Origin of the sequence: Embleya australiensis, assembly GCF_051903075.1 — a bacterium.
Classification (GTDB): Bacteria; Actinomycetota; Actinomycetes; order Streptomycetales; family Streptomycetaceae; genus Embleya.
This window is the reverse complement of record NZ_CP182423.1, coordinates 2,924,943-2,982,613: the sequence shown is the minus strand read 5'-3', so window position 1 is coordinate 2,982,613 and position 57,671 is coordinate 2,924,943. Positions and strand designations below refer to the sequence as shown.

At 73.4% G+C, this 57,671-nt stretch carries 49 protein-coding genes (1 of these 49 only partly in view); 8 read left to right on the top strand and 41 right to left on the bottom strand.

Annotation, left to right across the window (positions count from 1 at the left end; all coding sequences use genetic code 11):
* Nucleotides 1–320 precede the first annotated feature (320 nt).
* From ACMXN5_RS43190 to dnaK, 25 genes are all read right to left on the bottom strand, one after another.
* The gene (locus tag ACMXN5_RS43190; protein WP_439680332.1) at nt 321–1,505 is read right to left on the bottom strand and encodes a hypothetical protein; all 1,185 of its coding nucleotides are present in this window, start codon (nt 1,503–1,505) and stop codon (nt 321–323) included.
* 166 nt (nt 1,506–1,671) lie between these two features.
* A complete protein-coding gene (locus ACMXN5_RS43185; protein WP_439680331.1) occupies nt 1,672–3,609 on the bottom strand; it encodes a hypothetical protein in 1,938 nt (645 codons plus the stop codon).
* The gene (locus ACMXN5_RS43180) at nt 3,606–5,561 is read right to left on the bottom strand and encodes a phage tail protein (protein WP_439680330.1); all 1,956 of its coding nucleotides are present in this window, start codon (nt 5,559–5,561) and stop codon (nt 3,606–3,608) included. Before ACMXN5_RS43180 ends, ACMXN5_RS43185 begins: the two co-directional genes overlap by 4 nt.
* Entirely contained in the window at nt 5,558–6,526 is a 969-nt protein-coding gene (locus tag ACMXN5_RS43175; RefSeq protein ID WP_439680329.1) for a hypothetical protein, read from the bottom strand. Before ACMXN5_RS43175 ends, ACMXN5_RS43180 begins: the two co-directional genes overlap by 4 nt.
* Before the next feature lie 226 nt (nt 6,527–6,752).
* The gene (locus ACMXN5_RS43170) at nt 6,753–7,682 is read right to left on the bottom strand and encodes a hypothetical protein (RefSeq protein WP_439680328.1); all 930 of its coding nucleotides are present in this window, start codon (nt 7,680–7,682) and stop codon (nt 6,753–6,755) included.
* Nucleotides 7,679–9,883, bottom strand: a complete 2,205-nt coding sequence (locus ACMXN5_RS43165) for a baseplate J/gp47 family protein (protein WP_439680327.1) — start codon at nt 9,881–9,883, stop codon at nt 7,679–7,681. The genes ACMXN5_RS43170 and ACMXN5_RS43165 overlap by 4 nt, the downstream gene beginning before the upstream one ends.
* A gap of 3 nt (nt 9,884–9,886) precedes the next feature.
* Nucleotides 9,887–14,026: a hypothetical protein gene (locus ACMXN5_RS43160; RefSeq protein ID WP_439680326.1), complete on the bottom strand. Its 4,140-nt coding sequence runs from the start codon at nt 14,024–14,026 to the stop codon at nt 9,887–9,889.
* Between the two features lie 427 nt (nt 14,027–14,453).
* On the bottom strand, nt 14,454–14,906 hold the full coding sequence (locus tag ACMXN5_RS43155) for a GPW/gp25 family protein (protein WP_439680325.1): 453 nt from the start codon (nt 14,904–14,906) through the stop codon (nt 14,454–14,456).
* A gap of 2 nt (nt 14,907–14,908) precedes the next feature.
* Nucleotides 14,909–15,187 carry a PAAR domain-containing protein gene (locus ACMXN5_RS43150; protein WP_126638728.1) on the bottom strand — a complete coding sequence of 93 codons (279 nt, stop codon included), beginning with the start codon at nt 15,185–15,187 and terminating at the stop codon, nt 14,909–14,911.
* 90 nt (nt 15,188–15,277) lie between these two features.
* Nucleotides 15,278–15,931, bottom strand: coding sequence for a phage baseplate assembly protein V (locus ACMXN5_RS43145; RefSeq protein WP_439680324.1), 654 nt, complete (start codon nt 15,929–15,931; stop codon nt 15,278–15,280).
* A 166-nt stretch (nt 15,932–16,097) separates the two neighbouring features.
* Nucleotides 16,098–17,333 carry a phage late control D family protein gene (locus ACMXN5_RS43140; protein ID WP_395792622.1) on the bottom strand — a complete coding sequence of 412 codons (1,236 nt, stop codon included), beginning with the start codon at nt 17,331–17,333 and terminating at the stop codon, nt 16,098–16,100.
* Complete coding sequence (locus ACMXN5_RS43135; RefSeq protein ID WP_395792624.1) at nt 17,330–18,028, bottom strand: CIS tube protein; 699 nt, start codon at nt 18,026–18,028, stop codon at nt 17,330–17,332. The genes ACMXN5_RS43140 and ACMXN5_RS43135 overlap by 4 nt, the downstream gene beginning before the upstream one ends.
* Nucleotides 18,025–18,795, bottom strand: a complete 771-nt coding sequence (locus ACMXN5_RS43130) for a hypothetical protein (RefSeq protein ID WP_439680323.1) — start codon at nt 18,793–18,795, stop codon at nt 18,025–18,027. The genes ACMXN5_RS43135 and ACMXN5_RS43130 overlap by 4 nt, the downstream gene beginning before the upstream one ends.
* A 110-nt stretch (nt 18,796–18,905) precedes the next feature.
* The gene (locus ACMXN5_RS43125) at nt 18,906–18,998 is read right to left on the bottom strand and encodes a hypothetical protein (protein ID WP_371863030.1); all 93 of its coding nucleotides are present in this window, start codon (nt 18,996–18,998) and stop codon (nt 18,906–18,908) included.
* Nucleotides 18,999–19,048: 50 nt separating this feature from the next.
* Nucleotides 19,049–19,441: a hypothetical protein gene (locus ACMXN5_RS43120; protein WP_439681407.1), complete on the bottom strand. Its 393-nt coding sequence runs from the start codon at nt 19,439–19,441 to the stop codon at nt 19,049–19,051.
* A gap of 2 nt (nt 19,442–19,443) precedes the next feature.
* Nucleotides 19,444–19,881: a phage tail protein gene (locus ACMXN5_RS43115; RefSeq protein ID WP_078981626.1), complete on the bottom strand. Its 438-nt coding sequence runs from the start codon at nt 19,879–19,881 to the stop codon at nt 19,444–19,446.
* Nucleotides 19,882–19,952: 71 nt separating this feature from the next.
* Entirely contained in the window at nt 19,953–21,920 is a 1,968-nt protein-coding gene (locus ACMXN5_RS43110; protein WP_439680322.1) for a phage tail sheath family protein, read from the bottom strand.
* A 29-nt stretch (nt 21,921–21,949) separates the two neighbouring features.
* On the bottom strand, nt 21,950–22,861 hold the full coding sequence (locus ACMXN5_RS43105; protein WP_439680321.1) for a Pvc16 family protein: 912 nt from the start codon (nt 22,859–22,861) through the stop codon (nt 21,950–21,952).
* Nucleotides 22,858–25,398, bottom strand: coding sequence for an eCIS core domain-containing protein (locus ACMXN5_RS43100; RefSeq protein ID WP_439680320.1), 2,541 nt, complete (start codon nt 25,396–25,398; stop codon nt 22,858–22,860). Before ACMXN5_RS43100 ends, ACMXN5_RS43105 begins: the two co-directional genes overlap by 4 nt.
* On the bottom strand, nt 25,398–27,452 hold the full coding sequence (locus ACMXN5_RS43095) for an AAA family ATPase (RefSeq protein ID WP_439680319.1): 2,055 nt from the start codon (nt 27,450–27,452) through the stop codon (nt 25,398–25,400). The genes ACMXN5_RS43100 and ACMXN5_RS43095 overlap by 1 nt, the downstream gene beginning before the upstream one ends.
* 151 nt (nt 27,453–27,603) lie before the next feature.
* Nucleotides 27,604–28,413 (bottom strand): LuxR C-terminal-related transcriptional regulator, encoded by an 810-nt coding sequence (locus ACMXN5_RS43090; RefSeq protein WP_439680318.1) that lies wholly within the window; start codon nt 28,411–28,413, stop codon nt 27,604–27,606.
* 432 nt (nt 28,414–28,845) lie between these two features.
* Nucleotides 28,846–29,112, bottom strand: coding sequence for a DUF1876 domain-containing protein (locus ACMXN5_RS43085; protein WP_380002618.1), 267 nt, complete (start codon nt 29,110–29,112; stop codon nt 28,846–28,848).
* A gap of 154 nt (nt 29,113–29,266) precedes the next feature.
* A complete protein-coding gene (locus tag ACMXN5_RS43080; protein WP_439680317.1) occupies nt 29,267–29,563 on the bottom strand; it encodes an acylphosphatase in 297 nt (98 codons plus the stop codon).
* The gene (gene grpE / locus ACMXN5_RS43075; RefSeq protein ID WP_439680316.1) at nt 29,560–30,087 is read right to left on the bottom strand and encodes a nucleotide exchange factor GrpE; all 528 of its coding nucleotides are present in this window, start codon (nt 30,085–30,087) and stop codon (nt 29,560–29,562) included. Before grpE ends, ACMXN5_RS43080 begins: the two co-directional genes overlap by 4 nt.
* A complete protein-coding gene (gene dnaK / locus ACMXN5_RS43070) occupies nt 30,084–31,958 on the bottom strand; it encodes a molecular chaperone DnaK (protein ID WP_395792643.1) in 1,875 nt (624 codons plus the stop codon). Before dnaK ends, grpE begins: the two co-directional genes overlap by 4 nt.
* A 170-nt stretch (nt 31,959–32,128) precedes the next feature.
* On the opposite strand from dnaK, the gene ACMXN5_RS43065 reads away from it, so the two are divergent.
* Both ACMXN5_RS43065 and ACMXN5_RS43060 read left to right on the top strand, forming a co-directional pair.
* Nucleotides 32,129–33,061 carry an HNH endonuclease gene (locus ACMXN5_RS43065; protein WP_439680315.1) on the top strand — a complete coding sequence of 311 codons (933 nt, stop codon included), beginning with the start codon at nt 32,129–32,131 and terminating at the stop codon, nt 33,059–33,061.
* A 219-nt stretch (nt 33,062–33,280) separates the two neighbouring features.
* Entirely contained in the window at nt 33,281–34,108 is an 828-nt protein-coding gene (locus tag ACMXN5_RS43060; protein WP_439680314.1) for an inositol monophosphatase family protein, read from the top strand.
* A gap of 69 nt (nt 34,109–34,177) precedes the next feature.
* On the opposite strand, the gene iolD is transcribed toward ACMXN5_RS43060, so the two are convergent.
* The 9 genes from iolD to ACMXN5_RS43015 all read right to left on the bottom strand — a co-directional run bounded on the left by iolD (nt 34,178) and on the right by ACMXN5_RS43015 (nt 44,266).
* Nucleotides 34,178–36,055, bottom strand: coding sequence for a 3D-(3,5/4)-trihydroxycyclohexane-1,2-dione acylhydrolase (decyclizing) (gene iolD, locus ACMXN5_RS43055; RefSeq protein ID WP_439680313.1), 1,878 nt, complete (start codon nt 36,053–36,055; stop codon nt 34,178–34,180).
* Between the two features lie 41 nt (nt 36,056–36,096).
* Nucleotides 36,097–36,999: a 5-deoxy-glucuronate isomerase gene (gene iolB, locus ACMXN5_RS43050; RefSeq protein ID WP_439680312.1), complete on the bottom strand. Its 903-nt coding sequence runs from the start codon at nt 36,997–36,999 to the stop codon at nt 36,097–36,099.
* Nucleotides 36,996–37,913, bottom strand: a complete 918-nt coding sequence (locus ACMXN5_RS43045; RefSeq protein ID WP_439680311.1) for a Cgl0159 family (beta/alpha)8-fold protein — start codon at nt 37,911–37,913, stop codon at nt 36,996–36,998. Before ACMXN5_RS43045 ends, iolB begins: the two co-directional genes overlap by 4 nt.
* Nucleotides 37,910–38,947, bottom strand: coding sequence for a 5-dehydro-2-deoxygluconokinase (gene iolC, locus ACMXN5_RS43040; RefSeq protein ID WP_439680310.1), 1,038 nt, complete (start codon nt 38,945–38,947; stop codon nt 37,910–37,912). Before iolC ends, ACMXN5_RS43045 begins: the two co-directional genes overlap by 4 nt.
* Nucleotides 38,948–39,023: 76 nt before the next feature.
* Nucleotides 39,024–39,899 (bottom strand): ATP-binding cassette domain-containing protein, encoded by an 876-nt coding sequence (locus tag ACMXN5_RS43035; RefSeq protein WP_439680309.1) that lies wholly within the window; start codon nt 39,897–39,899, stop codon nt 39,024–39,026.
* Nucleotides 39,896–41,014, bottom strand: a complete 1,119-nt coding sequence (locus ACMXN5_RS43030; RefSeq protein WP_439680308.1) for an ABC transporter permease — start codon at nt 41,012–41,014, stop codon at nt 39,896–39,898. The genes ACMXN5_RS43035 and ACMXN5_RS43030 overlap by 4 nt, the downstream gene beginning before the upstream one ends.
* Nucleotides 41,011–42,006 carry a sugar ABC transporter substrate-binding protein gene (locus ACMXN5_RS43025; RefSeq protein ID WP_439680307.1) on the bottom strand — a complete coding sequence of 332 codons (996 nt, stop codon included), beginning with the start codon at nt 42,004–42,006 and terminating at the stop codon, nt 41,011–41,013. Before ACMXN5_RS43025 ends, ACMXN5_RS43030 begins: the two co-directional genes overlap by 4 nt.
* Before the next feature lie 200 nt (nt 42,007–42,206).
* Nucleotides 42,207–43,100: a TIM barrel protein gene (locus ACMXN5_RS43020; protein ID WP_439680306.1), complete on the bottom strand. Its 894-nt coding sequence runs from the start codon at nt 43,098–43,100 to the stop codon at nt 42,207–42,209.
* Nucleotides 43,097–44,266 (bottom strand): Gfo/Idh/MocA family protein, encoded by a 1,170-nt coding sequence (locus ACMXN5_RS43015; RefSeq protein WP_439680305.1) that lies wholly within the window; start codon nt 44,264–44,266, stop codon nt 43,097–43,099. Before ACMXN5_RS43015 ends, ACMXN5_RS43020 begins: the two co-directional genes overlap by 4 nt.
* A 406-nt stretch (nt 44,267–44,672) precedes the next feature.
* Here ACMXN5_RS43015 and ACMXN5_RS43010 point away from each other — a divergent pair, with 406 nt between their 5' ends.
* The 3 genes from ACMXN5_RS43010 (at nt 44,673) to ACMXN5_RS43000 (ending at nt 47,443) form a co-directional block, all read left to right on the top strand.
* Nucleotides 44,673–45,674: a LacI family DNA-binding transcriptional regulator gene (locus tag ACMXN5_RS43010; RefSeq protein WP_439680304.1), complete on the top strand. Its 1,002-nt coding sequence runs from the start codon at nt 44,673–44,675 to the stop codon at nt 45,672–45,674.
* Nucleotides 45,675–45,791: 117 nt separating this feature from the next.
* Nucleotides 45,792–46,706 carry a TolB family protein gene (locus ACMXN5_RS43005; protein WP_439680303.1) on the top strand — a complete coding sequence of 305 codons (915 nt, stop codon included), beginning with the start codon at nt 45,792–45,794 and terminating at the stop codon, nt 46,704–46,706.
* A gap of 197 nt (nt 46,707–46,903) precedes the next feature.
* Nucleotides 46,904–47,443: an anthrone oxygenase family protein gene (locus ACMXN5_RS43000; protein WP_439680302.1), complete on the top strand. Its 540-nt coding sequence runs from the start codon at nt 46,904–46,906 to the stop codon at nt 47,441–47,443.
* 379 nt (nt 47,444–47,822) lie between these two features.
* Here ACMXN5_RS43000 and ACMXN5_RS42995 read toward each other — a convergent pair whose 3' ends face one another.
* From ACMXN5_RS42995 to ACMXN5_RS42985, 3 genes are all read right to left on the bottom strand, one after another.
* Nucleotides 47,823–48,608: a 3-oxoacyl-ACP reductase gene (locus ACMXN5_RS42995; RefSeq protein ID WP_078981401.1), complete on the bottom strand. Its 786-nt coding sequence runs from the start codon at nt 48,606–48,608 to the stop codon at nt 47,823–47,825.
* Nucleotides 48,609–49,961 (bottom strand): aldehyde dehydrogenase family protein, encoded by a 1,353-nt coding sequence (locus ACMXN5_RS42990; RefSeq protein ID WP_439681406.1) that lies wholly within the window; start codon nt 49,959–49,961, stop codon nt 48,609–48,611.
* Between the two features lie 71 nt (nt 49,962–50,032).
* Entirely contained in the window at nt 50,033–51,400 is a 1,368-nt protein-coding gene (locus tag ACMXN5_RS42985; protein WP_439680301.1) for a glutamine synthetase family protein, read from the bottom strand.
* Between the two features lie 83 nt (nt 51,401–51,483).
* On the opposite strand from ACMXN5_RS42985, the gene ACMXN5_RS42980 reads away from it, so the two are divergent.
* From ACMXN5_RS42980 to ACMXN5_RS42970, 3 genes are all read left to right on the top strand, one after another.
* Complete coding sequence (locus tag ACMXN5_RS42980; protein ID WP_439680300.1) at nt 51,484–52,227, top strand: FadR/GntR family transcriptional regulator; 744 nt, start codon at nt 51,484–51,486, stop codon at nt 52,225–52,227.
* Between the two features lie 364 nt (nt 52,228–52,591).
* Nucleotides 52,592–54,091 carry an ethanolamine permease gene (gene eat, locus ACMXN5_RS42975; RefSeq protein ID WP_439680299.1) on the top strand — a complete coding sequence of 500 codons (1,500 nt, stop codon included), beginning with the start codon at nt 52,592–52,594 and terminating at the stop codon, nt 54,089–54,091.
* A 119-nt stretch (nt 54,092–54,210) separates the two neighbouring features.
* Nucleotides 54,211–54,990, top strand: coding sequence for a gamma-glutamyl-gamma-aminobutyrate hydrolase family protein (locus tag ACMXN5_RS42970; protein ID WP_439680298.1), 780 nt, complete (start codon nt 54,211–54,213; stop codon nt 54,988–54,990).
* Nucleotides 54,991–54,998: 8 nt separating this feature from the next.
* Here ACMXN5_RS42970 and ACMXN5_RS42965 read toward each other — a convergent pair whose 3' ends face one another.
* From ACMXN5_RS42965 to ACMXN5_RS42950, 4 genes are all read right to left on the bottom strand, one after another.
* Entirely contained in the window at nt 54,999–55,814 is an 816-nt protein-coding gene (locus ACMXN5_RS42965) for a hypothetical protein (protein ID WP_439680297.1), read from the bottom strand.
* Between the two features lie 85 nt (nt 55,815–55,899).
* The gene (locus ACMXN5_RS42960) at nt 55,900–56,871 is read right to left on the bottom strand and encodes a hypothetical protein (RefSeq protein ID WP_439680296.1); all 972 of its coding nucleotides are present in this window, start codon (nt 56,869–56,871) and stop codon (nt 55,900–55,902) included.
* Entirely contained in the window at nt 56,864–57,055 is a 192-nt protein-coding gene (locus tag ACMXN5_RS42955; RefSeq protein WP_439680295.1) for a hypothetical protein, read from the bottom strand. The genes ACMXN5_RS42960 and ACMXN5_RS42955 overlap by 8 nt, the downstream gene beginning before the upstream one ends.
* A gap of 198 nt (nt 57,056–57,253) precedes the next feature.
* On the bottom strand, nt 57,254–57,671 hold the 3' portion of the coding sequence (locus ACMXN5_RS42950; protein ID WP_439680294.1) for an SDR family oxidoreductase. The gene runs 221 nt beyond the window's last position; 418 of the gene's 639 nt are visible here — the last part of the coding sequence; the start codon falls outside the window, past its right edge; the stop codon is at nt 57,254–57,256.

Here is a 57,671-nt window from a genome sequence, read left to right as displayed (position 1 = left end):
CGGGACTCGAATCGGCGCGGCTCCACGCGCGCTCCGCCGCGAAGGGCCCGATCCGCCACGCCCGATCGGCGGCGCCGCCCGGGTCCGGGGGCTGCCCCGGACGCCGTCGTGGCGTCGACACCGGCCGTCTTTCACGATAGCGCCGAGTGGGCCCGATGACCGGGTGCGCGATCAGGTGCCGGCGGCTTCCGGGAGGGCTGGGCGGGGTTCGGAGGACACACCTCGATCTCCAGTCGAGGTTCAGGGTCGGCTTCCTTCGGCTCGCTCTTGCTCTCTCGGCTGCCTCGACTCCGGCTTCAGGGTTCGGCGGCCGTCCGAGATCAGTCCTCGGTCAGTCGCAGCACCAGGTGGGCGCGATCGATCGCGGTCAGCACCGGGCCGGGCGGGACGGCCGCCGCCTGGGCCCGCTCGATCAGCGTCGCGGCGTCGGTCCGGGCCAATTCGGCCACCGTGCGCTCGCCCAGTACGTCGGCCAGGTGCGGGGTGTCCGCGACCGCGAGCAGGGCGCGGGCCGGCAACGCCCGTACCGCCGCCGGGTCGTCGGCGGTGAGCACATCCTCGGCGCGGCTCTCGTCGAAGGCCTGCGCCGCGGCCTGCCGGGTGACCTCGCCCCACCGCGATCCCGCCAGGCTCTGGCCGGGTTGGCCGCAGTAGAAGCCGAAGCCGCCGAACGAGGCGGCGAAGCGGCGGTTGTACAGCGGGTCGACGGTGAGCCGACCGTCCGCCGCCGCGGTGAAGTCGGCCAGCACCACCCACGGGTCGGTGGGGCACGACGGGCACGGCCGGGTGCCGTTGCCGGTGATCCGGGACGAACAGCCGGTCGTCTCCTGGCGGGTGTCGTCGATGTCCGCGAGGTACGCCGGGGGCAGCGTGTCCAGCACACCGAGCACGAAGCCCTCCCGCACCCGGCTGTACTCGCAGGCCGTGTCCTCGCACCCGCACCCCGCCGCCGCCACGGGCGCGGTGAGGCATTCGTCGTACCGCACCGCCAGGTAGTACGTGCGCCCCGGTTCGCGGCGCCGGCGCACCGGCGCGCACCACGGGTCGGTCGGCGGCGGGCAGCCCTCGGTGCCGCCCGGCAGCGCGTCGCGGACGTCCACCCGCACCGGATGCTCGATCACGATCTCGTCGCCGTACGGGCCCAGCACGTAGCCGGCCGACACGTCGAGCAGCCACGGCAGCCGGCCGCCGTCGCCGAACGGCACCGTGCGTACGGTCGCCCCGCACACCACGCCCCATCCGTGCAGCAGCCGGTTGTGCCGGCGCATGCGCTCCAGCAGCCAGACCCCGGTCTGCGTCAGATCCTCCGGGCCGACGAGTTGTCCGCCGAACCAGCGGGGGCGCAGCCGCCCGGTCGCGTGCCCCGACAGGCAGTCGCCGCATCCGCAACCACCGGAACCGGAACCGGAACCGCCGGTCCCGGCACCGCCCCCGCCACACCCACAACCGCACCCGCCCGGCCCGCCCGGCGCCACGGGCCGGATCGTTTGTTCGTACCCGGTCAACGTCCCTCAGCTCCTCGGTATGCGTATCGGTATGCGTGTCGGTGCGCGAGTCGGTGCGCGTATGGATGTGCGCATGGATGTGCGGATCGGTGCGCGTGCAGATGTGCGTCACGGCATACGCCTCGGTAGGCGTCTCGGCATACGTCTCGGTCCATCGCCGCCGCGCTCATCCCCGCGCCACCGTGAACGCGATGTGCAGGAACCCGCCGGGGCTCCCGTCGAACAACCGCTCGCCGACCGTCGACCGCGTGCCGAGTGCGCCGGCCGGCAGCGGCGGGAGCGGGTGCCGGTCGCCGGACCAGATCGAGAAGAGCGTGTGGTTGTCCAGCGCGGTGCCGAGGAAGTCCGCGTCCAGTGCCAGGGTCGGCGCGTCCGCGCCCACCGGCGGCGCCGGAACGGTGTCCGAGGAGCGCACCTGGAGCAGGAACTCCCCGTCCGGCTCCGCCCCGGTCACCTCGAACGTGTAGGTGATCGCCTCGGCCGGTGCCGGCGACTCGCCCTCGGGCTGCCCGGCGACGCCACCGCCCAGTTCGAGCCGCCGGAAGCCGGCGATCCGGTCACCCTCGCGCACCGCCTGGAACAGCCGCACCCAGCCGCCGGGGTCGGCCAACGCGGCATCGGCGAGCGCCCGATCCACGGTGAGCCGGATCCGCGGCCTCCGCGTGAAGCGCGACGCTCCGGCCCGGTCGGGGCGTACGCCGCCCTCGGGCCAGACCCGCAGCAGCCGGGGCGCGTGCTCCTCGTCCTGCAGGGTCGGCGGCGGGAACGGGGTGAACACGTGCATCTCGCCGCCCTGGGTGCCGTTGCCGGACGGGAACGGCGGGACCGCGGTGAGCGGCGCCCGGTCGATCAGCGTGTTCAGGGTGGTGTCCCGGGGCGCGCCCGGGGTCACCGCCCACAGCGTATTGCGATCGGCCGTGGTCAGTGCCGTGCCGACCAGGTCCGGATCCAGGGCGAGTCCGTCCGGGCCCTGTGCGCGCGGCGGCCCGCCGAGCGCCACCCGGCTGCCGACCACGAACACCGTCGAGGTGACCAGCCCTTCGCTCTGCAGGCCGACGGTGTACGCCACACCCTCGCCGCCGGCGGGCACCGTGACGTGGGTGAACGCGCCGCCGGCCCGGGTCAGGGTCAGCCGCCGGGCGCCCAGGTGGTCCAGTTGCCACACGCCCAGCCAGGTGTCGGGGGCGTCGAACGCGGCGTCCACGAGCGGCCGGTCGAAGGCGATCTCCAGGCGCTTGTCGGCGACGAACGCCCGCCAGGTGTCCGGGTTCGCCCCGGTGCCGACCTTGGGCCACAGCCCGGTGATCCGGGGCGGGGCGGTGGTGTCGGCGCAACACCTGTCCACTCGCGCGGCCAGGCACATCAGCAGGTCGAACAGCACCCGGTTGGAGTACACGACCGGCCGCGCGGTGACCGCGTCCAGGTCCGGCGCGTGGGGCGGGTCGTAGGTCACCGTCGCCAGCGCCAGGCACTCCTCGACGCACCCGCAGTCGTGCTCGACGGTGTCGGCGATCTTCTCCCGGCGGTCGAAGTGCTCGCCGGGCCGGGTCGGGAAGATCGCGGCGCACTGCGCGGCGGTCAGCCCGACCGGATCGGGTTCGCCGGCGGTGATCCGCAGGGAGAACCGTTCCAGGGTCAGCGAGGGCACACACTCCTCGCGCACCTCGCAGTCCACGACGGGCATGCGCGCGTACTCGGCCCCGCACTCGTGCCGGCACAACCGCAGTACCACCGTGCCGGTCTCGATCGGGTCGCCCTTCGGGTCTCCCGCGCAGTCCGTGGGCTGGTTCGGGTGCTCGATCCGTACCTGCTCGTCGACCACGATCAGCCGGCCGTGGCCGTCCACCGCGACGCCGGGGAAGACGGTCAGGGCGCCGTCGGTGCCCAGTTCGACGTCGAGCCCGCACAACACGCCCGGGCCGAGGCCGAGTCGGGCCAGGGTGGCCGCCGTCCGCCGGTGGTAGGACTGTTCGATGTACCAGTGGCGGACGTCCATCGACTTGCCGGGATAGAACCGGTTGCGCACCGGCGGCGCCGGGGCCGCGTCCTCGCCGCCGCAGCCGCATCCCGTGTCCGACGTGTGGTTTTGCCGGTCCTGGCTCACGTGTGCTCAACCCCTTGCAGACGGACGGGGGTCGCACCGCGACCGCCCGGTGTGGGAAGCGTTGTGTCGAGGCGGGTCTCGACCGGGCCGCCGACGTGCGCGGCGGGCGAGCCGGGCAGGCGTACGTCGGCACCCAGCTCGGGACCGGCGCCGGCGGTCCACGCGGGCGGCGGGCCCGCCACGACGGTGTCGATGCCGACCTGTCCCGGGATCACGCCCTGGCGGGCGAGCCGGACCTGTGCGAACACGTGTGCCGGTCGCTCGCGCTCGACCACGCGGGCGATCTCGGGCAGTGCGTCGGCCCGCTCCGGCGGGACGTGCACGCACATCCGGTGTGCGTAGGCCGCGTACAGCGGCAGGCCACGATCGTGTGCCGGGACGAGGTCGGCGCCGTCGAGGACGGCGGTGGTGTCCAGGGCGGGCGGGCCGGGATCGGCGACGCGGGTGCTCGTGTCCCGGCCGAGGCCGCCGGTGCCCAGGCGCCAGACCTGTGCGCGCAACAGCGGTTCGACGACCCGGACGGCGACCCCGGTCTCGCGTGCGACCGCCTCGATCAGGCCGGCGGGGGTGCCGCGCCGGCCGTGCGCGGCGTACGCTCCGGCGACGTTCGCGCGGCGGGCCGCGTCGTCGGCGGCGGTGAGCGGTACGGCGTCGACCCAGCCGGCGAGCCGATCCAGCCACGGGTCGTCGGGGCGGTCGGGGGCCGAGCCGGGGTCGAGCGAGGCGGGCAGGTCGTCGAGGCCGCGCACCGACGCCGCGTGCGCGGACCCGAACAGGCCGAGCAGTCGGCCGAGCGTGCCGGAGCCGTCGTCGTCGCCCGTGTACGCGGCGGGCAGCGCGTCGAGGAGGCCGCGCCCGAGGCGTTCCACCCGGATGTCGTCCACGCGCGGGGTGCCGCGGCCGTGGCCGTCGCCGAGCAGTTCGATCGTGATCCAGAGCCGGTCGCCGGGGTGGGCCGGGCCGGCGAGGACCCGTACATCCACCCCGTCCAGCGGGCCGGCCCGCCAGCGCCCCCGGGCGGTCGGCACGGGCGCGTCGTCCGCGTCGGCGTGCGTCGGGTCGGGCGGATCGGGGGTGCCGGTGGCGTCGGTGGCGAGCATCGTCCAGACCCGAACGTGGGTGCCCGCCGGCGCGGGTTCGGCGAGCACGACCCGCACCCGATCCCAGTGCTCGACCCGGACCGGCTCCCTCGGCGCGGGCACCACGGCGACGCCGCGCGCGCCGATCAGCCGGGGGCCGAGGCGGGCGATCCCACCGGGGCCGGCGACGAACACCCGCCCGCAACGATCCACCGCGATGCCGGCCAGGTCCCCGGCGGCCAACAGCACGACGTCGCCGCCGTCGTCCGCAACGAACACCACCCCGGCGCCCGGCACCTGCCGCGCCCCACCCGCCACCAGCACCCCGTCGGCCACCCGCACCGCCGCGAGACCGCCGATCCGCTCGCGGGCGGCCCGCAGCGCGGGGTCCTCGGCCGGCGGCGGATCGGTCCACGGCGCGAGGTATTCACCGGTGTCGGCCCGGACGACCATGCCGACGGGACGGCATTCCGCTCGGCGCGAACCGTCGGGGGCGCGAAGGCCCTGCGGCGCGTCGTCCACCACCAGCAGCCGTCCGCCGTCGAGCAGCCACAGGCCGCGCGGTTCGCGGAGCGCGGCCGGGTCGCCCGTCGCGACGTCGAGGCAGCCGAGGACGCATACCGTGTGGTCGCAGCCGTCCACCCGCAGGACGCGGCCGTGGCCCGGGTCGGTGACCAGGACCGTGCCGTCGGCGAGCACGACCATGCCCAGCGGGCCTCCCGCCGGGTCCGGGTCGGCGACGGCCACCGGTTCGAGCGAGGCGGTGCCCGGGGCCAGCACCAACCGCTCGCCGTCGGTGCGCACGCCGGCGAACCGCGCGCCGGGCCAGCGGCCGAGGGCATTGACCCAGCGGTAGTCGCTCGCGCCGCTCACGCCCCCTCCACCCCCATCCACGAGATGTGCCAGCCGAGTGCGCTTCGCACCAGGTCGGGCAGGGTGACATCGGCCAGCACCTGCGCCGGGTTCAGCGGCAGCGTCGTGGCGCCACCGACAACCCCGCCGATCCGGCCGGCGGGCATCGGCACCACCACGGTCATCCGTCCCGGCTCGGGGGCGTCGACGTAGGGCGTACCGTCCAGGACGCACGCCTGGCCGCCCGGCGCGCCGGCGGCGGTCAACTCCCGGTCGCCGTCGAGGCGGACCAGATACGCGGGAGTGTCGCCGAAGCCGGCCGCGCTCGTGTCCACCAGCGTGCGCAGCCCCATCACCACACCGCCGGCCGGATCCACAACCGGCGACCACACCGTGCCGAAGGCACCCGTGGAGCCGGTGGCCACATACGGCGTCGGCAACACCGGCAGCACCCGCCGTCCGGCCGGATCGGGCGGCGCGGTCAGCGCGCAACCCCGCACCGACACGGTCGCGAGCAACACGTCCAGCCCGTCGCGCAGTTCGGCCGGCGTACACCAGGCCGCGGTCGGCCCGTCCGCCAACCGCACCGCGCCGACCGCCCCGCACTCGCCCGACCGGGTCCGTACCGTCGCCTCGTCGTCCTCGGTCCAGCGCAGCGTCAGGCAGAACACCACGGCACCGCCGTCCGGCCCGGCGGCGACCGCCGGTACGTCGACCTCCACCCCCTCGGCCAGGATCAGGTCCCGCCCGAGCGCATCGAGCGCATACCCGGCACCGACCGCCACCCGCTTGCCGCCCCGAGCGCCGGTGACCTCGAGCCCGAGCGCCACCCCCCACCCGTGCAACACCCGGTTGTGCAACCACCGCCGCGAACGCTCCACCGCGACCACGTCGTTCAACTCCGCCGCGGCCAGCACTTGCCGGGCGAAAAAGCTCGGCCGATGCGTAGGCGGCAACCCCGCCCCACTCGTCGTCGGGCCCGTCATACGAACTTCCCCCTCGGTCCAAGACCCGGGCGCGCACCCAGGCACACACCCGGACGAACACCCAGACGAACACCCGCCGATGCAGCCACCCGCACACGGCACGGCAACCGGCACGGCGGCGTGCAACCCGCCCCACCCCGCGCGGCCGAGCGCACCCGCACTTGCCGGGCGAAAAAGCTCGGCCGATGCGTAGGCGGCAACCCCGCCCCACTCGTCGTCGGGCCCGTCATACGAACTTCCCCCTCGATCGAGGATCCGGGCGCGTGCCCGGTCGGACGTCGGCCGGTGTGTCGGCTCGGCCGCGGAGGCCGGGCAGGTTCAGGGGTGGGCCGGTGCACGGTGGTGGGCACGGGTCGGTGCGGGGCTCGGGGCGCGCCGGGACCGGCTCGGCGGCCAGTACCGCCGTCCAGCCGAACGCCATCGGCACCGCGGACACCTTCGGCTGCTCGGTCGGCGCGCCGTCGTCCGGAAGCACGTGCCGCACGGTGATCCGGAAGCCCGCCGCGTCGACCGCCGAGACCTGCACGGTGGTGGCGCCCGCGGGGGCCGGCGGCGGCCCCTCGACGGTGACGAACACCTCCGGTACACCCGCGAACGGGCGGGCGAAGTCGATCCGGGCCGACCACTGCATTCGCGACCCCTCGGCGGCCGTCCCGCCCCGCGCCATCCGGCCCGCGACCACCACCGCCGGACCGGGCCCGTGCGCGTTGCGCCGCGCGCCGTCGCCGACGTCCAGCGTCCCCGTGTCGGGGTGGTAGACCGCGAGCGGTACGTCCTCGGCGCCCGCCGGCACCCCGCTCGTCACCCAGCGCGTCCGGGCCCTCGGGCCGCCGCATTCGGCCCGCAGCACCAGCGTCAGCGGCTCGGTCGCCTGCGCCGGCACGAACGGCACCTCGTCGGCCCCGAGCACCAGCAACTCGCCGCAGCGGGTGTGCGCCACGCCCGGCTCCACGAGCACCCGCCCGTCGCCGAGGTTCCACACCTCCAGGCCCACACCGACCCCCCACGTGCGATGCGCGGCCCGGGTGTGCCGGGCCAGGCTCGACACCTCGTTGCCCGTGAGGTCGCGCAGATCGGCGGCGGCCAGTCGCACGCCGGCCTCCCCGACCACCCGATCTGCGGAACCCGTCGCCGCCGCGCCGCCGCCGACCCTCATCGACCCGCCTCCGCCCGTGCCGCGTTCACCGTGTGCGCCCCCGGCACGACCAGCGCGGTCGGCGGTACGCACAACCCGCCGCAACCGGGCGGCCCGCCGTCGGCGCGCAGCGCGAGCGCGCTCACGTGGTCCACTCCGGGGGCCTCGTCGATCACCCGCATCACCTCGCTGCGATACACGTCCCGCCCGAACGGCCAGCCCGTACCGCGCGGTCCGCCGGTGACCGGGTGCAGGAAGGTGTCCAGCGCCGTTCGCACCGCCGCCGCGACCACCGCCGGATCGGCGCCCGGGAGCAGGACGACCGTCGTCTCGGCACGCACCTCGACATAGCGCGGCCCGGTGACGAAGAACCGGGTGCCGGCCGTTCGCCGCCCGGCCAGGTGCCGGCGGACCGCGCGTAGCAGGCCCGTGGTGGGTTCGGGGCGCTCGCGCGGCAGCGCCGGCACCACCACGACGGTCACGCAGCCCGCCGCGACCAGGCCCGGCAGGCGCGGGTCGGTCTCGGCGAAGGCGCGGGCCCGGGCGATCCGGGTGCCGGGGGTGGCCAGGGCGCACCGCTCCACGCCCGGCAGGGTGACCGCGCGTTCCGGCACCGCCAGGCGCGGCACGGTCGCGCGGGGCAGGTCGTCGAGGGACTGGACGTCGGCCGCGGTGAGCGCGTCGAGCAGGCGTTCGTGGGCCCACAGCGCCCGCTCCGCGCGGGCCGCGGCGGCGGCCGTGTCCTCGGCGTCGGTGCCGCCCTGCGCAGGGCCGACGAGGGTGGCGGTCAGCGCGGGTGGTCCGCCGAGCAGGACCCGGGTGCGGGCGTCGTCGGCGACGGCCACGGGTGCGGGCGGGGCGAGTACGCCGCCTCGGGCCCCGGCGGTGCTCCGGTAGCAGGCGAGCACCGTACGGCCCGGTTCGGGCACCCGTCCCGCGCGGCCGTCGCCGAAGGTCAGCGTGCCGGTGCGGGCGTCGAACACGGCGGACAGGTCGGTCCGACGGGCCGCGTCCAGATCCGGAACCAACCGCACCGCCTCCACACCGCCCGCCGGGTCGGCCAACCACACCCGGGGCGCCTCGGCCGTCGCACCGCCGGGCAGCGCGAAGACCTGCTCCGGCGCGCCGTCCCCGACGCCCACCGCGACGAGTTCGACCACGAGCCGCCCGGGCGCCGTCGCGGTCGGCGTGATCCAGCGCAGCACCCGCACGGTCGGCGCGGCCGGGTCGCCGGTATGCACCGTGCGAACGGTCCGCGCGTTGTCCACGGTGATCGTCAGCGCGATGCGGGCCCCCTCCACCGGAGCGCCCGCCCCGCCGACCACCACCCCCGGCGCGACGTCGTAGGTACCGACCGCCGTACTCGCCTGCGTCGCCTCGACCGCGTCCGCGACCACCCGGCGCAGCCGCGGCGGCGCATCGTGCCGGCCGCGCGCAAGGCGGCAGCGCAGCCAGGCCCGGGCACCGGCCGAGCCCAGCGGCTCGACGGGCAACCCGCCGGGGCCGATCCGCAGGCGCACGGCGGCGGATCGGGTCAGCGCGCGGGTGTGGTCGTCGACCTCGGCCGGCGCCACCCAGGCACCGCCGGAGCGCACCTCCCAGACGGTTCGCGCGCTGTGATGCGGCTCGGTGTCGAGGTCGTCGGTGCCGTCGGCGTCCACCCACAGGGTCAGCGCGGTGCCCGCGGGCAGCGCCCGGTCCAGGCCGAGCAGCAGTGCGGCGCCGACGTGCGGGTCCGGGCCGAGGGCGTCCACGGGGATGCCGGCGAGAAGGGTGGGGGTGTGATCGGTCCAATTGGACTCATCGGCGGAGTCCGCCGCGGTGCCGGCCGCCGCCACCGTGGCGCCGGTCAGGGGCAGTGCCGCCACGGTCTCCAGGCCGAGCGGCGCGTCCGCCCCGTGTGCGACGAAGCCGAGCCCGGCGGGCAGTTCGGCCGGTGCGCCCGGCCCGGGACGGATCGCCAACACGACCCGTGCGGCGCTCGGCGCGGCCGGTCGTACACCGAGCAGCGCGAGCAGCTTGCGGCGATGCCGGTCGGTCACCCGGGAGACCCGGTAGACGTCGGTGTCCACCAGCCACGCCAGCATCTCGATCACCGCGATGCCGGGATCCGAGTGGTTGTGGTCGGTCCAGCGCGGGCTCTCCAGCGGCAACAGCGCCCGCGCCTCGGCGACGAGGTCGGGCCACCGCCTGGTGTCGGGATTCGGCGGGAACAGGGGCATGGTTCAGTACTCCCTTCCGGAACCCGCGGACCGCCCGGCCGCCCCGGCCAACCGCACCGCGAGCGGACCCGCGCACACCACCGCGTCCGGATCGACCGCAACCACGTCCCCGGCCGGCACCCCGCCCACGGTCAGCTCCAACGAGGTCACCACGTCCACCCCCGGCACCGCCTCCAGCCGCCGGGCCAGGTCGGACAGATACACCCCGCGCCCGAACGGCCACCCGGTCCCGCCCGGCCCGCCGTCCAGCGGATGCAGGAACAGCGCCAGATCGGCGAGCACCGCACCGCGCACCGGCCCCGCGTCGCCGGCCCGCATCGGCCGCACCGTCGCGGCGACACCGACCGGGAAATAGCGCGCCCCCTCGACCACCAGGCGCGCCGCCGCCGGCATCCGCGCACCCACCGCGTCCCGGACCCGCCGCAACAACTCCCCGGTCGGCGCGGGCCGTTGGGTACCGTCACGCGGCACCACCACGAGCCGGACCATGCCCGGAAGCACCCGTCCGTGCCGATCCCGGGCGCCGAGCGCGCGGGCCGCCGCGATCGCCGGTACCGTCTCCCGGGCCAGTGCGGCCACGTCCGCCTCGGTCAGCGCGAGCCGCCGATGCCGCAGCAGCGCCGGGCCGCGACGCAGCACGTCGGGAAAACGCTCCGCGTCCGTACCGCCGCTCGCGCCACGGGGGTTGCTCACCCCGCCGACCGCGACCGCGCTGATCGCCTGGGTGATCGCGCCGGCCGGTACGTTCCCGATCGCACCGCCCCCGGAGCGGTAGCTGCGCAGCCGCACGTTGTCCGCGCCCACCGGCGGCACCCGGCCGTGGCCGTCGCCGCCGAACAGCAGGCGTCCGGTGGCGTGGTCGCACACGTACACCCGGTCGGCCGGGCCGGCCAGGCCGAGCGAGGGCAGTTCGTCCCAGCGCACCCACACCTCTGTGGTCCGACCGGTGCGCGGATCGCCGACCAGACGCAGCGCGGCCGCCGCCCGCTCACCCAACTCCCGTTGCAGCAGCGGGAGATCGACCGCCGCCCGGTCACCGTCCAACTCGCGCACCTCGACCACGGCGCCGTCCAGGACCGGGATCCGCAGGGCCTGGAAGACCTGTCCGGCGCTGCCGTCGGCCGAGCCGAGCAACTCGTCGGTGACCGTCTGCACCTGCCGCACCCGCGCACCACCCGGGACCAGCGCGGTCAGCGCCGCCTGCGGCGGGTCGGCCTCGGCCGGGAAGCGGGCCCGGATCCAGGTGCGCGGGGTGCCGAATCGGGCCGGCGGCGCGTCGCGGAGTTCGCCGCCGGCGAAGGCACGGGTGAGCCGGTCCCGCACGGTCAGCGTCTCGCCGTCGGCGGCGGCCACGGTCACCGGCTCGCCGCCGCGCAGATCGGTGAGCAACAGCCGGTCGCCGGGGGCGAATCGGGCCGCGGCGCCGCGCCCGAGCAGGGTCACCGTGTGGTCGGCGGCGCCCGCGACGGGGGCTCCGGGCGCGCCGGAGGTGCCGGGCCACAGCAGGCCGATCACACCGGTGCGGGTCAGCCCCTGCGTGCCGTCGTCGATCGCCAGCGTCACCCACGCGGTGCCGTCGTACCCCTCCCAGGTGGGCCGCACCGGTACCGCGTCGGGGTCCTCGTCGGCGGGCTCGACGTAGAGCCCGAGGCGGTCGGCGGGCAGTTCGCCGTCGAAGCCGAGGTACAGGCTCGGGGCGGTCTCGGCCATCGGTCGAAACGGGGTGGCGCCGGGTCCGGGGAAGGCGAGGCGGGTGGTCAGGTCGGCGAGCGAGTGGTCGTCGAGCGCGAGCGTGTGGGCCGGGTCGTCCGGTCCGGCGAGGTGACGGTAGAAGACCTCGAACCGGTCCAGGATCGGCGGGCGCGGTTCCACCACGGGCAGGAAGTTGAGCACGCCGGACTTGTCGGTCCAGCTGACCTGTCGCAGGAACGAGAAGCTGCCGCGTTCCAACCTCGCGCGCAGCCAACGGCGTTCGTCGCCGGTGACGCTTGTGCTCGCCCAGTCGTGGGGCACGGTGAAGTGCAGCGCCCCCGAGCGTTGCAGGGCGAGTACGGCGGGGGCGCCGGCGGCGCCGATCGGCCGCCAGCGGGTGCCGTCGAAGTATTCCCAGGTCACCTCGGGGGCGGTGAGCTGATTGGGGGTCTGCGCACCGGCGACGGCCTTGAGCAGGTCCTCGGGGGCCAGGTTCTCCAGGTCGGTGGCGATCGTGCGCGCCTTTTGCACCTGGGTGTCGACGGCCGCCTTGGCCGCGCCGATCCGCGTGGTCACGTCGGCGACGAACGCGACGGGGTCGGCGGCGAGGAAGGACGGCAGCGGCGTGTCCGCGAGGTAGGGGGTGGGGGTGGCCAGCACGGTGCCGAGTACGCCGGCCAACGACCCGTGTGCGGCCGCCACTTGGGCATCGGTGCCGCCCGCCAGGGCCTGGGCGAGCGCGGCCCGGGGTGCGGCCAACGCGCTCGCCCCGGCGGAGAGTTGCGCCGCGACGTCGGCGGTGGCCAGGAGCAGCGCGGCACTTGCGCGCGGCGCGCCACCGAGGGCGGTCAGCGCGGCGGCGAGGTCGGGACCGGGATCGGCCGCGCTCTGTGCGGCCTTGACGTGGTCGCGGGCGCTGCCGACGCCCGCGAACAGGCCGGGTTCGGTCTGCGCGGCGGTGCCGAGCGCGGTGAGCGCGTCGCGGATGTGCGTCTTGACACCGGTGTACCAGCCGACCGGGTCCTCGCCGGACAGCGGCGAGACGACGGCCCGGCCGAGGTCGCCGGTGACGGCGGTGAGCGCGGCCAGTTTCGTCGCCACGGCGCGGATGTCGGCGACGGTCTTGTCCCGGAACTCCTTGGCGTTCTGGACCCCGCCGGTCAGTTCGCCGGTGCGCTGGTCGGCCTCTTCCGCCGCGGTGCGCGGCCGGCCCACCACCACGGTCACCCGGGCGCCGGGTTTGCCGAAGGCCGCGTCGCACGCGACGTGGAACGCGCTGCCGCGTACCGGGGCCGGGCCCAGCGGGGTGAACGCCCGGGTGAGATCGACGGCTTGTGCGTCGGCGACCGCCTTGTCCGGCGCCAGTCCGGCGCGCAGGGTCAGGTCCAGGTGCAGCGGCGTGTCCAGGGCGAGCGGCGCGGTGAGGTCGTCGGGGTCGTCGAGCGGGAAGTAGTCGACGCCCGGTTTCGGGGCGGCGGTGCCGGCGGTGAAGGTGTCGGCGGCCGTCGGCGGCACGGTGACGCCGAACCGTACGGTGTGTCCCTCGTGCCCGCCCGCCACGGCGAGCGGCTTGTCGGGCTGTCCGGCCACGTCCTCCTCGACGCCGGCGGTGGTGTCCGCGACATGCAGCGTCACCGTCGGCGGCGCGGTCGTCCCGTACGGCGCGCGCACGGTGACGGTGGTTCCGGCGCCCGTCGCGGGATGCGCGAACAGCGCGATCCGGGCATGCGTGCTCTCCGCGGTGAGCCGGATGTGCGCGAACTCCGGCACCACGAAGCCGGGTTGCGCCGAGAGCGCGGAGTCGAGCCGGGCCCGGATCCAATAGCCGTCGATCCCGTCGACCGTCGTGGTCACGGCCGTCGCGCAGGGGGCGACCAGGCGCACGGTGCCCGAGCGGGTCAGTCCGGCCGTGCCGTCGCGGGAGGCGTCGTCGCCGTCGCCCCACGGCGCGAACGGCCGCCAGTCGGCGCCGTCCCACCAGGCCCAGCCGACCCGCAGCGCGGTCGACGCGGGGCGGGCGACGGCGATCGCCACCTCTACGACGGCCCGCCCCGCGAACGCGAGCAGCGTGTCGTGTGCCAGGTACAACTCCCTTACGGCGGGCCGCAGTCCGGTGAACAGCGTGACCGGGCGGCGGGCCAGGACGTCGGCGGAGTGGTCGGCGGCGGCGTCCGCACCCGGATCCACGCTCCACACCTCGACCAGCGGCGCGCCGGCCAGGGCCACCGTCTCCTGGGTCTCGAAGACCAGCGGCGCGTCCTGTCCGGGCACGGTGGCGCCGAGCCGCGAGCCGGCGGTGACCCGGGCGTCGGGCACACCCGGCAGCGGTTGCAGCAACACGGTCGTGTCGGCCCCCTGAGCGGGCAGCAGCGACACGCCCACCATGTCCAGGAGCGCGGCGAGTTGCCGATCCGGCAACGCGGTAAGCCGCTCCTCAAGCGCGGCCAACAATGCCCCGAAGCCATGCGCAACCCCGATCGAAGCCCCACCCGGGGTCGGATGCCAATCAGGCACCCACCCATTCCGCAGGGCCAACAAAGCCGCCACCACCTCACCCCGCCCCCGCACCCCACTCACGACCCCACCCCTTCACCCACACCCACCACACACCGCCCCGACACCTCGCCCACACCCCCACCCGACCGCGACCGCGGCCCACCCACTCGACCCGTGGCCGCCCCACGCGCACACCCGCGCCCGCCAGCGGCATGCCCGGCCGGCCCCCTCACGAGGCCGCGCCCTCGCGCACGCCCGACCGCGACCGCAGCGCGCCCCCTCGACGCCCCCACCCGGCTGCTCCCTCGCCCTCGCCCGCACCCGCAGGCCACCCCGCCCGCGCCCCGCCCGCGCCCGAGCGCCGCGTACCCTCTCGATGCCCTCACCTGGCTGCTCCCTCGTGCAGGTAGAACGGGTAGACCAGGTTGTAGAAGGTGTTCGTGGCGCGGATCCGGTAGTCGATGCTCACGTCCAGCCGGCCCGCCGCCCGGTCGGTCACCGACACCTCGACGCCGAGCACGTCGATCCGCGGTTCCCAGGCGATCAGGCCCTGTTCCACCCGCAGTCGCACCACGGCGGCGGTGGCCGCGGTGACCGGTTCGAACAGCAGGTCCTCCAGGCCCGCGCCGAAGTCGGGGCGCATCACCCGTTCGCCGCGCCTGGTGCCCAGGATCAGCAGCACCGACTGGCGGACCTTCTCCGGCCCGGACGCCTGCGCCGCCTCGCCGAGCGCATCCAGGTGTGCGGGCGCGGCCCAGCCCCGACCCAGCACGGCGGCGTCGTCGGGGGTGCGCTGCGCGGGATCCGGATTCAGCGGCGCGTTCGGCTCGGCCACCGTCAACCTCCGATCAGCACGGTCGGCGCGCCGGCCACCACGGGCGCACCGCACCCGGCGAGATCGCCCTGCCGCAGCGCGCCGCGACCGCCGACGAGCACCGTCGCCGAGCCCTTGGTGAACGGCGACGGCGGGTGCGCGGCCGGCGGCGGGAACGCGCACGCGTGCATGTCGCCCTGCACGGCGGCGGGCAGGCCGCCGATCAGTACGGTGGCCACGCCGGGTCCCGCGACCATGCCGGGGTGTCCGGTGGGGTCGGTGACACGCGCTGCTGCGGGCACGGCTGCCTCCTCGGGTGTGGTGGGATCGCGTGTGGTGGGCCACGGGTGCGTTCGGGTGCGATGTCGTGGGCGCGTGCCCGGCCGGGCGGGTCAGTTGATCTTCACGAGCGCGCCCTGGATGCTGCATGTGGCCGCGGCCTGGATGTCCGCCCGAGTCGCGTTCGCCGTCAGGCCGTTGCCGGCCTTGACGCTCACATCCAGGCCGGTCACCTCCACCGAGCGGGTACCGGTGATGGTCACCGCACCGGACGCGCTCAGCGCGATCTTCGCCGCGCCGCCGGCCACCGACAGGGTGATCCCGTCCGCGGCGATCTCGATCGAGTGGCCCAGGGTGTGGCTCAGGGTGAGCTTCTGGACCAGGTCGTCGATGGCGATCTCGTGGCCTACGGGAGTGCGGATCACCCGCTTGGTGATCGAGTCCGTGGGCAGCGCCGCGGGCGGGCGCGAGGTCATCGTCCAGAGCCCGCCGAGCACGTACGGCTCGCGCACGTCGCCGTTGCGGAACGCGACCAGGACCTCGTCGTTCGGCTGCGGCATGAACCACACGCCCGAACCGTTGCCCGCCACCGTCGCGCACACCCGTGCCCACGGCTCGACGCCCGGCAACCACGCGTACCGGATCTGCACGCGCCCGGCCCCGGTCAGGTCGAGGTTGTCCACCACGGTCGCGGGCGCGACGCCGGTCACCCGGGGGCTGTCCGACTCGTGGATGTCGTCGAGGGCGTCGAAGAGCGGTTCGAACATGCCGGTCCTCCCGGGAAGTCGAGCGGTCGGAACATCGGTCCGGTCCGCGCACACGGCGCGGGTGGTCATCGATAGCGGATTCGGTCGGCGCTTTCGGTCGGCAGTCGACGGTCAGCGTTCGGCGTTCGGCGTTCGGCGTTCGGCGGCAACAAGTCACTTTCCCCGCCTACGAGTTCGGCGCCGGCAGCGACAACAGCCCGCCCTGCACCCGCACCGCACCCTGTGCGGCCGGCGGGATCCCCCCGAACCAGATCTCCTTGCGCAGGTCGAAGGACGTGCGGTAGCCGCCGCCGTCGAGGGTGTGCTGGGCCGAGACCACCCGCCACAGGCCGCCGAACGTCTCCCCCACACCCTCGATCCGCAACACCCGCCCCGCCGTGATCCGGGGATCACCCACACACGAACCGCTCGCGGTGGTACGGCGGTTCAGCCGAGGCAGCAGCTTGGATACGATCAGTCGTGGCGCGGTGGCGATCGTCACCGGTTCGTCCACGAGCAACACCTCGCGCGCGGGCCCGCCCTGACCTTCCGGCCCCTGGAATCCGGGCACCACCTCGATGGTCAGCGCCCGACGGTCCCAGTCGTAGCCGACCGCGATGGTCAGTTCCAGGCCGACCTCCGACCGCCACACCCGCACCGAGACCCGTCCCACCTGGCCGACGGTGCTGATCCTGGGGTTGAACTCGATCAGCGAACTCCCGTATCGCAGCGTCACGTCGGGCGACAGATACGCGGCGGGCGACATCAGCCGCAGCACAAAACCCGACGGTTCGCTGTCGTGCTCGACGATCAGCTCCCACGCGTTCTCCGCGGCGATCTTGCGCAGGAAGTCGAGCGTGGTCTCCGAGTGTTGCCGCCGCACCACCCGCTGCCGCATGCTCGGATCCTCGACCGAGGCCACCACGTCGACCACACCCAGGGCGGCGGACAGGAACGCGCCCAGCGGGTCGAGCAGCGGGATCATCCCGTGTTCCACCGCGAGCAGCGGGGCGACCACCAGGTCCGGCAGGGGCAGTACACCGAGCTTGGGCACCGGCACCCCGAACCAGCGCGCGGGCGAGGCCGCGGCGAGCCGGGTCCGGCGGTCCTGCGCGATCACCCGCAACATCGGCATGCCGTCGGCGGGGAACGTCGCCTCGCTGCCCACCACTTCGCCGGTGAACAACCGGCGCGGCTCGTCCGGCGCGTAGCCCAGGGCGATGCTCACCTCGGTGTCGAGCCCGAACAGCGGATCGTCCAGCCAACGCAGCGCCTCGTTGGCGAGCGAGACCTCCAGGCGGTCCGCGTCGCCCATGCCCGTCTGGCAGGTGACCCCGGTGACCGAGCCGCGCACCGCGGCCGGCGCGGGCCGCCCGGCGAACCGCAACCGCATCTCCGGGGCGTAGTGCGGGAACACGGTCATGCCGGCACCTCCGGCGGCGGCGCGTCGAAGACCTCGTCGGTACCACGATCCCGGTACGGCAGGCGCGGGATGTGCAGTGTGTCGCCGACGGCCAATACCCGCGGGTCGTCGAGCCCGTTGTGCAGCGCGATCGGCCGCCACGCGGCGGCGGACCCGTACTCGCGCCAGGCGATCAACTGCAGCGTCTCACCGGCCACGACGGTATGCGCCTTGGTGTAGTCGGAGGTCTGCCGCTTGACCTCCTTCGCCTCCATGTCCACGTTGCGGAACTCACTGAACGTGACGCTCAGTCGGGCCCGCACCGGGGTGCCGTCCGGTTTGAACATCACGAACTTCTGTGCGACCCGGGTCAGTACGCAGGTGAAGGTCAGACTCGACCAGGCGAACACCAGCGGCGGCGGCGCGTGCAGCGTGGGGTCGATGTCCATCAGGTCGACGACGCGGCGCACCAGGATCCGCACGTCGCTGCCCGCGCCCGCCTGATCGTTCGCTTCCAGCGAGTCGAGGAACAACTCCATCTCCAGGGTCTGCGCGTTGCCGTGCACGAACTGCACGATCGGCGCGGACAGTCCGGGGACCGGGAGTTGGGCGTAGGTGGTCTCCCGGTTGACCGTGTAGTCCTCCGGGTTGAACAACACGCGGGTGAGCTTGCCGGTGACGGAATTGGTGATCGTCGCGCGTTCCATCACGGTCATCGGCTCCACCCCCGACGCTCCTGGCGGGCGAGCACCCGACGGTCGATCTCCCGCACCACGCCGTCCACCAGGCGCGGCAGATCCTCCGAGGTGAGCGCGGACGCGGGCGGGGCGGCGCGGGACGGCTGCGCGGTCCGGTCCCGGGCGATCGGATCGGCGGGATACCCGGGCACGGCGGCGGCCGGGTCGGGCGCGGGTCGGGCGGGGGCGGCAAACGTCAACGCGGTCGGGGGCCGGGCAAAGGACACTGCCCCGGGCGAGCCGGGCCGAGCACCGCGCGACGTCGGGGTCGCCCGCCCGCCCGGCTCCTCGATCCGCCGACCGTGCCCGGCACCCCGCTCGTACAACTGCCGTGCCGCTCGCGCCCGTTCGACCACCGCACGGCCGGCCGCGGCGGACCCCGTACGCAACACCGGTACTGGCAGCCCACCGACCGCCCCGAACCCGGCCGACCCACCCGCGTCGATCCGCTCGACCCGCGTGAGGGCCACCATCGGCGGCAGGCTCACCCGAACGTCGAGCCGCACATGCGCACACCGCCGAATATCCGCGCTCCGCCCGGAAATCGCCCGAGACTTCGAGGGCTTCGGCGCACGCGGCGCCACCCGCAGCACGAACGCGGCCCCGGACACCCGACCCTCGACCCGCGTCGCCCGGTCCCGTCCCGTGCCCGGCTCGACCCGGGCACGAACGGCGGCGAGCATCGAGGAGGCGGCGGCCCGAACCGGCCACCCCGCCGACGGCGGACGCACTCCCGTGCCGATCACGGTCGAACTCCCTTCCCGCTACTCACGTTCACGACCAGTGCTCCCCTTCGCGCCCGGCGCCCGCAGTGCTCGGACCCACCTCCACGCCCGCCGCGCTCTCATTCGCGACGTCAGCCGCCGCCCGCCGCCTCGTTGAGGCGCTGGTTGATCGCCGACACCCGCTCCACCCACCGGCGGCGCTCGGCGTGGTCGAGGTCCATCAGTTCGGCGTGCGACCAGTGCAGGTGGTAGGCGACGAAGGCGATCTCCTCCCTCAGCCGATCGACCGGATATCCGCGGATCCCCCCAGGCGCTCGTGGCCCGGACGGACCTCCTCACCGCAGTTCGGACAGGACCCCTCGGCCGCCGTATCCGGCTCGTCCACGCTGTTGATCCGGTTGTACAGGCCCTGGAGGTGGGCCAGATCGGCGGCGAACAGCGTCTCGATCGTGCGCGGGGTGACCGTCTCGACCGCACCCACCCGGGTGACCACCCGGCTGAGCAGGATCACCGACAGATAGGCCGGGTTGCGCTGCACACGTGGGTCGGCGAGCGGCAGGATCTCGTCGGCGGCGGTGGCCAGCCGCATCGTCCCGTCGCGGTGCAACGTGCCGTCGTCGCCTAGGAGTCCGACAGGGAGCGTGAAGTCATGCTCGATCCGCAACATGGTCACTGCACCCGCTCCAGGCCCTCGTGGACCAGTTCCAGGGTCTCGATCGCGATGTCGTTGGATTCGGCGGTGAGCGGCGGGGCGGTGTACTTGGTCGGCCAGGCGCGGACGAAGTTCCAGCGCGAGGTGACCACACCGCGCCGATCCAGGAGCAGCACCGCGCCGTTCTTGCGGACGATGTCGCCCTCGACGATCTGCCGGTGCCAGTCGTACAGTTCGGTGTCGGTGGTCATGCCCCACTTGAGCATGATGTTGGCGAATTTGGCCTGGCCGGGGAACTTGTACGGGGTGATGTTCCAGCCGCCCTCGCGGTGTTCCATCACGTCCACCGTCGCGTCGAGGCCGCTCACCTCGTGGAAGCCGACGCGGATGATCCCGTCGAGTTCGACCTTGAAGTTGAAATTGACAAAGGGATCCTGGATATCGCCCGTGCTCACGACGCCCTCCGCTGCCTGTCGTTGCCGTTGCCCTGTCGTACCGGTCGGTCTCGCGCCGCCGCGCGCGCCCGCTACTGCTCGCTGACCTCCGCGCCGCCGTCCCAGATGCCGATCCGGACCACGATGAACTCGGCCGGGTAGACCGGCTGTACGCCGATCTCGATGTAGAGCAGCCCGAGCTTGCGGGTGCTCGGCGGATTGAGCGCCTCGTCGATGCGGACGAAGAAGGCGTCCTTGGCCTTGGCGCCGAACAGCGCGCCGTCGCGCCAGACCCGGGTGAGGAATTCGGTGAGGGTGTGCTTGAGCTTGCCCCACAGTTCGAGGTCGTTCGGCTCGAATACCGCGCCGCGCAGCCCCAGTTGGATCGACTCCTCCAGGTAGAGGAACAACCGTCGCACGTTGACGTACTGCCAGTTGCGATCGCCCGTGGTGGTGCGCGCGCCCCATACCACCGGCGAGCCGCGTCCGGGTAGGATGCGCAGCGCGTTGACCCCGTCGGGGTTGAGCAGGCCCTGATCGGCGTCGCTGAGGCGCCGTTCCAGGCCGAGCGCGCCCGCGATGCCGACGTTGGCCGGGGCCTTGTGTACGCCCCGGGTGGCGTCGGTGTGCGCGTAGATCCCGGCCAGGTGGCCCGACGGCGGTTGCAGCACCACCGCCTGCTTGGCGGGGTCGCGGAGTCGGATCCACGGGTAGTAGAGCGCCGCGAATCCCTTGTCCAACGCGCCGGTGAGGTCGGCGCGTTGGGCCTTGACCGTGACCACGTCGACGCCGGGCAGGCTGTCCAGGATCGCGAAGCGGTCGTACAACGACTCGCAGTGCTCGACGATCGCCCGCTGTGCGCCGGTGTCGGTGCAGCCCGGCGCGAGTACGAGGCTGATCTCGTCGATCGGGCGGAGCAGGTTCAGGTGCTGGGGCATCTTGTTCGCCACATCGGCCCAGGAGGTGGCGGGCACGTCGGCGACGGCGCCCGCGAGGGCGTACGTTCCCGCCTTGGGGCGCGGATCGCCCGCCGGGATCGGCGCGTCGGCCGCGATCACGATCCGCAGGTAGTCGCTCGCCACCGTCGGCCCGCCCCACCAGCGCGGATGCGACGGGGTGGTGGACAGGCCCGGATAGCCGATGGCCCGGCCGTTGCGGTCGGTGACGGTGAGGTCGAACTCGGCGGTGGCCACCCGCGTCGGCGCGCTGAGTCTGTACGCCTTGGCGAGCGGCTTGCGCAGGGTGATCGCGTCGTTGGAGACCGCCGCGACGATGCCCCACTCGGTGTTGGTGCCGTCGGAGATCCGCACGGACGAGCCGACCGGGACCAGCGGGCGCAGCGCAATCGCGGCGGGCACGGTCAGCCGCAACACGGTGTCCCCGGAGGCGAGATCGTCGCCGCTCACGGTGCCGCCGGCGAAGTCGACGGTGCCCGACAGGCCGCTCGCCAGCACGACCGTGTCCGGCGCCTGGACCGACTTCACCCGCAACGTCTGCCGGTCGGTGCCCTTGGCCGCCACCACCCGATCGCCCGCCGCCAGGCCGTCGACGGCGTTCACGGTGAGTACGCGCCGGGTGGCGTCGACGGCGGTGATGCTCGCGCTGCCCCGGAGCACGGGCAGGTCGGTACCGGCGCCGGCTGCGGTCAACGCGGCGGCCAGCGCGCTGGAGTCGGCGATCTTCACCGAGCCGCCCTCGCCGTCCGGACCGTCGAGGCGGGCCACCGCACGGGCTACGGCCGACGCCCCCGCGGCCCGTCCCGGCAGGTCGATCCCGGCCGGTGTCGCGGTGCCCACGCGCAGCACGAAGCACTGGGTGCCGCCGTTGCGGAAGAAGCCGTCCACGGCGAGCGGCAGGTAGTAGGGCACATCGCCGCCGTCGACGGGCGGGCCGAACAGCGCGGTGAACGCGTCCGGGCTGGTCACCAGGATGGGTTCGGCGATCGGCCCCTGCGCGGTGATCCCGATGAACGCCGCGATGCTGGTCGACACGCCCTGGATGGGCGCGGCGGGCTCGGTCTCTTCGATGTAGACGCCGGGGTACGAGACCTGCACGGCCATGGCGGACGTCCTCTCAGGTGATCGGGTGATCAGGTGAAGCGCAGTTCGATCAGCGCGTCGGGGGAACCGGGGACCTGGACCGGGGTGGGCGCGGGTGGCGGCAGTCCGGCGGCGGTGACCAGCGCGGTGTACGCACCCGGCCGCACGTCGACCACCACGAAGCGTCCGTCGGCGCCGCTGCGGGCGCGGACCGCCTCGCCGCCCGTCGCGTCGAGCAGCACCACGCGGGCGTCGGCCACCGGCACCGGCGGCTCACCGGGGCCGGCGGTGGCGTCGAGCACCAGGCCGCCCACGTCGGCCAGTTGCTCGGCGAGATCGTCGGGCGGTATGCCCGCGTAGGAGGTGAGCACGGTATGCACCACGCCGTCGATGCGCCGGTCCACCTCGGGGACCGGCATGGTGACGATCAGGTACACGGCGGGACGCCACGAGGTGGCCCGACCGACCGTGCCCCAGAACTCGGCGAGTTTGCCGAACCCTTCCGGCGGCACCACCTCGACGGGCAGCTCCGCCTCGCGCAACACCTCGGGCACCCCGGCCAGTTGATCGGGTGTCAGTACGGCGGAGGCGACCAGCGGGTCGGCGTGCAGGAGCACGGCCAGGACCGCGCCGAGCACCATGTGCTCCTGCTCGGTCGCGGGCATCTGCGGGCTGTCCTTGGCCGCGTTCCACGCGGTGATCAGGTAGTGGCAGCGGATCCGCGCCGGCTCGGGCCGCTCCACGGTGACCGCGCCGGTGGTGATCCGCTGCCGGATGTTCTGCCGCATGTGCCGGTCCTCGCGCAGGTCGACCAAGGCGCAGTTGACCCACACGCCCTGGCTCGCGCCCACCCGCTGCCGCCAGTCGTCGTCGGGCGGCTGGAACCCGATCCGGGCACCGGTCAGGCCGGGCACACCGGCGATCAGCGTCTCGCGGATGATCAGGTCGAGGATGTCGATCACCGCGCACCGCCGGAGCCGATCGGAAACCAGATGCCTTCGGGTGGTCCGCCGGGCCACCAGTAGTTGATTCGGCCGCCGCTGCGCAGGGCCGCCGCCTGCATGGCGGCGCGGCAGGAGCCGCACGGGTCGTACTGGCCGGTGATGTACATCCGCTGACCGGCCGTCAGCGGGACCCGGTCCACCGCCTTGGCCTCGGTGTGGCTGTCCTGGTTGGCCCGGTTCAGGCCGCGGGCCGCACGCTGTTCGGGGGTGACGCCGCCGCTGCGCAGGGACTCGTTGTGCACGACACGTCCGTCGGGGTCGAGCACGCGGACCGTGGCCTCGTGCGGCGGGCGAAAGTCGCTCGCGTCGATCCTGGCGAGTTCGTCCTTCTGCTGCCGCGCCCGGCGGCGGTCCCGGACCTGCCCCGCCACCGGATCGTCGCTCAACGCACCGAGCACGTGGTCGGGTTGGCCCTCGTACAGCTCGCGCAGCCGGTCGACGGCGGACGGGTCCTTCCGCGCCTCCGCCCGCAGCGCCTTGGCCCGGGCACGAACGTCCTTGACCAGTTGTCGCTTGTCCTGTGGCGTCGGCTGGTCCGGGGTGCCGTCGGCCCGTCCCACGTCGCCGGGGGCACTGCCGGCGGCGGGCTTGCCGGTGAGCTTGCCTGTGGTCTTCCGCTCGGCTGCGGTCTTGCCGGGGGCCGCCTTCGGCGCGACGGCCTTCTTCACGGCCGGTTTCCGGGTGGGTGCCCGTTGTGGGGGGACGGGGGCCTCAGGGCCGGGAGTTTCGGCCGCCGGCGCCTTTTTCGCGGCCTTCGCGCCTGCCCGCTGTACGGCGCTCTTCGGGACGCTCGTCGTCGCCGTGGCGGGTGCGGCCGTGCCGGGCGCCGGCTCGATCGGGGCCGGCCCGGTGGTCGACGGGGCTGGTTTCGGGTCCGCCGACGCGGTCTTGGGCCTGCCCGGCGACTTCCTGCCGGGCGTCTTCACACCGGCAGACCCGCCGGCCGATTTCCCGCCGGCCGGCCTCACCGGCGCCGCCGGCGCGGCGGCCGCGGATGGCGCGGGCGCGGCCCGGCCGGCCGTGGTCGCCCCGACCGGCGCCGTTCCCGCACCGGCGTGCGCGGGCGCCGGCGGCGGGCCCGCGGCATGCGCGTCGGCGGCCGGCTGCGCCTGCCTCGCGGGTGGCCCGGCGTGTTCCTCGCCGGCGCCCGCACCCGTGCGGCCGTTTTCACCCGCACCGCCCGCCGCCGTCGGGCGTCGGTAGCCGGCCGCGTGTACCAGGATCTGGTGCAGCACCGCGATCAGCGCCCGCACCACGTCCTTGAGGTCCTGCCTGAGCACCGCGTCGCGGTCGGCGCCCCGTGCGTTCCGCCAATCCACCCACAACTTCCGCACCACCGGCGCGGTCGTCAGCGTGGTCAGCGCCGCGTCCAGCAGGAGCGCGGCAAGCCGTTTGCCCGCCGACGACGCGGCCAGTCCGGCCACGTTGAGGATCCCGGCGATCACCTGCGTCCAAAAGCCCGGGTCGGTTGGCCAGCCCTCCGGATTGGCGTTGATCGCCCGCAGGATCGCCTCGACGGAGCTCGCCACGCCCAGCACCTTGAGCGCGAGGAGCACCTCCTCACCTCCGGTGAAGGCGAGGACGGTCTTCACCCCGAGCTGCACGGCGATCTGGGCCAGTTCCCGGTCGCTGAACAGGCTGCCGTCGTCGGGCGCGTGACCGCCGCTGACCCGGTCGTAGTACGCCTCGGTCAGGTTGCCGGCCTTCGTGACCCCCAAGGAAAGCGCCGGCACACCGGCGGAGTCGACCAGGTCCGCCGCCTTCGCCTGCTCGCGCAGGGCCTCCAGTACGTTTCCGCCGGTGGCCACCTCGAACCACGTGTCCAGGGCCTTCGTCTGCTCACCCGAGAGGCCGAGCGCCGAGGCCGCCTTGCGCACGCCGAGGCGGCCCGCGTCGTGTGCTCCGTAGCCGAGGCCGATCAGGGTGTCCACGGCGCCGGTGACCTCCAGGGCGATGCCCTCGGTGGCGCCCAGCGCGACCATCGCCGCGACGCGGTTCTCCCGCAGTTCGGCGCGTGCGGCCTCCTCTTCCGCTTCGTTCTTCGGCGCCCGGGACACCCCCGGCGCGGTGCCGCCCGCGACCGGGGCGGACAGGCCGGCGGCGGCGCGGGCGCCCGCCGTGTGCGCGGCGCCCTCGGCGGCGGTGCCCGGGGGGTGCACGCCCTGCGGTCCCGGCCGCGGGCCGCCGCGGCGCTGCTGCACCACGTGCGCGAGTTCGTGGCCGATCAGCGCCCGGCCCGCGGTCGAATGCGGGTCGTAGCGCCCGGGGCCGAACACGACGTGCCGATCGACGGCGTACGCCTTCGCGTCGAGCCGGTCGGCCGACGCCGCCGCGTCGGCGTCGGTGTGCACGACCACGTCGGCCAGAGACGTGCCGAACGAGCGCTCCATCGCGCCGCGCAGCGCCGCGTCCAGCGGCCGGGCCCGTTCGGCCCGCGCCTCCAACTCGGCCGGCAGGTGCGCGGCGGTGTGCCCCGCCCTCGTCGGCGCCGCCATCACCGCGCCCCGATCGTGGCGGGGGCCTGCGGGAACGGGCCGATCTTGTCGTATTCGCGCTCCATCGCCCGGAGCACCGCCGCCCGGTCCACCGCGCGCCCCTCGGCGGCGGCCAGGTGTGCCGCCGCGACCGCGACGTTGTGGATGTGGCCGCCGGAGAGCGGGTAGTGCTCGGCCAGTTCGCCCAGGTCGACGTCCACGTCCCGGGGCAGCGCCGCCGGCCAGGCGCCCTGCCAGATCCGCCGCCGCTCGGCGGCCTCCGGGAACGGGAAGTGCACGCAGTAGGTCAGCCGCCGGATGAAGGCGTCGTCCATGTGGTGAAGGAGGTTGGTGGCCAGCACCGCGAGCCCGTCATGGTCCTCCAACCGCTGGAGCAGATAGGCCACTTCGAGGTTGGCGTAGCGGTCGCGCGCGTCGTGCACCTCACTGCGCTTGCCGAACAGCGCGTCGCACTCGTCGAACAGCAGCACGGCGTCGGTGCGCGCGGCGGCGGTGAACACGGCGTCCAGGTTCTGTTCGGTCTCGCCGATGTACTTGGACACCACCGACGCCAGATCCACCCGGTAGAGCGGCAGCCCGAGCCGGCCCGCGACCAGGCGCGCGGCGAACGTCTTGCCGGTGCCGCTGGGTCCGGCGAACAGCACCGACACGCCGCGGCCCAGACCCGGCCGGTCGGCGAAGCCGGAGGCGTCGAGCACCGTGCGATGGGCGCTCAGGTGGGCGCAGACGTCACGCAGCCGCTCCCCGACGTCGTCGGGGACGATCAGCGCGGACCAGTCGTCGGAGGTGCCCAACCGGGTGGCGAGTCGGCCCAGTTCGCCGCCGGTGATCCGAGCGGCGACGTCGACGACCTCGGCCGCGGTGGTGCGCAGCGGCGTGCCGGGCTCGGCCCGACCGCGGGCCCGGGCGGCGACCGCGTCCAGGGTGTGCCGCAACTCCGGCCCGGCCAGGTGGGTCCAGCCCGCCAGCGGGTCGGCGCCCGGCGTGCTCGCGACCTCGACGCCGTGTGCGGCCAGGGCGGTGGCCAGGCCGCCGGGCACGCCGGCCGCGCGGCGGACCGACAGCGCGGCGACCCGCTCGGCCGGCACGTCGGGACCGGTGGGCGCGAGGGTGTCGGGGCCGCCGACCACGACGGCGTGGGTGAACCGCTCCCACACCGCGTCGGGCGGGCCGCCGGCGTGTGTGTCGACCACGAGTACGGCCTCGCGCAGCAGTGCCTCGGCGGCCAGGCCGGGCAACAGGGCCGGATCGGCGAGCGCTTCGGGCCGCGCGGTCAGCGCCTGCCGGCCGGCCCGCGCCACACTCCACCACGCGACGTCCAGGCAGGTCGCGGCGGGTGCGCCGGACAGGTGGGTGAGCGAGGGCGCGTCGCCGACGAGCCGGGCGACCAGCGCGGCGGCGGCGATCGGGTCGGGCGCGTCGACGGGCGCGTAGGTGTCCACCGTCGCGAACGGCGCGAGCGCGTCGTCGAGTCGGCCGATCGCGAACAACCGGCGCAGCAGCACCGCCGAGGGCCGTACGGCGCCCGCGTAGGAGGGTCCGGAGCGCCCGCCGACCGGCTCCACCAGCCCGCACCGGAGCAGCGGACCCGCGGCGCACAGCCGTACCGCAACCGCCGCCCGGTCCGCCCCGGTCTCGCAGCACAGCCGGGCAAGCAGGTCGAGCGTCGGGTACGGCTGCCCGGAGTCGCGTTGCAGCCAGGCGATCGCGCGGCCGTACGCCGGGTCGAGTTCGGGCGCGAGGATCAGCGCCAGCGCGGCGAGGTCGAAGGGGTCGAAGCCGCGCCGGGCCAGCGGCAGCGCCAGGTGGGCGGGCAGCGGCGGCCCGGTGATCAGCACCGGCGCGGGCCTCGGCGCACCGGCCAGCGCCTCGCATACCTCGCCGTGGGAGGGGTACAGGCGTTCCAGCGAACTCTCGGCCGATTCGGGCCCGTTGGCCTGCACCGCCCGGGCCAGCACGTCCGCGATCCACCGCTCCAGGTCGGAGAGGTCGGGGAACACGGGTGCGCTCGAGCTGATCGAGCCGGCAACGGCCATGTCGCGATCGTTGATCATCGGCCCGAAGCGCGTCATCCACCCGCCGGTTGGATCTTTGCTGGGCGCGGGAGTAGACCTTGACCGCCGGTCGGCTCCGCCCGCCTCCACCTCGGATGGAGCGCGTCGTCCATCCGATCGGGTGGGCCCGTCGCGCGCCCCCGCAGACCGGTTATCCGGTCGTGGGCCCGCCACCGGCGGGTGGTTCGTGGTCCGGCGCCCGCCGGGTGCGCGGCGCGCGCGAGCCCCACACGGGTGGCGACGCGGCGCGCGGTGCGCCGAGCGCTCGATCCGGTGCGCCGTCGGCCTCCACCCGGGAGCGGCCGAGGGGTTCGCCGGCGGGTGTCGCCCGCAGCAGGCCGGCGGCGGCCTCGCGGTGCGGGACGCGCAACTTGCGCAGTACGGCGTGCACATGGGTCTTGACCGTGGACAGGCCGATGGACAGGCCCCGGGCGATCTCGTGGTTGGTCCTGCCCTCGGCGATCAGGAACAGGATCTCCCGCTCGCGCGCGGTCAGCGTCTCGGGCAGCGCCGACACGGTGCGCTGCGCGGCGACGGTCGGGGACTGTACGCGTTGCAGCAGCAGTGCGGCGATCCGAGGGCTGCACGAGGCCTCGCCGCGCACGACGCCGATGATCGCGGCGGCGGTCTGCGGGAGCGAGTATTCGCGGCCGATGAACCCGGCCACGCCCGCCTCGGCGGCGGTGATCACGTCGTCGCGGGTCTCGTCCACGCCCAACGCGATCAGCCGGGTCTGCGGCGTCCCGCGTCGGATCGCGCGGATCGCGGGAATGCTGTCCGGCGTGCTCAGGTCCAGCAGGAGTACGGAGGGGCGCAGCCGTCGTGCGCCGGCGACCGCCTCCGAGGCGGAGCCGCCCGACCCGACCAGTCGCAACGCGGGTTCGTCGGCGAGCGCCCGCACGGTGGCGTCGCGATAGATCCGGACCGGGGTGATCACGAGTACCTCGATCGCCACACTCATCGGCTCTGCTCTACCCCCCGCCGTCGCGGCCACGACAACCAACACGCGGGCACGCACGGTAATCAATCGATTACACCAAGAGATTCGCGTAATGGATACCCCACCAAATCCTCCGGAACACACCCGACAGCCGGCCACCGCCGGTTATCCACCCACCATCCCGGTCGGGCAGGCGAGCCGGCGTCGAAAGAGCCCTGGGCGCGCGGAACACACACGGGGGCCACCCGGAGTCGGGCCTCATCCCGGTCTGGCGGGCGAGTCGATGTCGATGTCGATGTCGACCGACGGCTCCCAACCCCCCGGCGCCCCGCACGCGAACCGCCCATCGCCCCCATCCGCCCGCCGTCCCGGCCCGAGCGCGCGGGCCGGTGTCGGCCGGTGGCTCGTCACCCGCCGACACCGGCCCGTCGAGCGCGGTCGGTTCCGTGCCGCTCAGGCGAGCGAGTGGACCGGCCGATTCGTCGACGACTCGATCTCGCCCGCCGCCTTGTCCAGCAGCTGCCGGGTCAGGTCGGTCAACGCCCGCGCCGCGGCGATCTCTTCGCCGACCGCCGGCTGATCCGGGTCGTCCGGATACCGGCTGGCGTGCGCGTGCGAGCGCAGCTCCGTACCGTCGCGCAGGCGCAGCAGCGCCGCCGCCTCGGTCCGCTTGCCGTCCTCCTTGAACTCCATCTCTATGTGCCATCCCACGATTTGCATACCTGTCGCCTCCAAGCCCCCGACTCCGTCGGTCCACTCGGTTGCCGCCGCCGCTTTCACCCCCTCCCACCAGGATGGTTCAATCCGCCATGAATCGGTAGTTTTACCGCAATCGCTCACGCAGCCGACCCACCCGCTCACGCGGGCGGCCCGTTCACCGTTGCCGCAGAGCCGGTGTCGGGCGGATCTCGAACCCGACCAGCCCCTCCTCCGCCGGATCCTCGTCGTACACGTACACCCGGTCGACGACGGCCAACGACGGCCCGCGCCCCGTCCACGCGGTCAGCCGCGCGACGTCGTCCGGCGCGCCCTCGAACACCGCCTCGACCGTGCCGTCAGGCAGATTCCGCACCCAGCCCGCGACACCGTGCCGCTCCGCGGTACCGCGGCACGTGTCCCGGAAGTAGACGCCCTGCACGTCCCCCGACACGACCACCCGCCGGCGACTCATCGCGCACCCGCGGCCGGCGGCCCGGTCACCGTCACCCGGGCCGGACGCAGCAGCCGATCGCCCACCCGATACCCCGGCTCGTGCACCGTCGAGCAGATCGGCGGATCGACCCCGGCCGCCATGTGCAGCGCCAACGCGTCGTGCACGTACGGGTCGAACACATCGCCCACCGCCCCGAACGCCCGCAACCCGAGCGCCGCGAGGGCGTCCTCCAACGCGTCGACGACACTCGCCACCCCCGGCGTCAGATCACCGGCGGCCCGCGCCCGATCGAAGCCGTCCACCACCGGCAGCAGCGGCGTGAGCACATTGGCCAGCGCCGCCTCCCGCACCGCCAGCCGGTCCCGCCGCACGTGCCGCCGATAGCCGTCGTAGTCCGCCCGGAGCCGGCACAACTCGTCCGCCCGCTCGGTCACCTGCTCGCGCTGTGCCGCGATCTCGGCCAGCAGCGACGCGAGGACCGGCGACGGCGGCTGCCCGGCCGGAACCGGCAGCAGTCCCGGGCCGGGAGAGATCCGGTTCATGCGGTCCCACCTCCGCGTTTGTCGTCGTCGACGATCTCGGCGTCGACGACCTCGTCCTCGTCGACGTCGGCCTCGGCCGAGGCGCCGCCCGCCGCACCGGCCGCGCCTTCCGCGCCCGGTTGGGCGTTCGCGTACATCGCGGTGCCCAGCTTCTGGCTGACCGTGCTCACCCGTTCCGCCGCCTCGCGGATCGCGGCCGTGTCCTCGCCCGCGAGCGCCTCTCGGAGCGCGGTCAGCGCCGTCTCCACCTCGCCCTTGACGTCCGCCGGCACCTTGTCCCCGTTGTCCTTGAGGAACTTGTCGGTGGTGTACACCAGTTGCTCGGCCTGGTTGCGGGTCTCCGCGGTCTCCCGACGCTGGTGGTCCTCCTCCGCGTGCGCCTCGGCCTCGCGCATCATGCGGTCGATGTCGTCCTTCGGCAGACTCGAACCGCCGGTGATGGTCATCGACTGCTCCTTGCCCGTGCCCAGGTCCTTGGCGGACACGTGCACGATGCCGTTCGCGTCGATGTCGAACATCACCTCGATCTGCGGCAGCCCGCGCGGCGCGGGCGGCAGACCGGTCAGCTCGAACATGCCCAGCCGCTTGTTGTACGCGGCGATCTCGCGCTCACCCTGGAACACCTGGATCTGCACCGACGGCTGATTGTCGTCCGCCGTGGTGAAGATCTCCGAACGCTTGGTCGGGATCGTGGTGTTGCGCTCGATCAGCTTGGTCATGATGCCGCCCTTGGTCTCGATACCGAGGGACAGCGGGGTGACGTCGAGCAGCAGGACGTCCTTGACCTCACCCTTCAACACACCGGCCTGGAGCGCGGCGCCGACGGCCACCACCTCGTCCGGGTTGACGCCCTTGTTCGGCTCCTTGCCGCCGGTCAGCTCCCGGACCAGCTCGGTCACGGCCGGCATCCGGGTCGACCCGCCGACCAGGACCACCTGATCGACCTTCTCGACCGAGATCCCCGCGTCGTCGATCGCCGCGTGGAACGGGGCCCGGCAACGCTCGAGCAGGTCCGCCGTGAGCTGCTGGAACTGGGCCCGGGTCAGCTTCTCGTCCAGGTGCAGCGGGCCCTCGGGCGACGCGGTGATGTAGGGCAGGTTGATCGACGTCTCGGTCGCGCTGGACAACTCGACCTTGGCCTTCTCCGCCGCCTCGCGCAGCCGCTGTACGGCCATCTTGTCCTTGGACAGGTCGATCCCGTGAGCGTTCTTGAACTGCTTGACCAGATGGTCCATCACCCGCTGGTCCCAGTCGTCGCCGCCGAGATGCGTGTCGCCGTGCGTGGCCTTGACCTCCACGACCCCCTCGCCGATCTCCAGGAGCGACACGTCGAACGTGCCGCCGCCCAGGTCGAACACCAGGATCATCTGGTCGCGCACCTTGTCCAGCCCGTACGCCAGCGCCGCCGCCGTCGGCTCGTTCACGATCCGCAACACCTGGAGGCCCGCGATCTCCCCGGCCTCCTTGGTGGCCTGCCGCTGGGCGTCGTCGAAATACGCCGGCACGGTCACCACGGCGTCGGTGACCTTCTCGCCCAGATACGCCTCGGCGTCACGCTTGAGCTTCTGCAACACCCGCGCGGAGATCTCCTGCGCGGTGTACCGCTTGCCGTCGATGTCGCCGGTCTCGGGAAAGTGCCAGGTGTTGTCACCCATGTGCCGCTTCACCGACCGCGCGGTGCGCTCGACGTTGGTCACCGCCTGGCGTTTGGCCACCTCGCCGACCAAAACCTCGCCGTTCTTCGCGAAGGCGACCACCGACGGCGTCGTCCGAGCCCCTTCCGCGTTCGCGATGACGGTGGGCTCACCGGCCTCCAGAACCGCGACCACCGAGTTCGTCGTACCGAGGTCGATACCAACAGGACGTGCCATGAGGGGGCTCCTCGACTCTCACGCGCTCCGACGCCCCACCCACCCCAGGCCTATCCGCCGAACGCTCGCACCTTCCGGCCGCACGGATACCACTACCCCCTCATCATGACCCACCAGCCCAACCTCAACCCACCGCACGGATTGTCGGCCCGCTTTCGTACGCTCGACCGATGACGTCGACGCTGCTCGACCAATTACGGACCATGCGGACGCACCACATGGGCAACACGCCCACCCGACACAAGCCCATCGCGATCCTGTGGGCCATCGGACGCGAGCCGACCCCCGAGAACCGGCTGATCCCGTGGCCGGTGTTTCGGGACGGGGTGCGTCCGCTGCTGAAGCGCTTCGGGCGCGCGCCCAACCGGCTCACCCCGGAATACCCGTTCTGGTATCTCGCCGCCGACGAGTTCTGGCAGGTCACCGGCCGCACCGCGGCCAACAGGCGATTCCCCGGGATCCGCGAGCTGGAGGCGACCGGCGCCGTCGCCGGCTTCACCGAGCCGGCGGTCGCCGAACTCGCCGACCGGGCCCGCCGCGCCGAGATCGTCGCGCACCTGCTCGACACCTGGTTCCCCGACGTCGACCACGAGCAGCTTTTGGCCGCCGTCGACATCGGGGAGGGCGACGACCCGCCGCCGCCCCCGGACGGCGCCCCGCATCCCTCGCCGGACCCGACCGACGACGCCCCTCCTGCCCGGATCGTCCGGACCACGAGCGGATACGACCGTGATTCCCGGGTCGTGCAGATGCTCAAGGCGATGTACGACGAGGAATGCCAGATCTGCTCGACCACCGTGCGCGGCCGGGCCGGCACACGCAGCAGCGACGGGGCACACGTGCGCCCGCTCGGGGAGGGCGGGCCGGACACCCTGACGAACCTGTTGTGCCTGTGCCCCAACCACCACCGCCGACTCGATCGACAGGGCATCCACATCGGCGCGGGCGGCGTCGTCTACGTCACCGACACGTTCGAGGTCGAGGGCACCCTGACGTTCCGCTCCGACCATCGCCTGAATCCCGCGCACATCCGCCACCACCGGATCGCCTGCGGGGTCGCTCCCGACCCCGACGAGCAGCCGCCCGCGGCCACCGGGGACTGAGTCCACCGGCCGTGTGGCGGCTCTGGTGCGGGCCAACTTGGTGGTGGTGGGGGGTGGGGGTCGACATAATGCTGGGGCAAGGAGTTGCAGGGCGGCGAGTCGGTGTCGGGGCGGCCTTCGCGTGGGGCGAGGGGCGTGGGTCGGGCGTGGGGGCCGGTGGGTGCTCCGTGGTCGGTCGGGCATCGGTTTCATCGAGCGCCGTAGGCAAGGAGCGTCACCGTGGTCTTTCCCCTTCCCCGTACGCTTGCGGCGCTGCGCGTCGCCCGAGAGGCCGCCCAGGTCATTCGCCGGGCCGGGCGACCTCGGCGGATCCGGCTCAAGTCGTCGTCCGCCGACCTGGTCACCGCGACCGATCTGCGCGTGGAGAAACTGGTTCGGGCGTGGCTGGGCAGCCATTATCCGCAGGACGCGGTGGTCGGCGAAGAGGGCGGCGGGCTGGCCGAGTTGGACCTCGAACGCCCGACCTGGTTCGTCGATCCGCTCGACGGCACCACCAACTTCGCACACGGACTGCCGCACTACGCCTGCGCGATCGCGTTCTGGGACGGCGAACGACTCGCCCTGGGCGTGGTCGCGGACGCGACCCGGCGCCGGACGTACTGGGCCGAGGCCGGGCGCGGGGCGTACGAGGGCCGCAAACGCCTGCACGTCTCGGACACCCGCACCCTGGGCCGCAGCGTGATCGCCACCGGCTTCCCGCCGTCCCGGGCGACCGACCCGGACAACAACCTGGCCGAGTTCCTGTCGGTGGTCAACGACACCCGTGACGTGCGGCGGTTGGGCTGCGCCGGCATCGACCTGTCCTGGGTGGCCGCGAGCCGGCTCGACGCCTATTGGGAGCAGCGCTGCGGTCCGTGGGACTGGGCGCCCGGCGCGATCCTGGTCCGCGAGGCGGGCGGTCGGGCGACCACCTTCGAGGGCGACGACTGGAAGCCCGGCGACGGGGAGTTGGTCGCGTCGAACGGCGCCATTCACGACCGTTTGCTGGGCTCGTTCGCCGAGGCGCGAGCGGTCGCGGGCCTCCCGACTCGGCCGATCGCGGCCTGAGCGTGGTCTGATCGCGCGCACGAGGGCTCGGGTGGCGCGATCCACCCGAGCCCGGCGGCGCGGGCCCGGTCAGCCCCGGGCCGTGCGTTCCGCTCTCGCCTCGTCCATCCGACGTCGGGCCGCCGTCACTTCCGGGCGGGCGGAGACTTCGGGGACGCCGACCTCCCACCACGCGCCGGATTCGGTCCAGTGGTTCGGGCTGGTCCGCACCACCACCACGGCCGGCCGCCGCGACGCCCGGGCCGCCGTGTACGCCTTCTCCAGGTCGGCCACCGTGTCGGCGGTGAACACCTCGGCGCCCAACGCGGCGGCGTGCGCGGCGAAGTCGACCCGGTGGTCGGCGGCGGCGCCGGGTCCCCGGCAGTCGGTGATCATGTTGTTGAACGGCGCCGCGCCCTGCCCCTCCTGCAACCGCGCGATCACCGCGTAGCCGCCGTTGTCGCAGACCACCGCGACGAACCGGTGCCCCGACAACACCGCCGAGTACACCTCGGAGTTGAGCATCAGATACGACCCGTCGCCCAGGAGCGTGGTGACCACCCCCTCGGGCCGCGCCATCGCCGCACCCCACGCGCCCGCGATCTCGTAGCCCATGCAGGAGAACCCGTACTCGACGTCCATCGTCGGCGCCCCGACCGCGCCCACCGACCGCCAGCCGCCCACCAGTTCGCCGGGCAGCCCGCCGCTGGCGGTGAGTACGTAGTCCTGCGGCCCGGCCAACCGGTTGACCACGCCCACGACCTGCGCGTACGTCGGCGGATCCGCCGGATCGCCCGGCGCACGCAGTGCGTCGATCACGCTGTCCCAGGCCCGGCGTTCGCTCGCGGCGCGCGCGGTCCAGGCCGGATCCGGGCGCCAATCGCCCAGCAGCGGGGCCAGTTCGCGCAGCGCCTCCCGCGCGTCCCCCGTCACCGGCGCCGCGCCGCGCTTGACCGCGTCGAACCGGGCCGCATTGATCGACACCAGGCGCGCGTCGGCGGCGAAGACCGTCCAGGACGCGGTGGTGAAGTCCTGAAGACGGGTGCCCACGGCCAGGATCAGATCCGCGTCCGCCGCGAGCGCGTTCGCCGACGCGGATCCGGTGATGCCCAACGGCCCGGCGTGCAACGGATGTTCGTGCGGCAGCAGGGTGCGCCCCGCGACCGTCTCGGCGAACGGGACACCGTACGCCTCGGCGAGCGCCAGCACCTCCGCCACCGCGTCCGCGTACCGCACCCCGCCGCCAACCACCAGCAACGGCCGCGCGGCCGCCCGCACCAGCGCCGCCGCGTCCGCCAGTTCGCCCAGATCCGGGCGCGGGCGCACCGGCCGGTGCAGCCGGGGCGCGAACATCACGACCGGGAAGTCGTACGCCTGCCCCTGCACGTCCTGCGGCAGCGCCAGCGTGACCGGCCCGCAGTCGGCGGGGTCCGTGAGCACCCGGGCCACCTGCGGCAGCGTGGCGATCAGCTGCTCCGGCCGGGTAATCCGGTCCCAGTAGCGACTCACCGAGCGGAACGCGTCGTTGACCGTGCCGCTCGGGTCGTGGAAGTGCTCGACCTGTTGCAGCACCGGATCGGGCGCCCGGCCGGCGAAGGTGTCCCCGACCAGAAGCAGCAGCGGCAGCCGATTGGCGTGCGCCACACCCGCCGCGGTGACCATGTTCAGCGCGCCGGGCCCGACCGAGGACGTGGCGACCATCACCTGGCGGCGCTGCGTCGCCCGCGCGTAGCCGACCGCCGCGAGCGCCATGCCCTGTTCGTTCTGACCGCGCCACACCGGGAGTTGCCCACCCGCCTCGTGCAGCGCGTCGCCCAGGCCGAGCACGTTGCCGTGACCGAAGATGGCGAACACACCCGGGAACAGCGGCACTCGGCGGCCGTCCACGAGTTCGCTCTCCTGGGCGATCAGCCAGCGCACGAGAGCCTGGGCGGTGGTCAGCCGCACGGTGGCACCGGACGTCGGCACCGGAGGCATCGGAGGCACCGGAGGCACCGGGGTCGTCGCAGTCATCGGCTTCCTCCGTCGAGGGCGGGCGGCGAGGTGAGCGGGCAGCGCGGGTCGACCGGCTGCCCGGCCCAACTGTCCCGTACCCAGTGGTGGGCGGGGTCGTCGCAGGCGAGCATCGCGCGTTCGGCGGCGGGTCCGGCCATCACGTTCAGGTAGTAGAGGTGGTGTCCGGGAGTGGCCACACACGGGCCGTGGTAACCGCGCGGGACCAGGAAGACGTCCCCGTCGCGCACCGTCACGGTCTCGTCGATCGAGCCGTCGGCGGTGTAGGTGCGGTGCAGCCCGAAGCCCTCCCGGTCGGGGGTGCGCCCGTCCCGGCCGGCCACCCGGAAGAAGTAGATCTCCTCGTTGACGACCTCGTGCGCGCTCGCCTCGTCGTGCTTGTGCGGCGGGAACGACGACCAGTTGCCGTCCGGGGTCAGGATCTCGCAGACCACCAGCTTGTCCGCGTCGAACGCGTCGGGCGTCAGCAGGTTGTTCGCCTGCCGGGTGGCCCGACCCGCGCCGCGCACCTCGACCGGCACGCCGGCGGCCGGCCCGTACGCGGGGTCAAGCCGTCGGGTCGCCCGCGCCGAGGCCAACGCCACCTCGCACCCGTGCGCCGCGCTCAGCCGCAGTTCCGCGTCGCGCGGGACGTACGCGAAGTCCGGCACCGCGGTGAACACGCTCTCGCGCCCGGCCAGTTCGAACCGGCGGCCCTCGGTCTCCACGGTCAGCCCACCGGCCAGCGGGATCACCGCCACCTCGTGGTCCCCGGTGTCCAGCACCCGCCGGCTCCCCGGCGGCAGGTGGATCACCCGGAGTCCGCTGTAGCGCCAGCCGGCCAGTTCGGGCGTGATCAGCAGCGGGTCGTCGGCCCCGCCCGCCGTGCCCCAGGGGTGGAACAGTCGCGGGTCGCTCACACGATCACCTCCGCCGCACGCGGATTGGCCGCGCGCAGGATCCGCGCGGCGGCGTCCACCGCGCCGCGCACGTCCCCGTCGGCCGGATACAGCAGCGCCCGGCCGACCACCAGGCCGCGCACCGCCGGCTGCGCGAGCGCCCGGCCCCACGACGACAGGTCGGCCCGCGGATCGGCCGACGGCACGCCGCCCAGCACCACGGTCGGCAGGGTCGTGGCGCCGGCAACCTTGTCCGGCTCGTCGGTCGCGGGCAGCTTCAGCCACGTGTAGGCGGAGGTCGTCCCCAGCGCGGAGGCCACCGTCACGGCCCGCACGTTGGCCTCGGTCGACCGATCCAGAACCAGCCGCCCGGACGTGTCGCGCCGATAGGGCAGCGGTTCGATCATCGCCCGGATCCCCCGGTCGGCCAGCTCGCTCACCGCCCGCGCGCAGCCTTCCAGGGTGGGTATCGTGCCGGCGTCGGCGTCCACGATGCGCAACAACATCTTGCCGCCGTCGAGCCGGTAGCGGTCGATGGCCTCGGCGTCGTACCCGGTGAACCGGTCGTCGATCTCCCAGGACGCGCCGGCCAGACCGCCCCGGTTCATCGACCCGATCACCACCTTGTCCTCGAGCACCCCCAGGAGCAGCAGCTCCTCGATCACATCGGGTGTGCCCAACACACCGTCCACATCCGGGTGTTCCAGGGCGGTGACCAACCGGTCGAGGAGGTCGCGCCGGTCGGCCATGGCGAGTGCGTCGCCGCCCACCCCCAGCGAGCCGCGGCCGGGGTGGTCGGCGGCGACCAGGAAGAGGGTGCCGTGCGGGGAGAGCAGGCTCGGTCGGCGACGGCGCTCGTCGTACGCGGCGAGCACCGCGTCGGGCCGATTCGCCCGGGTCGCGAGCAGGGTGTTCCAGTCGTGGTCGCTGATCACGTTCGGGTCTCCAACATCGGGTGGTTCACGATCGGGTGGTTCACATTCGTCGCGTGTGCGCTCAGCAGTTCCGCTATCTCCCCCGGCGTCGGCATCGCGTCCGCGCACGCGAGCCGCCCCGCCACCAGCGCCCCGGCGGCGTTGGCGAACTCGGCGATCCGCACCGGGTCCCACCCGGACAGCAGGCCGTGCACGAGCGCGCCCCCGAACGCGTCGCCCGCGCCGAGCCCGCACACCACCTCGACCCGGCGCGGCGCCACCGTGTGGCTGCCCTCGGCGGTGGCCACCAGCACACCCTCGGCGCCCTTCTTGACCAGGGCCAGCCGCACCCCCCGAGCCAGCAACCGCCGCGCGGCCTCGTCCGGATCGGCCGTGCCCACCGCGATCTCCACCTCGGCCCGGTTGCCCACCACCACGGTGGCCTCGTCGACGAGCGCGCCGATGTGCCGCGAGGCGGTGTCCCGGTCCGGCCAGAACATCGGCCGATAGTCGAGGTCGAGCACGGTGTGCTCGCGCCGACCGCGCGCGGCCAGCATCCGCAGATGGGTGCCGCGCGAGGTCTCGACACTGGCGCCGGTCCCGGTCACCCACAACACCGGGACCCGACGGACCAGGTCCCACGGCACGTCCGCGTCGGTGAGCGTGAGATCGGGCGCGGTCGGCAGTCGGTAGAACAGCAACGGCGGATCCTCCGGCGGGTCGAGCGCGCAGAACACCACCGGCGTCAACAGCCGTTCGTGCGTGGACACCCAGGCGGGATCGACCCCGAACCCGGTCAGCGCGTCGCGGACGAACGTACCGAACGGATCCGCGCCGACCTTGGTCAACACCGCCGATCGACGGCCGAGCCGGGCCGCGGCGACCGCCACGTTGGTGGCGGTGCCACCCAGGAACCGGGCGAAGGTCTCGACCCGGTCGAGCGAGACGCCGCTCTGCTGCGGGTACAGGTCCACCCCGACCCGTCCGACGGTCAGCACCTCGGGCTCGGTGTCGAAGGGCCCGCCGCGCTCCGGCTCCGCCGCGGGCCCGGTCATACCCGCACCCCCGCCATGGCTTCCCGCGCTCCCGTCATGCCTTTCCGCGCCGCCGGCACGTCTTCCCACGCCGCCGTCATGCCTTGGCCCCCGAATGCAACTCGTGGGCGAGCGCTTCCAGTTCGGCGCCGCCGGCCATCTGCCGGGTGAGTTCGGCCAAGGTGATCTCGTCCTTCGTGTAACTGCCCTGGCTGCGCCCGCGGTTGAGCAGGAGGAAGCGGTCCCCGACCGGGTGTGCGTGGTGCGGGTTGTGCGTAATGAACACGACGCCCAGGCCCCGATCGCGCGCCCGGGCGATGTACCGCAGTACCGTTCCGGCCTGCTTGACGCCGAGCGCGGCGGTGGGCTCGTCCAGGATCAGCACCTTGGCGCCGAAGTGCACGGCCCGGGCGATCGCCACGCACTGCCGCTCGCCGCCGGAGAGCGTACCCACCGGCTGCTCCACGTCCCGCAGGTCGATGCCCATGTCGAGCAGCGCCCGGCGCGCGGTGGCGCGTGCCTGCGCGATGTCGAGCCGGGCGAACGGCCCGCGCCCCTTGCGGGGTTCGGAGCCGAGGAAGAAATTGCGCCACACGCTCATCAGCGGCACCACGGCCAGGTCCTGGTAGACCGTGGCGATCCCCCGGTCCAGCGCCTGGCGGGGCGAGTGGAAGTGCACCGGCGCGCCCTCGACGAGGTATTCGCCGCTGTCGTTGGCGTGCACGCCGGCCAGGATCTTGATGAACGTCGACTTGCCCGCGCCGTTGTCCCCCAGGACACACGTGACTTCGCCGGCGTCGACCGAGGTGGACACGTCGTCCAGCGCGATCACATTGCCGAACCGCTTTCCCACACTGCGCAGTTCGAGCAGGTGCCCGGTCCCGGCGCCGGCCCGGGTGGCACCCGAACCGAGCGGGGCGGGGGCGTCCGGCGCGGCGCCGGTCGGCCGGGGTTCGGGAGTGGTGTTCGTCATCGGCGGGACCTTTCCGCGCGGCGCCGGAAGGAGTTGTTGACCAGCACGGCGGCGAGCAGCATCACCCCGAGGAAGAGCTGGAACCAGTCGCTGTTCCACTTCGCGTAGACGATGCCCTGCCGGGCCATGCCGAAGATGAGCGCACCCAGGGCGGCGCCGATCGCCGACCCGTAGCCGCCGGTGAGCAGGCAGCCGCCGATCACCGCCGCGATGATGTACTGGAATTCGAGCCCGATGCCCTGATTGGCCTGGACCGAGGTGTAGCGCAGGATGTTGATCGAGCCGACCAGCCAGCCGGCCGCGGCGGTGGTCATGAACAGCGCAATCTTGGTCCGGTCGACCGGGACGCCGACGTTGCGCGCGCTCACCGGGGCGCCGCCGACGGCGTAGATCCAGTTGCCGAACCGGGTACGGGCCAGCACCCACGTGGCCAGCGCGGCCAACAGCAGCCACCACAACACGGAGACCTGGATCTCGGTGCCGGCCACGGCCATCGTCGAGGCGAAGAACCGCCCGGCCGACTCGTAGCCGTCGGTGGCCCGCATCCCGCTGACCTGGACGCTGTTCGTCACATGCCGGGTGACCCCGAGGTTGAGGCCCTGGAGGGCCAGGAACGTGCCGAGCGTGATGATGAAGCTGGGCAGTCCGGTACGCACCACCAGCCAGCCGTTCAGCGCACCGACGGCCAGGGCGAAGAGCAGGGACACCGCGAGCGCCGGCCAGACGGACCAGCCCGCGCGGGTGGCGAGCATGGCGGTGATCAGCGCGGTCGAGGCGGTCATCACCCCGGCGGACAGGTCGAATTCGCCGCCGATCATCAGCAGGGCCACGGCGACCGCCATGATCCCCAAAGTGGCCGAGTCGTCCAGCCAGGTCGCCGCGCCGGCAGCGGTGAAGAAGCCGTCGGCGACGACCGAGAAGAACACCATGACCAGCACGGCGCCGATCAACGAGCCCAACTCCGGCCGCACGAGCAGTCGGTGGGCCAGGCTCACGGGCGACACCCGCTCGTCGTCGGCGCGCGCGGGCCCGGGCGCCTCGGTGCCGGCGCCGCCGGAGGTCTGCACCGACGGCGCGGGGGTGGGCGCGGGCCGCGACGGTGGAGTCGTGGTCATCTCGTCCCCCGCTGCGCGTATCCGGCCACCGCGTCGACGTTGTTCTTGTCGACGAATCCGGGACCGGTCAGGACCGGCTTGCCGCCGCCGACGGTGTTGGCGTTGTCCCGATACAGCTTGATCATCGTCACCGGCAGGTAGCCCTGGAGGTATTGCTGCTGGTCCACGGCGAAGACGATCTTGCCGCCCTTGATCGCGGTGACCACGTCGGGGTTGAGGTCGAATGTGGCGATCTGCGCCTTGGAGTTGGCGTCGCCGACCGCACCCACGGTCACCGCGGCGACCTGCGGGTTGAGCGCGAGCACGGCGTCGATCGAGGAGTCGGACTGGAGCGCGCCGCGGATCCGGGCCTGGGTGTCGGTGGGGTTGCCGATGTCGACCTGGAGGGTCTGCGTCGCGCCGCCGAAGCCGGCCTTGGCGCCGTCGCATCTCTGGTTCAGGCCGATGTTGCCCGCCTCGTGGATGACGCACAACATCTTGGTCCGGCCCGCCTGCTTGAGCTTGGCGCCGGCCGCCTCGCCGGCGATCGACTCGTCCTGGCCGACGTGCGCGATCGCGCCGAACTCGGCGGACCTGCTCTGCCCCGAGTTGATGGTGATCACCGGGATGCCCTTGGCGGTGGCCGCCTTGATCGAGTTGGCCAGCGCGTCCGGGTTGGCCATCGAGACCACGATCCCGCCCACCCCCTGGGTGACCGCGTTGTCGATCAACCGGGCCTGGCCGGCCGGGTCGCCGTTGCCCTGGTACTGGACGTCGACGCCCAGCTTCTTGCCGGCGTCCTGCGCGCCGTTTTGTACGACGCTCCAGAACGCGTCACCGGCCGAGCCGTGGGTGATCACGGCCACCGTGTTGTTGCCCTTGGCCGCGACCGTCGGTGCGCTGTTCGCGGTGTTCTTGGTGTCCGGGTCCGAACCGGAGGGACTGCTGCAGGCGGCGAGGACGAGCGCGGACACGCCGAGGGCTGCGGCGAATCCGAGGGAACGTCGGGGCATCGAATACTCCTCGTCAGGACGTTCGGGAGGTTCGGGTGGTTCGGGAGGTTCGGGCGAGGTGATGAGGGTGAGGGTCGGGTGCGGCTCGGGTGCGTGGGGGCTGGGGGTACGCGGCGTACCGGGCGCCCGGCCCGGTAGGTGTGTCGTACCCCGACCGGGCGACCGAATCCGCCCGCCGCACCGCGCCCGGCGCCCACCGGTCAGTTGCCGCGCAGGTGGGCCAGCCCGCGCGCGGTGTCCCGGCGCGGCAGGTCCGCGTCGGCCGGGTCGTCGCCGAGGCGCATGTCCTGTTCGAGGACGTACCAGTTCCGATAGCCCGCCGCGCGCAGCGTCGCCACTATCTCGGCGACCGGGACGTCGCCCTCGCCGATCGGGCGGTATATGCCGCGCCCGACCGCCTCGGCGTAGGTCAGCGCGCCGGACCGCACCAGCGCGGCGGTGTCCGCGTGGACGTCCTTCAGGTGCACGTGCCCGATCCGGTCGGGGTGGCGGCGGACCAGGTCGAGCGGGTCGGTGCCGCCGATCAGCAGGTGTCCGGTGTCCAGGCACAGCGGCAGGGTGCTGTCCCGGAGGAAGCGCTCGACCTCGGCCGCGTTCTCCACGTGGGTGCCGACGTGCGGGTGCAGCGTGGCGCGCAGGCCGCGGTCGGCCGCGATCCGGGCGATCTCCTCGGCGGTGGCGATCAGTTGCCCCCACTCCGCGTCGGACAACTCGGGTCGGCTGTCGTAGCCGTCCAGACCGGTGGCGGCGGCCAGCACCAATACCTCGCCGCCGGCGGCCGCGATCAGTTCGGCGGTGTGCGCGGCGGCGGTCAGCGTCTGCGCCAGGCGGTGCGGGTCGTGGTCGTGCAGGACGAGGGCGGCGAAGGAGCCGACCAGGGTCAGGCCGTGGCCGGCCAACACGTCCTTGAGTGCGGCGGGGTCGTCCGGCAGGTAGCCGGGCGGGCCCAGTTCGGTGGCGGTCAGGCCGAGAGCGGCCATCTCGCCGAGCACGGTGTCCACCGGGAGCATCGGGCCCCAACCGGGCACCTCGCACACCCCCCACGTGATCGGCGCGCCCGCGAGCCGCAGGTCGGCTCCCGCGGGGGCGCTCACGACGCCGCCTCGCCGAGCGCCGACACCGCCGGGTCGACGGTCGGCGGGTCCGGGACCACCGGGCGCCCCTCGCGCCGCGACCGCTCGCAGGCCTCGGCCAGGATCAGGCTGCCCAGCGAGTCGCGCACCGGCGACGGGTTGGCCATCCGCCCGGCGACCACCTCGACGAACACCCGCATCTCGTTGCCGTACGCCCGCGCGAAGCGCTCCGGGAAGCCCGGGTAGGCGTCCGGCCCGGCCTGCGGTCCGCCCTCCTCCAGCGAGGTCAGCGGGGTGCGCGGGTCCAGACCCACCGCGAGCGACTGGGCCGAGCCCAGTACCTCGATGCGGTGGTCGTATCCCGCCGGGTTGTGCCGCCCGCCGGTGAGCACCGCGTGCGCCCCGCCGGCGAAGCGCAGCATGACCACCGCGTTGTCCACGTCGTCGGCGTCCGCGAACGCCTGGTCGACCAGCACCGATCCGCCGGCGTACACCTCGACCACGGGTTCGCCGATCAGCCACGGCACCGCGTCCAGGTCGTGGATCAGCAGGTCGCGGAAGATCCCGCCGGACGCGGGCAGGTAGCCGAAGTCCGGCGGCGCGGCGTCCTGGCCGACCGCGCGGACCAGGTAGGGCCTACCCACCTCACCCGCGTCCAGGCGCCGCTTCAGCTCGACCACGGCCGGGTCGAACCGGCGCTGGAACCCGACCAGCACCGGCACCCCACTCGCCTCCACCTCGGCGATCAGCGCGCGCATCGCCGGCACGTCCGAGGCGATCGGCTTCTCGCACAACGTCGGGACGCCGGCGGCGACGGTGCGGCGCACCATCTCCGGGTGGGTGTCGGTGGGCGTGGCCACCACGACCCCGTCCACCTCGCGGAGCAGGGTGTCGAGGTCGGCGACCGCCTCGGCGCCGATCTCCCGGGCAAGGGCGTCCGCGCGCCCCGGTTGGGGATCGAACAGGACGAGCTTGTCGACCGTCTCCAGGTCGGTGAGGTTGCGCGCGTGCATCGCGCCGATCCGCCCCACGCCTGCGACTCCGATACGCATCAGATTCATTTCTCCAGTGGGCAGGTGGAACTTGGCAGTCGAGCCGATCGGGGAGCCTCCCCGGGTCCGCCCGACGGAGCACTCCGCATGTTGGTGCGCTCCACTGTTTGGAGCGCTCCAATCCGAGAACGCCACAAGACTGATACTCGCCGTCCGAGCATGTCAAGGGTCACCCGCCACGTTGGCCGAACGTGGTCGACACACCCGGATCGGTGGGCATTACAGCCATTCGAAGGGTCGGTCGCCGCGGCCCGGGGCCGATCGGAGTGGAGCGCTCCATTCTTTGGAGCGCTCCAAGCGTGTATCTTCGGTTCAGGTTGTCGGTCGGGAACCCGGTGTGATCGGGGTCCGGCCGCATGGGGATCGTGGGGATCACGGCGCCGAGGTTCGGATGCCGGGTGGACGGGGCGCGGTTGTGCGGGTCGCGCTCCCACCGTGAGGTCGACGTCGTGGAGTCGTCCTCGCGCGTCGACGCCACCGACCCGGCCGACGGCGCGCCGTCGGATCGACAACGCCGCATCCGGGAGAAAGGTGAGCATCAGTGTCCGGTCCCACCCTCGAGGACGTCGCCGCCCGCGCCGGGGTCTCCCGCTCCCTCGTGTCGTTGGTCATGCGCGACTCGCCCAAGGTCAGCGAGGTCCGGCGGCAAGCCGTGCTCGCCGCCGCCCGCGAGTTGGGCTACCGCCCCAACCTCAACGCGCGCACGCTGGCCACCGGCCACAGCAGCACGCTCGGCGTGATGATCTCCGACCTGCACAACCCGTACTTCGCCGAGGTGGTCGACGGCGTCGAGGCCGCCGCGCACGACAACGGCATGGAGATCATCCTGGGCACCGGTGGCCGCCGGCCCGCGCACGAGCGCCGCAGCGTCGAGCGCCTGCTCCAGTTCCGCCCCGCCGGCCTGCTCCTGCTCGGCCCCGTGGTGGAGACGGCGGCGATCGAGGAGGCCGCGTCCCAGGTGCCCACCGTCCTGGTCGCCCGCAGCGTGCGGGCGGGGCACGTGGACACGGTCAACGACGACGGCGCCACCGGATCGGCGCTGGCCGTCGAGCACCTGGCCGCGCTCGGCCACCGCGACATCGTGCACGTGGACGGCGGTGGCGGCTCGCAGTCGTCGGTCCGCCGCCGGGGCTACGAACAGGCGATGCGGCGACTGGCGTTGGCCCGCCACCTGCGCGTGGTGCCGAGCGAGTACACCGACATCGGCGGCGCCGAGGCCGCCCGCGTCCTCCTGGCCGGCGACGCGCTCCCGACCGCGATCGTCGCGGCCAACGACTTCAACGCGGTGGGCATCATCGGCGAACTGTCCGAGGCGGGCGTCCGGGTGCCCCAGGACGTGTCGGTGATCGGCTACGACAACACCCATCTGGCCGGGCTTCGGCACATCGGGCTGACGACGATCAACCAGCCGAGGGAGGAGATGGGCCGGCTCGCCACCGAGACCCTGCTCCAGCGCCTGCGCGGTGAACGCACCCGGGCCGCCCGCCACCTGCTGCACCCCGAACTGGTCGTCCGCACCAGCACCGGCGCGCCGAGGAGTTGAGCCTGACCGACTCTTTGCCGTGCCGGGTCCGCTCCGGTGCCACACTGGCGATCATGCGAAGGGCCGGGCGGCGTGCACCGGCCGCCGGCAACGGACAGGAAGCGCAGGGGCATCGTGGTGGTTCGTCCTCCCTGGGAATTGACGACGGCCGAGGTACGCGAACGGGTGATCCGCCGCGCCCGGCTGTTGCTCGTCGTGGGTCACGGACGTGGCCGGCGCACGGTCGTCCTGGACGCCGACACCGGCGGTTTCGTCGGAATACCGGGTCGGCCGCGCGGCCCCGAGACCGAAGCGCTGTCGTTGTCGCCCGACGGCACCCACGTGGTCTTCCGCGCCGGCTCGCGGTGGCGGTCGGCCCGCCGGCTGGTCGTGCACACGCTGGCCACCGGCGAACAGCGCACGTTCGACGCCCGCGCCGACGGCCTCGACCGACAGGCCGTGCTCTCCCCGGACGGATTCTCCCTGGCCACGCTGGGCGACCTCGACGACGACGTACTGGTCTCGACGCTCGACATCCGCACCGGCACCCGGCGGCGCCTGTGGTCGACCGAGGGCATGAGCATCCTCAGCGGTTGGCTCGGCTGGTCGCCCGACGGTCGCCGACTGGCCGTCACCTACGACACCCACGACGCGGACGGCCGGACCGTGGTGATCGACGCCCGCGACGGCCGCCTCGTCAGCCGGCACGAGGGCATGATGGCCCTGCCCGGCGCCAACGGCGGCTGGCTCGGCCCGGACGAACTGCTGCTCACCCCGGACGAGTTCGACACGGACACGCCGCCCGTGTTCCTGGCCCGCCCGGACACCGGCGGAGTCGACCGGTACGACCCGGAACTGGCCTGGCTCGACCGGCTGGCCGCCGTCGACGGCCGGGTGATCCAACGCGAGAACATCGACCCCGACGTGGCCGGCGTACGGCTGGTGAGCACCGAACTCGACGGCACCGACCCCCGCCCGTTCCTGACCATCGGCCCCGGGCCGGGCCTGGTCCTGTTCGACCACGCCCCACGATCGGGAGCATGGTCGGCCTGACCGGGCGCGGCCGGCCGCCCGCGCCCCGGTCCCTCGTCGCATCGATAACTCCTGGGTTAACCCCGGTTCCGAGATCGGCCGTTGTTCGGGAGCGGCGCACGCGCGAATCTTGAGGTGTCGGAAAGAACGGCACGGCGGACCACCGAGGAAAGCCACTGCCTCGACGCCAACACCTCATCACCACAAGGGAGTTCATCTTGGCCGCCATCAACGACACGCTCGTCGCCGGGTCGACCGCCAAGGCCCGCACCCGCGACACCGTTGGCCGCTGGCTCACCGCCGGCGCAGTCGCGAACACCCTGATGGCCGGCACCTACGTCGCCTTCTCCGCGGTCGTCATGCCGTGGCTCGGCACCAAGGACGACGCCGACTTCGTGACCACCATGCAGGACATCAACACCGGCATCGAGAACCCGCTGTTCTTCGCGGTCTTCACCGCCGCCATGGCCGCCCCCGCCGTCGCCGCCTGGAAACTCCGCAGGCTCGGCGGCGGCACCGCCATGAAGTGGGCCCTCGCCGCCCTCGCCCTCTACACCACCACCGTCCTGACCACCTCCGGCATCAACGTCCCCCTCAACCAGGCACTCGCCCACGCCGGCAGCGTCGACCCGGGCAAGTCCCGCGCCGACTTCGAAACCACCTGGAACATCTGGAACGGCATCCGCGCCGTGCTGTCCACCGCCGCCGCCGTCGCCATGGTCAAGGCCGTACGGCTGTACCGCCGCAACCGCGTCTGACCTCGGTTCGACCCAAACCGACCGTGAACGCGCTTATGACGCACGGGTGTTCGGGCACCTTCCGGACGAGTCACCGAGTGACCCCGGTACCCGAGCGGCAGCGCCGTCAGAGTGGGCCAATGGACGATCACACCGTCACCAAACGTGTCATCGCGGTACTCGACGCGGTCGCCGCCCAGCGCGCCCCTGTTTGGCCGGCCGAACCGGCGCGCCGCACCACAATCCCCGGACCGACCGTGCGACGCATCGCACACGACCCGGTCCGCCGCGGACCGTGCGCGTACGGCGCGCACGACCGGCGGCGGCGAACCCGCGGGCACGATGGTGTGATCGCGGCCGCGGGTGCCCATCGGCGGGTCGAACCCGCGTGCGGGAGGGGCTACATCGGGGTGACGTACGCCCCGGCGATGCCGCCGTCGACCAGGAATTCGGCCGCGTTCACGAACGACGCGTCGTCGCTGGCCAGGAACGCGACCGCGGCGGCCAGTTCCTCGGGCTCGGCGAACCGGCCCACCGGGATGTGCACCAGGCGGCGCGCGGCCCGCTCGGGGTCCTTGGCGAACAGCTCCTTCAGCAGCGGGGTGTTCACCGGTCCCGGGCACAGCGCGTTGACCCGGATGCCCTCGCGGGCGAACTGCACGCCCAACTCGCGCGACATCGCGAGCACGCCGCCCTTGGACGCGGTGTAGGAGATCTGCGAGGTCGCCGCGCCCATCACCGCGACGAACGACGCGGTGTTGATGATCGAACCGCGGCCCTGCCGGCGCATGTACGGCAGCGCGGCCTTGCAGCACAGGAACACCGAGGTCAGGTTGACCTCCTGGACCCGGCGCCAGGCGTCCAGGCCGGTGGTCAGGATCGAGTCGTCGTCGGGCGGCGAGATGCCGGCGTTGTTGAACGCGACGTCCACCGAGCCGTAGGCGTCGAACGCGGCCTTGAACAGCGCCTCGACCTGTTCCTCGTTCGTCACGTCGACTCGGACGAACAGGCCGCCCACCTCGGCGGCGGCGGCCTTGCCCGACGCCTCGTCGATGTCGGCGCACACCACGTTGGCGCCCTCGGAAGCCAGTCGCCGGGCGGTGGCCAGGCCGATTCCGCTGCCCGCTCCCGTGACGACGGCGGTACGGCCGACCAGGCGGCGGCACACGGGGGTCTGCTCGGTCACTTAGTTCTCCTCGGTGCTGATGAACACGTTCTTCGTCTCGGTGAAGGCGACCAGGGCGTCCGGACCCAGTTCGCGGCCCAGGCCCGATTGCCCGAACCCGCCGAAGGGGGTCGAATAGCGGACACTGCTGTGCGAGTTGACCGACAGGTTTCCGGCCCGGACTGCCCGCGAAACGCGAAGCGCGCGCCCGACGTCGCGGGTCCACAGGGATCCGGACAGGCCGTACGCGGTGGCGTTGGCGAGCCTTACCGCGTCGGCCTCGTCGTCGAAGGGCAACACGACGGCCACCGGGCCGAAGATCTCCTCGACGGCGGTCCGGTCGGCCGCGGACTCCGGGGCGAGCACCGTGGCCGGATACCAGAAGCCCTTGCCGGCCGGCACCTCGCCGCGGATCAACGCCGGCGCGTCCTCGCGCACATACGAGCGCACCCGCTCGCGGTGGGCCGCGGAGATCAGCGGCCCCATGTGCGTGTCGGGGTCGTTCGGATCGCCGACCCGGAAGGCCCGTACCGCCGGTTCGAGCAGTTCCAGGAATCGGTCGTACACCGTACGCTGCACCAGGATCCGGGTGCGCGCACAGCAGTCCTGCCCGGTGTTGTCCAGGAATCCGCCGGGGGCGGCGGCCGCGGCGGCCTCGACGTCCGCGTCGGCGAAGACGATGTTCGGGCTCTTGCCGCCGAGTTCGAGGGTGATCCGCTTCAGCCCGGCGGCGCAGCGGGCCATGATGTCCTTGCCCACGGCCGTGGAGCCGGTGAACACCACCTTGGCCACGCCCGGGTGCTCGACCAGAGCCCGTCCGGTCACCGGGCCCGCGCCCGGCAGCACCTGGAACAGTCCCTCCGGAAGCCCCGCCGCCAGGCCCAGTTCGGCCAGGCGCAGCGCGGTCAACGGGGTGGTTTCGGCGGGCTTGAGCAGGACGGCGTTGCCGGCCGCGAGCGCCGGGGCCAGGGCCCAACCGGCGATCGGCATCGGGAAGTTCCACGGCGCGATCACCGCGACCACGCCGAGCGGTTCGTGGAAGGTGACGTCGAGGCCGCCGGCCACGGGGATCTGTCGGCCGTTCAACCGCTCGGCCCCGCCCGCGGCGTAGTCGAGCAGATCGCGGACGTTGCCCGCCTCCCAGCGCGCGTTGCCGATCGGGTGTCCGGCCTCGCGGACCTCCAACCGGGCCAGTTCCTGCAGGTGTTCGTCCACCACGACGGCGAACCGGCGCAATACGCGGGCCCGGTCCCCGGGGGCGCGGGCCGCCCAGTGTTCCGCGGCCCGGGCGGCGCGGATCACCGCCGCGTCCACCTCGGCGACGGGCGTCGCCGCGACGGTGGCGACGATCTCCTCGGTGGTCGGGTCGATGATGTCGTGCTCGTGCGGCCCGTCCGGCGCGAATCGGCCGTCGGGTGCCTGGTGTTCGGACAACGTTCCGATCCTCACATACGCTCGAAGGAGCGGAAGCGCTCCCAGTCGGTGACCGCGGTGTCGTACGCGTCCTGTTCGACACGCGCCATGTGGAGGTAGTGCTCCACCACCTCCGCGCCGAAGGCGTCCCGGGCGATCGTGGACTGCGCCCACAACTCGGCGGCCTCGCGCAACGTGCCCGGTACGTGCGGCGCGTCGCCCGTGTAGGCGTTGCCCGTGCACGCCTCGCCCGGATCCAGTTCGTGCTCGATGCCGTACAGCCCGGCGGCGATCATCCCCGCGACCGCGAGGTAGGGGTTGACGTCGCCGCCGGGGAGGCGGTTCTCGAAGCGGTGCGCGTGGCCGTGTCCGACCACCCGCAGCGCACACGTGCGGTTGTCCGGGCCCCACGCCACGGCGGTCGGCGCGAACGAGCCGGGACGGAAACGTTTGTACGAGTTGATGTTGGGGGCGTACAGCAGGGTGAACTCGCGCATCGCGGCCAATTGTCCGGCCAGGAAGTGCCGCATCGTCTTCGACATGCCGTAGGCGCCGGCCTCGTCCGCGAGCACGGGCCGGCCGGCCTCGTCACGCACGGACAGGTGGATGTGGCACGAGTTGCCCTCGCGCTCGTCGTACTTGGCCATGAAGGTGAGCGACATGCCCTCCTGCGCGGCGATCTCCTTGGCCCCGGTCTTGTAGACGGTGTGCTGGTCGCAGGTGACCAGTGCCTCGTCGTAGCGGAAGGCGATCTCGTGCTGTCCGAGGTTGCATTCGCCCTTGGCCGACTCGACGGTCATCCCGGCCGCGCCCATCTCGTTGCGGATGCGGCGCAGCAGCGGTTCGACCCGGCCGGTGCCCAGGATCGAGTAGTCCACGTTGTACTGGTTGGCCGGCGTCATCCCGCGGTAGGCGCGGTCCCAGCCGGCTTCGTAGGTGTCCTTGAAGACAATGAACTCGAGTTCGGTGCCGGCGTGCGCGGTCCAGCCGCGTTCGGCGAGCCGGTCCAGTTGGCGGCGCAGGATCTGGCGCGGCGAGGCCACCACCGGGGAGCCGTCGTGCCACACGAGGTCTGCGGTCAGTTGGGCGGTGCCGGGGTGCCAGGGGGTGCGGCGCAGGGTGGCGAGGTCGGGGCGCAGCACGAAGTCGCCGTAGCCGCGCTCCCAGGACGACATCGCGTAGCCCGAGACGGTGTTCATGTCGGTGTCCACGGCGAGGAGGTAGTTGCAGCCCTCGGTGCCGTGGGAGAGCGTGTCGTCGAGGAAGAACCGGGCGGCGAAGCGCTTGCCCTGGAGCCTGCCCTGCATGTCGGTGAAGGCCAGGACTACCGTGTCGATTTCCCCGGTGTCGACGAGTGCGCGCAGCTCGTCGACGGACAGCGGGGGCGTTCGGTCTGCCAAGGGAATGCCTCCTGTCGGTCCAACCGGAAGCCATAAGGTATGGCCGTGAACCATTGATTGGGAAGAGCTGGAGGGGAGGGATCGTGGCCGAGGTATCGGGGGCGGACCACCGGGACCGGTTGTCGCCGCTGCTGCGCCCGGTTCGCACGGGCAACGGCTTCGAGGAGGCGCTGGAGCAGATTCTCCAGGTGATCCGGCTCGGCCTGGTCGCGGACGGCGGCCGGCTGCCGGCCGAGCGCGAGTTGGCCGATCGGCTGGGGGTCAGCCGGGTGACCCTGCGCGAGGTGCTGAAGGTACTGACCGACCAGGGCATCGTGGAGAGCCGCCGGGGACGCTACGGCGGAACCTTCGTGCGTGAGCGTCCGGGGCCGGTGGGCGACGGCTCGGCGGCCGAGCTGCGGCGGCGGATCGCGCGGGTGGACGTGGAGGACACGCTGCGCTTTCGCGAGGTGCTGGAGGTGGGCGCGGCGGGGTTGTGCGCGGCGCAGGGCCTGGACCAGGCGCAGGCCGCGCGGTTGCGGGCGGCGCTCGACCGGACCCGGGACGCGCCGCTGGCGGAGTATCGGCGCTGCGACACGCTGCTGCATCTGACCCTCGCGGAGTTGTGCGGTTCGCCCTCGCTGGCCGCCCAGTACGCGGCGGTTCGGGCCACCGTGAACGATCTGTTGGACTGTATCCCGTTGCTGGTGCGCAATCTGGAGCATTCGCAGCATCAGCACACCGCGCTGGTCGACGCGATCCTGGAGGGCGACCCGGACGCGGCGGCCGAGGTGATGCGCGAACACTGCGCGGGAACGGCGGCCCTGCTGCGCGGCTTTCTGGCCTGACGGGGGCGACGGGGCGGCACGGTCGAGGGTGATCGCGGGCGCGTGACGGTCTTCCGCGCCCACCGCGTCGCCGCACCGAACACCCCGCGAGACCTGCCGCCGCACCCCGCGACCCGCCTCCCGGGCACCGCGCGACGCCCCCGCCGCACCCCCCGCGACTCCGCCTCCCGGGCACGGTGCGAAGCCCCGTCGAGGCCTCCCACGACGCTTCTTTTCGGGTCCACCGGGCCTTGCGCATGTCGATATCGATTCGCCCCGGGGTCTTGCGCCGCCCCGACCCAACCGGCAAAGGTATGCGCTCGAACCAATAATCACCCCTCCCCCTCACCCTCCCTCCCGTCAGGAGTGGCTCGTGGTCGACGACATGGCAGCGCGCACGAAGCAGGGCGGCGGCACCGACACGACCGCCGCGCCCGGCTCGCCCGGCACGGCCGGCACGGCCGGCACGGCCAGCACGGCGGACACCTACCTGGAGAAGCGCACCCTGCGCCGCGGCAGCGCCGGCTGGTTGCTGCTGACCGGCCTGGGTGTGGCCTACGTGGTCTCGGGCGACTTCTCCGGGTGGAATTACGGCCTGGCCGAGGCCGGCTTCGGCGGGCTGGCGATCGCCGCCGCGCTGATGGGCCTGATGTACACGTGCATGGTGTTCTCGCTGGCCGAGCTGGCCTCGATCCTGCCCGCGGCGGGCGGCGGCTACGGCTTCGCGCGCCGCGCCCTCGGCACGTGGGGCGGCTTTTTGACCGGGACCGCGATCCTGATCGAGTACGTCCTGGCCCCGGCCGCGATCGTGATCTTCATCGGCGACTATGTGGAGTCGCTGAACCTGTTCGGCCTGGAGTCGTCGTGGCCGGTCTACCTCGCCTGCTTCGTGATCTTCATCGGCATCCACCTGTGGGGCGTCGGCGAGGCGCTGCGGTTCAGCTTCGTGGTGACCGGCATCGCGGTGGCGGCGCTGCTGATCTTCGCGGTCGGCGCGTTCACCGAGTTCGACGGCGGCGGGCTGAACGACATCCCGGTCGACCACGACGCGCTCGGCGCCAACTCGTGGCTACCGTTCGGCCTGCTCGGCATCTGGTCGGCGTTCCCGTTCGGGATGTGGTTCTTCCTGGGTGTGGAGGGGGTGCCGCTGGCCGCCGAGGAGACGAAGGATCCGGCCCGTACGCTGCCCAAGGCGATGGGCCTGTCGATCGGCGTGTTGCTGCTGCTGGCCGTGCTCACCTTCCTGGCCGCGACCGGGGCGCACGGGTCGAACGCGGTCCTGGACGCGGGCAACCCGCTGGTGACCGCGCTCCAGGGCGACGGTGATCCGACCGCGCTGAGCCGGTTCGTCAACTACGCGGGTCTGGCCGGCCTGGTGGCCTCGTTCTTCTCGCTGATCTACGCCGGGTCGCGGCAGCTGTTCGCCCTGTCCCGAGCCGGTTACCTGCCCCGTTTCCTGTCCCTGACCAGCCGCCGCAAGGCGCCGTGGCTCGGCCTGGTGGTCCCCGGCGCGCTAGGCTTCACGCTGGCCGCCTGGAGCGGGGACGGCGCCCGGATGCTCAACATCGCGGTGTTCGGCGCGACGATCTCGTACGCGCTGATGTCGCTGTCGCACATCGTGCTCCGCCGCCGCGAACCCGACCTGCCCCGGCCGTACCGCACGCCCGGCGGCAGCCTCACCTCGTCGGTGGCCTTCGTACTCGCCTGCTCCGCGCTGGTCGCCACGTTCCTGGTGGACAAGGAGGCCGCGTTCATCGCGCTGGGTGTGTACGCGGTCGCGCTCGCGTACTTCGCGCTGTACAGCCGGCATCGTCTGGTGGCGAACGCGCCGGAGGAGGAGTTCGCGGCGCTGGCCGCCGCCGAGGCCGAACTCGACCGGGACTGACCCGGACGCCCGCCCGTACCCGACCCGTCGACCCCCGCGCCCCCGCCCGACCCCGACCCCGACCCCACCGAACCCCGGCACCCGTCCGCCGCGCACCGTGAGGAACCGAGCCGCCCGCCATGCCCAAGCCCCTGATCGGTATCAGCACCTACCACGAGGAATCCGTCCGCTGGGGCGCGTGGCACCAGCCCGCCGTCCTGGTCCCGCTCGACTACCCGACGTACTTCCGGCGCGCCGGCGGCCTGGCGGTCCTGCTGCCGCCGGACGAGCCCGAGGCGGCGGCCGAGACGGTGGCGCGGGTGGACGCGGTGGTGATCGCGGGCGGGCCGGACGTGCGGCCGGAGCGCTACGGCGCGCAGCCGCATCCGCGGACCGGGCCGGCCAACGAAGCGCGCGACGTCTGGGAGATCGCGCTGATCGAGGCGGCCCTCGGGTCGAACACCCCGCTCCTGGCCATCTGCCGGGGCATGCAACTGCTCAACGTGGTGCTCGGCGGCACGCTGATCCAGCACCTGCCGGACGTGGTCGGCCACGGCGACCACTCCGGCCCGCCGGGAACACTGGCCGCGCACGTGGTGGAACCGCTCCCCGGCACGCTGTTCGGATCGCTGGGCGCGGAGCCGTACGAGGTGCCGACCTACCACCACCAGGCGGTGGACCGGCTCGGCGACGGCCTCGTGGTGGGTGCCCGGGCCCGGGACGGCATCGTGGAGGCCGTGGAGCTGCCGGGCGACGGCTTCGTACTCGGCGTGCAGTGGCACCCCGAGGCGGGCTTGGACACGCGCGTCGCCGACGCCCTGGTCGCCGCCGCCCGCCGGCCGCACCTCGTGTCCGCCCGACGCCCCGAGGCTGCGCCGCACACCGCCACGGTCACCGATTTCCCCTCGCCGGTCGCCTGAGGCCAGGCTCACAGGCCCTTGGCGCGCCGGGCCGGGTCGGGGGACATGGTCGCCTCGATCAGCGACTCCAGATCGGGGTCCGCCCACGGCCGGGCGTCGACCAGCGGTGTGCGGCGCCGGCCGGTGGCGATGTCCTCCAGGATGTCGGCGGCGCCGACCCCGTCGCCGACCTGCCGGTCGGTGGCGGGCGGGCGACCGGTCCACGCGGCCCGGAAGGAGGCGCCGAGGCTGTACACCTCGGCGGCGTCGCTGAGCTCGATGTGCTCGCCGGGCCCGGTGTCCAGGAGGCGCCTGGCTATCTCGGGCGCGGTGGTCAGGTCCATACCGCCCCGATAGGGCACCGGCAGCGGGAGCAGGTCGGGGTGCTGGGCGAGGTCGTGGTCGATGAACTCGATCTCGCCTCCCGGGGTGACCAGGATGTTCATCGGCTGGATGTCGCCGTGGTGCCAGCCCGCCGCGTGCAGCCGGGCCAGCCCCGCGAACGCCCGGTGTGCCAGGACCGGCAGGTGATGCGCCCGGCCGGGACCGCCGCGTCGGGCGGAGGCGCACCACCGCCACAGGGTCACCCCGGGTCGCCACTCCACCGCGGTCCACAACCCGGCGCCCACGCGCCCGCAGGTGCCCGAGACCGGATACAGCCCCTGCTTGCGCAACAGCGTCAGCGCCCGCGCCTCGTGGCGCAGCGGGACGGCCTCCGCCGGGCTCTCCGCGGTCTTGATCCGCCACTGTCCCGCCCGCCAGGCGTTGGTGTGGTGCGCGGTCAGCGGACGCGGGCGGTCGGCGATGCCGAGGGCGTCCAGCGCGGCGGCGAGCAGCGGATCCATTCCCCGATCTTCGCAGGCCCCCGGGACACCGTGGACGGCCTGGGGGGATGACGACGGGTCTTCGGGTCACGCGAGGGGCGCGCGCTCAGCCGCAGACGGCGCGGAGGGGGTCGCTCGGTCGGCTGCGGCCGTGCCGCAGGGTGTGGGCGATCCGGGCGGATATCGGCAGCCCGGTCGCGCTCTCGATCCAGCCGAACTCGCCGACGCAGTTGGTCTCCAGGTAGGTCCAACCGGCGGCGGTGACCACGAAGTCCAGGGCGGCGTAGGTAAGTCCGAGATCGCGGACGTGCTCGACACAGGCCCGTGCCAGGTCCGGCGGCGGGGTGATCACCCGGTGCTCGCACGCGTCGGCGGGCACGGCGCGCCAGTCCAGTTCGCCGTCGGTGGTGATCGCCGCGGCGAAGACCCGGTCGTCGACGACCGTCACCCGCGCGTCGAACAGCCGGTCCTCGACCAGGGCCTGGAGGTAGTGCAGGGTGCCGGCGATCCCGGTCAGGTCGTCGGAGAGCCGGATGCGCGTGGTCGGGATGAACGTGGTGTGCCGCTGGGTCAGCGCCTTGACCACGACCTTGTCCCGATGCGCGGCGATGAACGCGCGTGCGGCCCCGGGATCGCTGGTGAACAGCGTGTCGGGCACGGTGAAGCCGCGCCGCGCGGCGGCCCGCAGCTGGGTGGGTTTGTGGCGTGATGCCTCGACCACGGTGGGATCGTCGATCCACACCTTCAGCGGCTGCGCGCGCAACAGGCCGAGCAGCGCGGTGGTGTTCTCGTCCGCCCGCCAGCGCTCCTCGGCGGGGGCCAGCGTGTCGGGGCGGGTGGGCTTGCGCCAGTAGACGGCGCAGTGCTCGTCCAGGGTCACCGTCGCGGTACCGGAACTCAACACGGTGCGCCAGCGCCCACCGCTGAAGTGCCCGGTGACCAGCGGCCGTTCGCGCATTCGCCCCGGATCCAGACGCAGGACGGCCGTCGGGCCGCCGAGGAGGTGAGCCGCCACCATGTCGGCGGTCAGATCCTCCTCGGTGGCCACGATCACGACGCCCGCGCCGTGATCAGTCATCCTTCTTGTAACCCCGGGGTTCCTGGGTGCCGGTGTAGGTACCGGAGTTCACCGCGTGGATCAGCAACTTCCCACCCGCGGTGACGTTGACGCACAGATCCGGGTCGTAGTGGTGACGGGGCAGCACGGGCGCCCCACCCATGGGAACCCGGGCCCTGCGGCCGAGGATCAAGGGACCGGTCATGGCCTCTCCTGACTGTGAATGTGCGACGACCCGAAACGGTGCGTCATGTTCATCAACGCTGAGACTGCCCCGTTCAGTTGCACTCACGGCCAAAGAAGCCAACCGGCTTCCCGCTTCCACCCCACACCGCCCGTCCCCGCGCCGGGCCGTTTGCCCTCGATGCCCGAATCGAGCACGCACCCGGCGAACCGACGGGGTCTACAGGTATCCGCCGTTGACGCGCAGGATCTGCGCGTTGACCCAGGACGCGTCGGGGCCGAGCAGGTAGGCGATGGCCGCCGCGGCCTCCCGGAAGTCGCCGAGGCGCCGAAGGGGGACCCGGGCCGCGAATCCCCGGAGGTCCTGCTCGGTCTTGCCCGCGCGGAAGGTCGGGGTGTCCAGCAGCCCCGGGGCCACGGCGTTGACCCGAATGCCGCGCGATCCCAGTTCCTTGGCCAACACCCGGGTCAGCGCTTCGACACCGGCCTTGGCCGCGAGGGTCGCACCCAATCCCGGGATGCCGATCGGAACGGCGGAGGAGGAGACGGTGACGATGCCGCCCCCGGGTCGAAGGCGGGTGGCCGCTTCCCGCAACGTGTGCAGCGTGCCGAGGAGGTTGACGTTGATCTGCTCGGCG

What these genes read in the sequence shown, in the direction of transcription:
- ACMXN5_RS43165 (WP_439680327.1), bottom strand. Translation starts at nt 9,883, where the DNA reads ATGCCCCTGTTCCCGCCGAATCCCGACACCAGGCGGTGGCCCGACCTC.
- ACMXN5_RS43085 (WP_380002618.1), bottom strand. Translation starts at nt 29,112, where the DNA reads ATGCAAATCGTGGGATGGCACATAGAGATGGAGTTCAAGGAGGACGGC.
- ACMXN5_RS43175 (WP_439680329.1), bottom strand. Translation starts at nt 6,526, where the DNA reads ATGACGGGCCCGACGACGAGTGGGGCGGGGTTGCCGCCTACGCATCGG.
- ACMXN5_RS42965 (WP_439680297.1), bottom strand. Translation starts at nt 55,814, where the DNA reads ATGGATCCGCTGCTCGCCGCCGCGCTGGACGCCCTCGGCATCGCCGAC.
- ACMXN5_RS43145 (WP_439680324.1), bottom strand. Translation starts at nt 15,931, where the DNA reads ATGTTCGAACCGCTCTTCGACGCCCTCGACGACATCCACGAGTCGGAC.
- ACMXN5_RS43080 (WP_439680317.1), bottom strand. Translation starts at nt 29,563, where the DNA reads ATGAGTCGCCGGCGGGTGGTCGTGTCGGGGGACGTGCAGGGCGTCTAC.
- eat (WP_439680299.1), top strand. Translation starts at nt 52,592, where the DNA reads ATGGCAGCGCGCACGAAGCAGGGCGGCGGCACCGACACGACCGCCGCG.
- iolC (WP_439680310.1), bottom strand. Translation starts at nt 38,947, where the DNA reads ATGACCGGGCCCGCGGCGGAGCCGGAGCGCGGCGGGCCCTTCGACACC.
- ACMXN5_RS42970 (WP_439680298.1), top strand. Translation starts at nt 54,211, where the DNA reads ATGCCCAAGCCCCTGATCGGTATCAGCACCTACCACGAGGAATCCGTC.
- ACMXN5_RS43110 (WP_439680322.1), bottom strand. Translation starts at nt 21,920, where the DNA reads ATGGCCGTGCAGGTCTCGTACCCCGGCGTCTACATCGAAGAGACCGAG.
- ACMXN5_RS43095 (WP_439680319.1), bottom strand. Translation starts at nt 27,452, where the DNA reads ATGATCAACGATCGCGACATGGCCGTTGCCGGCTCGATCAGCTCGAGC.
- ACMXN5_RS43100 (WP_439680320.1), bottom strand. Translation starts at nt 25,398, where the DNA reads ATGGCGGCGCCGACGAGGGCGGGGCACACCGCCGCGCACCTGCCGGCC.
- ACMXN5_RS43065 (WP_439680315.1), top strand. Translation starts at nt 32,129, where the DNA reads ATGACGTCGACGCTGCTCGACCAATTACGGACCATGCGGACGCACCAC.
- ACMXN5_RS43090 (WP_439680318.1), bottom strand. Translation starts at nt 28,413, where the DNA reads ATGAGTGTGGCGATCGAGGTACTCGTGATCACCCCGGTCCGGATCTAT.
- ACMXN5_RS43030 (WP_439680308.1), bottom strand. Translation starts at nt 41,014, where the DNA reads ATGACCACGACTCCACCGTCGCGGCCCGCGCCCACCCCCGCGCCGTCG.
- ACMXN5_RS42955 (WP_439680295.1), bottom strand. Translation starts at nt 57,055, where the DNA reads ATGACCGGTCCCTTGATCCTCGGCCGCAGGGCCCGGGTTCCCATGGGT.
- grpE (WP_439680316.1), bottom strand. Translation starts at nt 30,087, where the DNA reads ATGAACCGGATCTCTCCCGGCCCGGGACTGCTGCCGGTTCCGGCCGGG.
- ACMXN5_RS43025 (WP_439680307.1), bottom strand. Translation starts at nt 42,006, where the DNA reads ATGCCCCGACGTTCCCTCGGATTCGCCGCAGCCCTCGGCGTGTCCGCG.
- ACMXN5_RS42960 (WP_439680296.1), bottom strand. Translation starts at nt 56,871, where the DNA reads ATGACTGATCACGGCGCGGGCGTCGTGATCGTGGCCACCGAGGAGGAT.
- ACMXN5_RS43120 (WP_439681407.1), bottom strand. Translation starts at nt 19,441, where the DNA reads ATGTTGCGGATCGAGCATGACTTCACGCTCCCTGTCGGACTCCTAGGC.
- dnaK (WP_395792643.1), bottom strand. Translation starts at nt 31,958, where the DNA reads ATGGCACGTCCTGTTGGTATCGACCTCGGTACGACGAACTCGGTGGTC.
- ACMXN5_RS43135 (WP_395792624.1), bottom strand. Translation starts at nt 18,028, where the DNA reads ATGACCGTGATGGAACGCGCGACGATCACCAATTCCGTCACCGGCAAG.
- ACMXN5_RS43035 (WP_439680309.1), bottom strand. Translation starts at nt 39,899, where the DNA reads ATGACGAACACCACTCCCGAACCCCGGCCGACCGGCGCCGCGCCGGAC.
- ACMXN5_RS43140 (WP_395792622.1), bottom strand. Translation starts at nt 17,333, where the DNA reads ATGACCGTGTTCCCGCACTACGCCCCGGAGATGCGGTTGCGGTTCGCC.
- ACMXN5_RS43170 (WP_439680328.1), bottom strand. Translation starts at nt 7,682, where the DNA reads ATGAGGGTCGGCGGCGGCGCGGCGGCGACGGGTTCCGCAGATCGGGTG.